Origin of the sequence: Pseudonocardia benzenivorans CB1190 (assembly GCF_000196675.2) — a bacterium.
GTDB classification, from domain to species: Bacteria; Actinomycetota; Actinomycetes; order Mycobacteriales; family Pseudonocardiaceae; genus Pseudonocardia; species Pseudonocardia benzenivorans.
The window spans coordinates 6806341-6864011 of record NC_015312.1 but is presented as its reverse complement, the minus strand read 5'-3'; the positions used below and the strand labels follow the sequence as shown (position 1 = coordinate 6864011).

Annotated in this window: 49 protein-coding genes (2 of these 49 only partly in view); 27 read left to right on the top strand and 22 right to left on the bottom strand. The window is 72.3% G+C overall.

What is annotated here, in order from left to right:
- The 4 genes in view from PSED_RS32515 to PSED_RS32500 are tightly spaced (each overlapping or abutting the next) and all read left to right on the top strand, a layout consistent with a single transcriptional unit that may run on beyond the window.
- Positions 1 to 1618: the 3' end of a TIGR02680 family protein gene (locus tag PSED_RS32515; protein WP_013678458.1), read on the top strand. 2450 nt of this gene lie to the left of the window's left edge; 1618 of the gene's 4068 nt are visible here — the last part of the coding sequence; its start codon lies beyond the left edge, outside the window; it ends in the stop codon at positions 1616 to 1618.
- Positions 1615 to 3099 (top strand): TIGR02677 family protein, encoded by a 1485-nt coding sequence (locus tag PSED_RS32510; RefSeq protein WP_013678457.1) that lies wholly within the window; start codon positions 1615 to 1617, stop codon positions 3097 to 3099. Before PSED_RS32515 ends, PSED_RS32510 begins: the two co-directional genes overlap by 4 nt.
- Positions 3092 to 4216 carry a TIGR02678 family protein gene (locus PSED_RS32505; RefSeq protein ID WP_013678456.1) on the top strand — a complete coding sequence of 375 codons (1125 nt, stop codon included), beginning with the start codon at positions 3092 to 3094 and terminating at the stop codon, positions 4214 to 4216. Before PSED_RS32510 ends, PSED_RS32505 begins: the two co-directional genes overlap by 8 nt.
- Positions 4213 to 5418: a TIGR02679 domain-containing protein gene (locus PSED_RS32500; RefSeq protein ID WP_013678455.1), complete on the top strand. Its 1206-nt coding sequence runs from the start codon at positions 4213 to 4215 to the stop codon at positions 5416 to 5418. Before PSED_RS32505 ends, PSED_RS32500 begins: the two co-directional genes overlap by 4 nt.
- Positions 5419 to 5785: 367 nt before the next feature.
- On the opposite strand, the gene PSED_RS32495 is transcribed toward PSED_RS32500, so the two are convergent.
- Positions 5786 to 6808, bottom strand: a complete 1023-nt coding sequence (locus PSED_RS32495) for an AraC family transcriptional regulator (RefSeq protein WP_013678454.1) — start codon at positions 6806 to 6808, stop codon at positions 5786 to 5788.
- 225 nt (positions 6809 to 7033) lie between these two features.
- Between PSED_RS32495 and PSED_RS32490 the strand changes: the two genes are divergently transcribed.
- Genes PSED_RS32490 through PSED_RS32475 form a run of 4 tightly spaced genes read left to right on the top strand, consistent with a single transcriptional unit; the run spans position 7034 to position 10254 of the window.
- A complete protein-coding gene (locus PSED_RS32490; RefSeq protein ID WP_013678453.1) occupies positions 7034 to 8203 on the top strand; it encodes an SDR family oxidoreductase in 1170 nt (389 codons plus the stop codon).
- Between the two features lie 28 nt (positions 8204 to 8231).
- A complete protein-coding gene (locus tag PSED_RS32485; RefSeq protein WP_013678452.1) occupies positions 8232 to 8669 on the top strand; it encodes a GlcG/HbpS family heme-binding protein in 438 nt (145 codons plus the stop codon).
- A gap of 41 nt (positions 8670 to 8710) precedes the next feature.
- Complete coding sequence (locus PSED_RS32480; RefSeq protein ID WP_013678451.1) at positions 8711 to 9886, top strand: LLM class flavin-dependent oxidoreductase; 1176 nt, start codon at positions 8711 to 8713, stop codon at positions 9884 to 9886.
- Positions 9887 to 9897: 11 nt separating this feature from the next.
- Complete coding sequence (locus PSED_RS32475) at positions 9898 to 10254, top strand: hypothetical protein (RefSeq protein ID WP_143770707.1); 357 nt, start codon at positions 9898 to 9900, stop codon at positions 10252 to 10254.
- 198 nt (positions 10255 to 10452) lie between these two features.
- On the opposite strand, the gene PSED_RS32470 is transcribed toward PSED_RS32475, so the two are convergent.
- Positions 10453 to 11955 carry a matrixin family metalloprotease gene (locus tag PSED_RS32470; RefSeq protein WP_013678450.1) on the bottom strand — a complete coding sequence of 501 codons (1503 nt, stop codon included), beginning with the start codon at positions 11953 to 11955 and terminating at the stop codon, positions 10453 to 10455.
- A 299-nt stretch (positions 11956 to 12254) separates the two neighbouring features.
- Here PSED_RS32470 and PSED_RS32465 point away from each other — a divergent pair, with 299 nt between their 5' ends.
- Positions 12255 to 12767, top strand: coding sequence for a hypothetical protein (locus tag PSED_RS32465; RefSeq protein ID WP_013678449.1), 513 nt, complete (start codon positions 12255 to 12257; stop codon positions 12765 to 12767).
- A 96-nt stretch (positions 12768 to 12863) separates the two neighbouring features.
- On the opposite strand, the gene PSED_RS32460 is transcribed toward PSED_RS32465, so the two are convergent.
- The 9 genes from PSED_RS32460 to PSED_RS32420 all read right to left on the bottom strand — a co-directional run bounded on the left by PSED_RS32460 (position 12864) and on the right by PSED_RS32420 (position 24071).
- The gene (locus PSED_RS32460) at positions 12864 to 13400 is read right to left on the bottom strand and encodes a (2Fe-2S)-binding protein (RefSeq protein ID WP_013678448.1); all 537 of its coding nucleotides are present in this window, start codon (positions 13398 to 13400) and stop codon (positions 12864 to 12866) included.
- Positions 13397 to 14272: an FAD binding domain-containing protein gene (locus PSED_RS32455; RefSeq protein ID WP_013678447.1), complete on the bottom strand. Its 876-nt coding sequence runs from the start codon at positions 14270 to 14272 to the stop codon at positions 13397 to 13399. The genes PSED_RS32460 and PSED_RS32455 overlap by 4 nt, the downstream gene beginning before the upstream one ends.
- Positions 14269 to 16689, bottom strand: coding sequence for a xanthine dehydrogenase family protein molybdopterin-binding subunit (locus tag PSED_RS32450; protein ID WP_013678446.1), 2421 nt, complete (start codon positions 16687 to 16689; stop codon positions 14269 to 14271). Before PSED_RS32450 ends, PSED_RS32455 begins: the two co-directional genes overlap by 4 nt.
- Positions 16686 to 19007 carry a xanthine dehydrogenase family protein molybdopterin-binding subunit gene (locus tag PSED_RS32445; RefSeq protein WP_013678445.1) on the bottom strand — a complete coding sequence of 774 codons (2322 nt, stop codon included), beginning with the start codon at positions 19005 to 19007 and terminating at the stop codon, positions 16686 to 16688. The genes PSED_RS32450 and PSED_RS32445 overlap by 4 nt, the downstream gene beginning before the upstream one ends.
- Positions 19004 to 19471, bottom strand: coding sequence for a (2Fe-2S)-binding protein (locus PSED_RS32440; RefSeq protein WP_013678444.1), 468 nt, complete (start codon positions 19469 to 19471; stop codon positions 19004 to 19006). Before PSED_RS32440 ends, PSED_RS32445 begins: the two co-directional genes overlap by 4 nt.
- Positions 19472 to 19476: 5 nt before the next feature.
- Positions 19477 to 20328 carry an FAD binding domain-containing protein gene (locus PSED_RS32435; protein ID WP_013678443.1) on the bottom strand — a complete coding sequence of 284 codons (852 nt, stop codon included), beginning with the start codon at positions 20326 to 20328 and terminating at the stop codon, positions 19477 to 19479.
- Positions 20329 to 20435: 107 nt separating this feature from the next.
- The gene (locus PSED_RS32430) at positions 20436 to 22001 is read right to left on the bottom strand and encodes a hydantoinase/oxoprolinase N-terminal domain-containing protein (protein ID WP_013678442.1); all 1566 of its coding nucleotides are present in this window, start codon (positions 21999 to 22001) and stop codon (positions 20436 to 20438) included.
- Positions 21994 to 23082 (bottom strand): S-methyl thiohydantoin desulfurase family protein, encoded by a 1089-nt coding sequence (locus PSED_RS32425; RefSeq protein WP_013678441.1) that lies wholly within the window; start codon positions 23080 to 23082, stop codon positions 21994 to 21996. Before PSED_RS32425 ends, PSED_RS32430 begins: the two co-directional genes overlap by 8 nt.
- Complete coding sequence (locus tag PSED_RS32420) at positions 23079 to 24071, bottom strand: LLM class flavin-dependent oxidoreductase (protein WP_013678440.1); 993 nt, start codon at positions 24069 to 24071, stop codon at positions 23079 to 23081. Before PSED_RS32420 ends, PSED_RS32425 begins: the two co-directional genes overlap by 4 nt.
- A gap of 152 nt (positions 24072 to 24223) precedes the next feature.
- Between PSED_RS32420 and PSED_RS32415 the strand changes: the two genes are divergently transcribed.
- On the top strand, positions 24224 to 25786 hold the full coding sequence (locus tag PSED_RS32415) for a PucR family transcriptional regulator (protein ID WP_143770703.1): 1563 nt from the start codon (positions 24224 to 24226) through the stop codon (positions 25784 to 25786).
- A 54-nt stretch (positions 25787 to 25840) separates the two neighbouring features.
- Here PSED_RS32415 and PSED_RS32410 read toward each other — a convergent pair whose 3' ends face one another.
- From PSED_RS32410 to PSED_RS32375, 8 genes are all read right to left on the bottom strand, one after another.
- Positions 25841 to 26656 carry an alpha/beta fold hydrolase gene (locus PSED_RS32410; protein ID WP_013678438.1) on the bottom strand — a complete coding sequence of 272 codons (816 nt, stop codon included), beginning with the start codon at positions 26654 to 26656 and terminating at the stop codon, positions 25841 to 25843.
- A complete protein-coding gene (locus PSED_RS32405) occupies positions 26649 to 27587 on the bottom strand; it encodes an NAD(P)-dependent oxidoreductase (protein WP_013678437.1) in 939 nt (312 codons plus the stop codon). Before PSED_RS32405 ends, PSED_RS32410 begins: the two co-directional genes overlap by 8 nt.
- Positions 27580 to 28326, bottom strand: a complete 747-nt coding sequence (locus PSED_RS32400; RefSeq protein ID WP_013678436.1) for an N-acyl homoserine lactonase family protein — start codon at positions 28324 to 28326, stop codon at positions 27580 to 27582. The genes PSED_RS32405 and PSED_RS32400 overlap by 8 nt, the downstream gene beginning before the upstream one ends.
- Entirely contained in the window at positions 28323 to 29042 is a 720-nt protein-coding gene (locus PSED_RS32395) for an enoyl-CoA hydratase/isomerase family protein (protein ID WP_013678435.1), read from the bottom strand. The genes PSED_RS32400 and PSED_RS32395 overlap by 4 nt, the downstream gene beginning before the upstream one ends.
- A gap of 11 nt (positions 29043 to 29053) precedes the next feature.
- Positions 29054 to 29956: an NAD(P)-dependent oxidoreductase gene (locus PSED_RS32390; protein ID WP_013678434.1), complete on the bottom strand. Its 903-nt coding sequence runs from the start codon at positions 29954 to 29956 to the stop codon at positions 29054 to 29056.
- The gene (locus tag PSED_RS32385; RefSeq protein WP_013678433.1) at positions 29953 to 30339 is read right to left on the bottom strand and encodes a carboxymuconolactone decarboxylase family protein; all 387 of its coding nucleotides are present in this window, start codon (positions 30337 to 30339) and stop codon (positions 29953 to 29955) included. The genes PSED_RS32390 and PSED_RS32385 overlap by 4 nt, the downstream gene beginning before the upstream one ends.
- 64 nt (positions 30340 to 30403) lie before the next feature.
- On the bottom strand, positions 30404 to 31732 hold the full coding sequence (locus PSED_RS32380; RefSeq protein WP_158511354.1) for an MFS transporter: 1329 nt from the start codon (positions 31730 to 31732) through the stop codon (positions 30404 to 30406).
- Between the two features lie 120 nt (positions 31733 to 31852).
- Complete coding sequence (locus PSED_RS32375) at positions 31853 to 33229, bottom strand: NADP-dependent succinic semialdehyde dehydrogenase (protein WP_013678431.1); 1377 nt, start codon at positions 33227 to 33229, stop codon at positions 31853 to 31855.
- 206 nt (positions 33230 to 33435) lie between these two features.
- On the opposite strand from PSED_RS32375, the gene PSED_RS32370 reads away from it, so the two are divergent.
- The 15 genes from PSED_RS32370 to acmB all read left to right on the top strand — a co-directional run bounded on the left by PSED_RS32370 (position 33436) and on the right by acmB (position 49734).
- The gene (locus tag PSED_RS32370) at positions 33436 to 34173 is read left to right on the top strand and encodes a GntR family transcriptional regulator (protein WP_013678430.1); all 738 of its coding nucleotides are present in this window, start codon (positions 33436 to 33438) and stop codon (positions 34171 to 34173) included.
- Positions 34174 to 34915: 742 nt separating this feature from the next.
- Positions 34916 to 35617 (top strand): alpha/beta fold hydrolase, encoded by a 702-nt coding sequence (locus PSED_RS32365; protein WP_013678428.1) that lies wholly within the window; start codon positions 34916 to 34918, stop codon positions 35615 to 35617.
- Positions 35618 to 35834: 217 nt separating this feature from the next.
- The gene (locus PSED_RS32360; protein ID WP_158511353.1) at positions 35835 to 36563 is read left to right on the top strand and encodes a TetR/AcrR family transcriptional regulator; all 729 of its coding nucleotides are present in this window, start codon (positions 35835 to 35837) and stop codon (positions 36561 to 36563) included.
- A 94-nt stretch (positions 36564 to 36657) separates the two neighbouring features.
- Positions 36658 to 37254, top strand: coding sequence for a VOC family protein (locus PSED_RS32355; protein ID WP_041762998.1), 597 nt, complete (start codon positions 36658 to 36660; stop codon positions 37252 to 37254).
- A complete protein-coding gene (locus PSED_RS32350) occupies positions 37251 to 37508 on the top strand; it encodes a hypothetical protein (protein ID WP_013678425.1) in 258 nt (85 codons plus the stop codon). The genes PSED_RS32355 and PSED_RS32350 overlap by 4 nt, the downstream gene beginning before the upstream one ends.
- Complete coding sequence (locus tag PSED_RS32345) at positions 37505 to 38767, top strand: hypothetical protein (RefSeq protein ID WP_013678424.1); 1263 nt, start codon at positions 37505 to 37507, stop codon at positions 38765 to 38767. The genes PSED_RS32350 and PSED_RS32345 overlap by 4 nt, the downstream gene beginning before the upstream one ends.
- A gap of 5 nt (positions 38768 to 38772) precedes the next feature.
- On the top strand, positions 38773 to 39345 hold the full coding sequence (locus tag PSED_RS32340; protein WP_013678423.1) for a flavodoxin family protein: 573 nt from the start codon (positions 38773 to 38775) through the stop codon (positions 39343 to 39345).
- The gene (locus tag PSED_RS32335; RefSeq protein ID WP_041760189.1) at positions 39342 to 40466 is read left to right on the top strand and encodes an FAD-dependent monooxygenase; all 1125 of its coding nucleotides are present in this window, start codon (positions 39342 to 39344) and stop codon (positions 40464 to 40466) included. Before PSED_RS32340 ends, PSED_RS32335 begins: the two co-directional genes overlap by 4 nt.
- Before the next feature lie 23 nt (positions 40467 to 40489).
- Positions 40490 to 42151 (top strand): (2,3-dihydroxybenzoyl)adenylate synthase, encoded by a 1662-nt coding sequence (locus PSED_RS32330; protein ID WP_013678421.1) that lies wholly within the window; start codon positions 40490 to 40492, stop codon positions 42149 to 42151.
- Between the two features lie 51 nt (positions 42152 to 42202).
- Positions 42203 to 43213, top strand: coding sequence for an AraC family transcriptional regulator (locus tag PSED_RS32325; RefSeq protein WP_013678420.1), 1011 nt, complete (start codon positions 42203 to 42205; stop codon positions 43211 to 43213).
- Positions 43210 to 44160 (top strand): alpha/beta hydrolase, encoded by a 951-nt coding sequence (locus PSED_RS32320; RefSeq protein WP_083845366.1) that lies wholly within the window; start codon positions 43210 to 43212, stop codon positions 44158 to 44160. The genes PSED_RS32325 and PSED_RS32320 overlap by 4 nt, the downstream gene beginning before the upstream one ends.
- Before the next feature lie 118 nt (positions 44161 to 44278).
- On the top strand, positions 44279 to 45472 hold the full coding sequence (locus PSED_RS32315) for a cytochrome P450 (protein WP_013678418.1): 1194 nt from the start codon (positions 44279 to 44281) through the stop codon (positions 45470 to 45472).
- Between the two features lie 72 nt (positions 45473 to 45544).
- Entirely contained in the window at positions 45545 to 46882 is a 1338-nt protein-coding gene (locus PSED_RS32310) for an MFS transporter (RefSeq protein WP_013678416.1), read from the top strand.
- 330 nt (positions 46883 to 47212) lie between these two features.
- Positions 47213 to 48229, top strand: coding sequence for a hypothetical protein (locus tag PSED_RS32305; RefSeq protein ID WP_013678415.1), 1017 nt, complete (start codon positions 47213 to 47215; stop codon positions 48227 to 48229).
- 302 nt (positions 48230 to 48531) lie between these two features.
- Positions 48532 to 49734: a methyl acetate hydrolase AcmB gene (gene acmB, locus PSED_RS32300; protein WP_013678414.1), complete on the top strand. Its 1203-nt coding sequence runs from the start codon at positions 48532 to 48534 to the stop codon at positions 49732 to 49734.
- Between the two features lie 228 nt (positions 49735 to 49962).
- Here the strand turns inward: acmB and PSED_RS32295 are convergent, their stop codons facing one another.
- The 3 genes from PSED_RS32295 to PSED_RS32285 all read right to left on the bottom strand — a co-directional run bounded on the left by PSED_RS32295 (position 49963) and on the right by PSED_RS32285 (position 53438).
- Positions 49963 to 51102, bottom strand: coding sequence for a cobalamin-independent methionine synthase II family protein (locus PSED_RS32295; protein WP_013678413.1), 1140 nt, complete (start codon positions 51100 to 51102; stop codon positions 49963 to 49965).
- A gap of 385 nt (positions 51103 to 51487) precedes the next feature.
- Positions 51488 to 52516 (bottom strand): alpha/beta fold hydrolase, encoded by a 1029-nt coding sequence (locus PSED_RS32290; RefSeq protein WP_158511352.1) that lies wholly within the window; start codon positions 52514 to 52516, stop codon positions 51488 to 51490.
- 118 nt (positions 52517 to 52634) lie between these two features.
- Positions 52635 to 53438 carry a hemerythrin domain-containing protein gene (locus PSED_RS32285; protein WP_103381164.1) on the bottom strand — a complete coding sequence of 268 codons (804 nt, stop codon included), beginning with the start codon at positions 53436 to 53438 and terminating at the stop codon, positions 52635 to 52637.
- Between the two features lie 104 nt (positions 53439 to 53542).
- On the opposite strand from PSED_RS32285, the gene PSED_RS32280 reads away from it, so the two are divergent.
- Entirely contained in the window at positions 53543 to 54604 is a 1062-nt protein-coding gene (locus tag PSED_RS32280; protein ID WP_041760188.1) for a helix-turn-helix transcriptional regulator, read from the top strand.
- A gap of 165 nt (positions 54605 to 54769) precedes the next feature.
- Positions 54770 to 57671: the 5' portion of an ATP-binding protein gene (locus tag PSED_RS32275; protein ID WP_013678409.1), read on the top strand. 59 nt of this gene lie beyond the right edge of the window; 2902 of the gene's 2961 nt are visible here — the first part of the coding sequence; the start codon lies at positions 54770 to 54772; its stop codon lies off the right edge, out of view.

The window sequence follows — 57671 nt, the reverse complement described above, 5'->3', positions numbered from 1 at the left end:
GCTGGCGATCGAGGCCGAACGCACGGCCGAGCGCGCATGGGCCACCGCCGAGACCGGTGCGGCGGAGGCAGGCCTGCGGCTGGAGGCGGAGGCTCTGGACGAGATCCGGGGCGCGCTCGTCGAGACGGACGCGGTCCTGCGCAGGCTCCCCGACCGGGTCGACACGGCTCGGCGGTCCTTGGAGGACTGGACATCGGCCGTCGATGCGTGGGAGGCCGAGTCCGAGAGACTCGAAGCCGCGCAGGACCGCGCCGTCGAGGCCCGCGACCGAGCCACGGCGGCGCGTACCGCACTCTCGGCCACCGAGGCTTCGCTGGGCGAGGAGCCGGAGCGGGTCGCGGCGCAGGTCGAGGCCGCCAAGGCGCGGCGCGACGGCCTCGCCGAAGAGACCAAGGCCCGCCGCGCCGCGCACAACCAGGCCATCGGCGCCGCCGCGACCGCTCGCAGTACGGCCCTGTCCGCCGAGGGGGAGGTCGAGCGCTCCGAGCAGGGGTGCAGAGACGCGCGGGCAGCTCTGCTCGAGGTCACTCGGGTGCCGGGACTGTTCTCCGCAGCCCGCGCGGACGATACCGACGACCTGCCCGACCTGCCGGACACCGTGGAAGGCGCCGCCCAGCTGGTGGCAGCGGTGCGGGCCGCGGTCCCCGACCCGCAACGGCCGGTCGACGAGGACGCGCTGGACCGCTCGCTCCGCGGTGTGCGGGACTCGCTCGGGGCCGGCTGGGACGCAGGCACCAGCCGGTTCGGCGACGGCGCGCCCGTCGCCATCGAGGTCTCCGGTCCCTACGGGCGGCGGGTACTGCTCGCCGCGACCGAGCAGGTCGCGGCCGACCTCCGCCGGTCTCAGGGCCTGCTCACCGCCCAGCAGGATCAGGCGCTGCGCAACCTTCTGCACGGCCGGGTGGCGCGGGAGGTGGCCCGGGCCCTCTTCGAGGCTGATGAGCTGGTCAGGGGCATGAACACCATCCTTCGCGCGGTGACCACGAGCCTAGGGATCGGTGTCCGACTGGACTGGCGTCACCGCGGAGACCTCGACCCGGACACCGCCACGGCACTGCGGCTGATGGCGAAGGATCCCGACGCGCGCAGCGACGAGGAGGACGCCGCCGTGCGCGTGGCGGTGTCCGGGCTGGTCGAGGACGCCCGCGCCGCCGACACCGACGCGTCCTACCGGGACGTCATCGGGCGGGTTCTCGACTACCGCAGCTGGCACGAGCTGCGGGTCTACCTGCGCCGCCCGGGCCGTCCGGACGAGCTGCTCAGCAGGCGCTCGCGGCTGTCGGAGGGGGAGAAGAAGCTCGTCACCTACCTGCCCATGGCCGCGGCGGCGTCCGTGTCGGCCACCGCACACGACCCGAACGGGATCGGTGCGCCGCGGCTGATCATGCTGGACGACGCGTTCGCCAAGGTGTCCGAGGACAACCACGAGGGCCTCTTCAGCCTGCTCGTGGGACTGGACCTGGACTTCATCGTGACGAGCGAGCGGCTCTTCGGCACCCACGCGAGCGTCCCGGAGCTCGCCATCACCGAGGTCCTGCGAGACGCGGACCTGCGCACCATCGCGCTGCTGCACTACCACTGGGACGGTCGCCAGCGTACGGAGCTGGCGACGGCATGAGCCGCACCGAGGTCTTCGCCTACGTCACCGAGAGCCCCGACTACCGCTCCATCCTCGGGATCTTCGCCGGGACCTTCTTTGCCGAGCTCACCCCGGAGGACGTGGCCGCACGCCTCGCCGCGACCGGAATCGAGCTGCCGGTGGATACGGTGGCGGTGCGCCTGGAGAGCCTGCGGAACTGGGGCAACCTGGAGGTGTCGGCGTCGGTCGGGGCGGTGAGCACCGTCGCCGACTACTACAAGCGCCGCAACCGCTACCTCATCACCCGCGTCGGCCAGGAGGTGCACGAGCTCGTCGAGAACGTTCTGGCCCAGGTCGACGACGTGCGTGACGTCTCGCTCGGCCGGCTGGACGTCTTGGCCGCCGCTCTGGAGGCGCTGCTGCGGCTGGACGTGCGGGCGGCCTCGCCGGCCACGTTGGCCGACGCGGTGCGGGCGGTGTTCGACCCACACCGCGCCTTCTCCGCCGAGATCACCCAGTTCTTCGCCGCGATCAACCAATGGCAGGCCCGCTTCGATCTGGACGAGTCGGAGTTCGCGTTCTTCTCCGAGGTGCTTGTCGGGTACGTCGGCGAGCGGTTGGAGTCGTTGGAGCGTAAGGCCCGGCCGATCGGGAGGCTGCTGGCGGAGCTGGAGCCCCTGATCCCCGTGGTCGTCGCGAGGGCGCGTGACGGCCTGGCCGCTCGGGTGGCGGAGGCCGGTCTCACGGACGTGCAGGTCCGCTCCGGGCAGGGCGGCACCCCGGCCGACTGGGAGAACCTCGGCAACTGGTTCCGGGGGCGTCCGGGCGTCCCGAGCAGGGTGGCGACCCTCGGCCGTGACGCCGTCAACGCCGTCCGGACCCTGACACAAAACCTCACCCGGCTGTCGCGCTCCGGCGTGGCCGGGTCGTCGCGGCGCGCCGACTACCTCCGCCTGGCCTCGTGGCTCGACGCCGCGCCCCGGGAACGGCCCCACGAGCTCCATCGGCTCGCCGGAGCGGCGTTCGGCCTGTTCGGCAGCCGACACCTCGGGGGTACGCCCGGAGACCAGGACGATCCGGTGCCGTCGGTGACCTCGTGGTGGACAGCGCCGACCGCGGACATCCCGGTCAGCCTGCGGGAGCGAGGGGACACCACCAACCGTGGCCGCTCCGGGCAGGTCGCGGACCGGTCGGTGCAGCGCGCGCACCTCCTGGCCCGGCGTCGTGCCGAGGAGGAGGCGACCGCTGCCGCGCGCGCCGAGCTCCTCGCCGCTGCCGCATCGGACGGCACCCTCGCGAGCGGCACGGCGATGTCGACATCGGCACTGCGCGCGCTGCAGCGGCTCCTCGGTCCTGCGGTCGCGGCGATGGGCCCGACCGGGGAGAAAGGCGAGGCGGAGGCCGACGGGACGCGGTGCATCGTCGAACGCCGAGCGGGCGAGGCCACTACGGTCAGCACGCCCGCCGGCACGCTGGTCGTGCACGAGCTCGGGATCGCCGTGATGGCCGCCGATGCGTGACGATCCGCATCGGCCCGCCGAGCGCATCGCCGCCGCTCGGGCGTTGCTCGCTGACCCCTGGCGGCCCGCTGAGACCGACCCGTCACTCTTCCAGCTCATCCGCCGGCATGCCGAGGTGCTCGACCGCTGGTTCACCCAACGGCTCGGCTATCGCCTCGTCGTCGACGCCGACACTGCGCGGCTGACGAAGAGCGGGCACCTGCCGCACGATCGCCCGCTGCGCACGCGGACGGGCCGCCCGTTCACCGGTCGGGAGTACGTGGCGCTCACCCTGGTGCTCGCGGCCACCGCAGCGGGCCCGGACCGGATCAGCCTGCGTGACCTCGTCCTCCAGTTCCGCTCCGCGGCCGCCGACGCCGGGATCACCCTCGACGGAGGGTCCGCGGAGCGGCGCACGCTGGTCACCGCCCTGCGGTGGCTCATCGAGCGTGGCGTGGTGCGCGAGTTGGACCGATCCGTCGCAGCCTACGAGTCCGACGGCCGGTCGGACGCCCTGCTGGAGATCCGCAACGATCGGTTGCTCATGCTGCATACCCCTGCCCTCGTCGGCGCCGAGTCGGCTGCCGAGCTGATCGAGCGGAGCACCGACCCGGGTGGGCGTGCTGCGTTGCGCCGCAGGCTGGTGGAGGACCCGGTGCTCTACGCCGACGACGTCAGCGCCGAGGACTGGGCCGAGCTGCGCAGGCGGGTCGGCGAGGAGGTCCGGTTCCTGGACGAGATGTTCGGGCTCCGCATCGAGGCTCGCGCCGAGGGCCTCGCGGCGATCGACGTCGACGGCGGTCTCAGTGACATCGTCTTCCCTCGCTCGGGAACCACCGCGCACGTCGCCCTGCTCCTCCTCGCCGCGCTCAGGGACCACCATCGAGACGGCGCCGACCAGAAGGCACTCGACGACGAGGTCGGGCACCTCGTCGGGCGCTACGGACGGTTCTGGCGCAAGGACGCGGTCGCCGACCCCACCGCCCTGCGGCAGGAGGCGGTGGAGCTCCTCCGGGCGATGGGGCTCGTCGCCGTCGACGCCGCCGGGATCGTCCGGCCGAAGCCCGCGGCGGCGCGCTTCGCCCCCGCCGTGGTCGTCGACGACGAGGACGACGATCCGCCGATGATGTTGCTGTGACCGACTTCCTCGCCGTCTCGGAGCTGACGCCGCTGTGGGAGGCCGTCCGCGCTGCGCTCGACCGCAACGGCCTGGAGTGGCGTGGCCGCCTGGCCCTGCCCCTCTTGCCCGCCGAGGGGCGCCGGCGCCTGGGAGTCCTCCTCGAGCGGCCGATCCCCGCGGATCGGCGCTCGGTTCCGCTCGCCGAGCTCGCTGCCGCCGTCGAGAGGCTCTCCCGGACCGATCTCGTCAGTGCGCTGACCGACCTCGGCCATCGGCCGTCGGGGCGTCGGGAAGCACGACTTGCTCATCAGGAGGCCACCCGGCTCCGTCGCGCGGCCGTCGACACCGCGGTCGAGGCCGCCTTCCCGGATGCGACATGGGCGGTCGGGTGGGGCGACTCGGCCTGGACCGACGGGTTGTTCGCGCGCCAGTCACCCGAGGAGGTCCGGACGCTGATTATGGATACCGCGCGGGTACTCCGCCACGCAGGGACAGGCCGTAGTCGCACCGAGCTTGCAGCGCTGCTCCTCGGCAATGCGCACGCGCTGGACTCCTCCGAGCGCATCGCCGTCCTCGTGACGAGGGCTCTGATCGCTCGGGACGGCCCCGAGTCCGAGCGAGTGGTCTGGGAGCGGGCCGGGATGCCTCTCGACCTGGTGTCCGCACCCGTCCTGACCTGGGGACTGCCGCTGCTCGGGGAGGGCGCCGTCGCGCAGTCCTCGCGCGCGATGCGTGGCGCGGGCCTGCCCTTGCATCTGTCGACCGTCGCCTTGCGCGCCGAACCTCTGCGCGTGCCGGACGGGACTCGGGTGCTCGTCGTCGAGAACCCGCGCCTGGTCGAGGCCGCGGCTCAGCGCCGCCTTCCTGCCGCGGTGATGTGCACGAATGGGAATCCGACCACGGCGCCGTCCGAGTGCATCGCAGGTCTGCGCTCGTCGGGCGCCGACCTGCGCTACCACGGCGACTTCGACACCGCGGGCCTGGCGATGGCAGCCCGCGTGGCTGCATCGGGCTGTGCTCCGTTTCTCATGAGCGCGAAGGACTATCGTGCGGCGCTCGTGGTCGCGTCCTCGAACGGGGTCGAGCTGCCACGCGACGGCGGAGTGACTCCGGCGACCCCATGGGATGCGGCGCTCGCGACGGCCTTCGAGGCGTCACGGCTGATCGTCCACGAAGAGCGGGTGATGGACGATGTGCTGGCCTCGCATGCGGCCCGCTGAGCCTGCGGCTCGGGGAATGGTCATGGCCTCTGTCGTGGCCTCCAACTGCGTCCGACGATGCCTGCCGTGTTCTCTTGCGAGCGTCTGAACTGCACCGATGCGACCGACGCCTGCGGCGCCTCCATGGAAGAGATTTCTCGTAATGCGTAGGTCTGGGGTACGACTCCCCAAGGCGGCTCCACCTTCCGCAGGTCCGCGGCCTGTAGAGCGATCTTGAAATCCGTATGGCATGGTGCGTGGAACGTATTGACGTTGTTCGCGCAGGTCAGCGCAGCTTTTCATGCAACGGAGGGGTGGTTGGTTCCCGCCCGGCCTTGGTCGTCTGACCCCAGCGGAGTTCGATATATGGCTCGACCGCCTGACCGTCCTACCGAACTGGGTCGACCAAGGTCTGGGCAGTCTCATCGGTGACGATGGTGTCGGACGGCAGGAAGCCGAATCTGCGCTGGTAATGCTGTGCGAAACGGCCCAGGTGGTGGAACCCCCAGCGGTGGGCGATCTCGCTGATCGGCACACCCTCGGGGCGGGCGAGCAGGTCCTGACGGGCCCGATCCAGGCGCACGTTGCGGATGTACGTGCCCGGCGACACACCCAGTTCCTCACGGAATCCCACCTGCAGCGCGCGCATGCTCACGCACGCGGCCCGGGCCAGGTCAGGTGCGGTGATCGGCTCGGCGGCGTGCTCGTCGGCGTACTCCGTCGCGATGCGGACGTGGGTGCGGCCTGCCGCTCGGCCGGTGGGTGCGAGCAGGTCCTGGTGGTCGTGTGGGATCACCAGCAGCATCTGGCTGATGACGTAGGACTCCAGTTGCGCCCGGACGAGGGGGAGCTCGGCCGTGCCGCCTGGTCGCGCGAGCTCGGCCTTCAGGTGGCGCACCGCGGCGAGCAGGCTCTGCCCGTGCGCGGAGCTCAGGTCGAAACCCAGGTCGAACCGGATGGGTGCGTCGACCGGTCGGCCTGTGAGGGCCGCGAGCTGGCCCTCCATGGCCGTCCGGGGGATCTTGATCGCGTACTGCACCGCGTCCGGGTTCCACCGCACGAGGTAGGGCTCGGCGAAGCCGAACGCCGCTCCACCACGGCCGCCGTCGGTCGCCGCCGAGCGCTTGCCCTGGCGCACCTGCGTGCTGCCGGCCAGCGTGAGGTTGACGTGGTAGCAGGAGAGCATGGGTGGACAGAGGAGCTCGACGTCGGCTCCATAGCGCAGGTGCCCGAGGGTGAGCTGCCGCGAGTGGAGGTAGGCGAGCCTGAAGTCCAGTGGCCGGCTGTCGTGCGAGGTCAGCTCGTGGGGGATGTAGACCGTGGTGATGTGGTGCCTGGCTTCGGCGAGGTCGTGTGCCTCGCGGATCGGCGCTGGGTCTGTTCCCGGGATCACTTCTGCCTGCTGTGTCATCGTGACCGGACTCCGTCGTCCCGACCTGGTGGCGGTCCGGCCGACGCTAGCACCGGAGCACTGCTACCGGGCCGCACGTGCGTTTCCCGGACACGACCGGTGCGTGCAGCGGACATCCCGGGTGGGCGTGCGCGTGGTGACCTCGGATCGTGCGTTTCCGGGATACTCGGCCCACGGGTGTGCGCCGCAGGCTCTCCTGCATGCCGGTTGACGAGCAGCAGACGGATGGCGGGGCAGCGGGTCCGTTGGCCGGGATCACCGCACACCGGGCGCGGTCGGCGCCAGCGGCAGCTCGACGAGCTCGTGGCCGGTTGGACCCGGACGCTCGATGCCGACGACCTGCTGGATCTGCTGCACGAGGCCGGCGTGCCTGCCGGCCTCACCTACACCGCCGCCGACATGGTCGACGACCCGCGCTTCCGGGCCAGGCAGGCGATCGTTCGGCTCGACCGGCTCGGCTCGTTCCCGATGCAGACCGTGGCACCTGGACTGTCCGGCACGCCGGGCGAGGTCCGGTGGCTGGGACCGGAGCTCGGCAAGCACAACGAGGAGATCTACGGCGGCCTGATCGGCGTCGCCGGGGAACAGCGCGGGCAGTGGGCCGCGCGCGGAACATCCGAGGAGAGAGGTCCGATGGGAAAGCTCGATGGCAAGAACGTCGTCATCACTGGCGCCACCGGTGGGCAGGGACAGGCCGCGTGCCGCCTGTTCTGCGAGGAGGGCGGCCGGGTACTCGGCACTGATCTCGACGAGCAGGCCGGTACCCAGCTCGCGGAGGAACTACGCGGCAAGGGGTACGACTTCGCATTCGTGGCCGCGGACCTGTCCGGATCGGCAGGGTGCGAGCGGTTCGCGGGTGAGGTCGGCGCCCGGTTCGACCAGGTGGACGTGCTCTACAACAACCACGGAATCATCCTGGGCAAGCCGCTGCTGGAGACGACCGAGCAGGAATGGGACCTGGTCCAAGACGTGGACCTCAAGAGCGTCTTCCTGCTCACCAAACAGATCGCCCCGTTGATGCTCGACCACGGCGGCTCGATCATCAACGTGTCGTCCGTCGGCGGGCTCGTGGCGTTCGAGAACATGGCAGCCTACGGCGCCGCCAAGGGCGGGCTCGCCATGTTCTCCAAGGCCGCGGCGGTCGACCTCGCGCCGTACGGCATCCGCGTCAACGCGATCTGCCCCGGCGTCGTCGACACCCCGATGCCCCGCAACTTCATCAGCGGGCTGGCGGAGAAGGACGCGATCTGGCAGGGCTTCGAGGACGGCCACCTCGTGGGCAGGCTCGGCCGTTCCGAGGAGATCGTCTCGCTCGCGCTCTACCTCGCGAGCGACGACTCGACGTTCATGACCGGCGCCGCGATCCCCATCGACGGCGGCTGGTCCGTCCGATGAACCGATTCCCCATCCGAGGAGCAGTGACATGACCGATGTGACCAGGACCGCCAGCGTCTCGACGATCACCGCAGAATTCGCCCAGGAGCTCGTCGTCCGGGCGGTCGAGGCGGCAACCGCGAACGGCAAGCCCATGGTGATCACGGTGTGCGACCGGGAGGGCACCCTCAAGGCGTTCGTCCGGATGGACGGGGCGCCGTTGCTGTCGGTGCAGATCTCGCAGGACAAGGCCTACACGGCCGTCGCGTTCGGCATCCCGACCGACCAGTGGCACGAGTTCATCAAGGACGACGAACCGCTTCGGATCGGGATCCCGCACACACCCCGCCTGGTGACGTTCGGCGGCGGCTACCCCCTCGTCGTCGACGGCGAGATCGTCGGCGGCATCGGCGTCAGCGGTGGGCACTACAACGACGACATGGTCGTTGCACAGGGCGCGCTGCGGGCCGTCGGCCTCGCGGACTGACCTGCATCCCCATCAACTCCGCACACCCGAGGAGCACCCCCGTGAGCAGCGCAGCAGAACGTCTGGGTCTCGTCCCCGCCACTCCACAGCCGGAAAACCAGCGCACACCGGTCGCCGACGGTCGCACCACACACCCGATCTTCAACGACCAGCCGCTCAAGCTCGGGCTGTTCGGCACCAACTGCTCGTACGGGCTGACCATCAGCCACGCCGAGACCACCTACGAGCCGACCTGGGAACACACGCTCGAGATCGCGCAGAAGGCCGACAGGCTCGGCTTCGAGGCCCTCGTGCCAGTAGCCCGTTGGCGCGGCTTCGGCAGCACCACCAACTTCAACGGCACCTGCTTCGAGACCTATACGTGGGCGACCGGCCTGGCCGCGCTCACGGAGAACATCGGCATCTTCGCCACCTCGCACCTGCCCACGGTGCACCCGATCGTCGCGGCGAAGATGGCGACGACTGCCGACCACGTTTCCCACGGCCGCTTCGGGCTCAACCTCGTCATGGGTTGGTTCACTCCGGAGATGGAGATGTTCGGCGCGGAGCAGCGCGAGCACGACCAGCGCTACGTCTACGGCCAGCAGTGGATCGACTTCGTGAACAAGCTCTGGACGGAGGAAGGCTCCTTCGACTTCGTCACCCAGGACTTCACCAGCCTCGACGTCGAGTCCTACCCGAAGCCCTACCAAGGCCCACGCCCGGCGCTGATCAATGCAGGAAACTCCAAGTCCGGCATCGACTTCTCCGCCCGCAACGTCGACGTCAACTTCGCCGCGATGGACACGGTCGAGACGATGAACGGTTACACCTCACAGCTGAAGGCAAAGGCGCGCGACGACCACCAGCGCGAGATCCAGACCATGACCTACGGCCTGATCGTCTGCCGCGACACCGAGGACGAGGCCAAGCGCGACTTCCAGCACATCGTCGACATGGGCGACCGCGACGGCGCGAACAACGTGATGAAGGTACTCGGCATGCAGAGCGAGTCCTTCGCCTCGCAGCTCGCGTCCTACCAGGAGCGCTTCATCGCCGGCTGGGGCGGCTACCCGATTGTCGGCACCCCGGAGCAGGTCGTGGAGGACATGCAGCGCATCCACGACATCGGCGGGATGGACGGGATGATCATGGGAATGCTCGACTACAACCAGGAGATCGACTACTTCGGCGACAACGTTCTACCCCTGCTGAAGCAGGCCGGCCTGCGTCACTGAGGAGATCGCCCATGTCTGTCCCGATCTGTGAGGTGGGCCCCCGGGACAGGCTGCGGAACGAGCCGGTCGGCGGCATCGAGCGCTGCCCGTTCACCCCGCGAGCCACCGGCAACATCGCCGCCGAGGAACTGCTCTATCCGCTCGACGAGGAGGGCGGCGACACCGGTATCGACATCGACGAGGTCACCGGGTCGCGGAGTGGCTCGAGACGACACCACGTGACGCGGTCGAATGCGCTGCCGGCGGCGTCGAGGATCGTGCCGCGGAGCGGGTCTCAGCGACCGGCGCAACGATCTTTGCCGCGGAACGGTTCGTGGAACGAAACGACGGCGCCCGGTGTGACCAGGTGTTCACGAGGAAGGGCGTGACGTGCGCCGATGGACTCAGCGGGCACCCTGAACACACCGATCGTCATTCTCCTAGTGCGTAGGTCTGGGGTTCGACGCCCAAGGCGGCTCTCATCAGGGCGTTTTACCCTCGGACGAATTGCCCCACCGGGGCGCGTACGGTCCCGTTGGACCTGCCACCGGCAAGCGGATTGCGCGGTGACGGCCTGACGGTGCGCGTCAGAAGAGGGACCACCAGAGCGTGTTGTCGCCGGAGACCCCCTTCCACATCATGAAGGTGCGGTCGTCGAGACTGCCCAGACCCGGGCCGCGGCTGGTTCCGACGTCCTCGACGCGGATCTGCGGAGAGAACTCGCGACCGTTGAACGCGCACCAGTAGATGCCGGAGTCGCCCTCGACGCCCTTCCAGGCCAGGAGGATCCGGTCGACGTGGTGCGCGGCCGCCGGTCCGTGCGTGGACCCGGGGGTGATCCAGACGCCTCCGCCGATGTCGAGGCTGAAGTCCTCGGCCTGGATCAGCCTGCGGGGCTGCCAGAGCTGGTCCTCGCCGGAACCGCGGGAGCTGTACCAGAGGGCGTGGTCGTCCCCGACCCCGCGCCAGAACAGGTAGAGGCGGCGGTTGAGCACCGCCAGGGCGGGGCCGTGCCCGGATGCCGCGTCGGGAACGCGTTGCTGCGGAGCCCAGCCGCCCGCCTGCCACAGCGACCAGTAGATGCCGGTGTCGTCGCCGGCGCCCTTCCAGGCGGCGACGGAGTCGGTGAAGGAGGCCAACGCGGGGCGCGCGCTCGTGCCGGCGCCCGGCATCTGCCGGGGTTGGCTCCAGCCGTTGCCGGGGTTGACGTTCCACCACAGCGTGGAGTCACCGGCGGCGCCCTTCCAGAGCATCATCAGCCCGGTCGACGGCGTTCCGTCACGAAGGTCGTAGGACGCGAGCGCCGGCCCGTCGGTCGAGGCTGCGCCCGCGATGCGCTCCTGCGGTGTCCACGAGCCGGCGCGGAACCGGGAGTGGTAGATCGTGCGGTCCCCGTTCGACCCGCGCCAGACGGCACTGAGCTCGCGGCTGCTGCCGCCGAAGCTCGCGAACCCGGATGCCGCGAGCGCCGGCCGGTCGTCGGTAGCGCGGTCGCCCAGCTGAGCCTGCGGCGACCAGGGCGCGTAGACGTCGTTGATCGCGTCGCGGCTGTCCTGGTCGATGACCACCACGTCGAGGCCGAACGGGTACATCACCGACGCCTCGTCGCCGGAGTGGGTCAACCCCAGGGCGTGCCCCATCTCGTGGATCGCCGTGGCCTTCATCGAGGTCGCGGTGAAGTTGCGCGCGGTCGTGAAATGGATCGTCCCGTCGGGTGGGAACTCGCCGTTCCCGACGCTGCTGGTGTCGAAGAAGTCGGGCTGGACGTCCGCGCCGACGAAGGCGGCCCTGATGTCGGCGGGCGGGTTGCTGTCGGGCGGGACGCGGGTCAGGGTGAGCGGGGACCACGCATCGGCCCACAGTTCGAACGCAGCGGCGATCCAGTCGGCGATGTTCTGTGAGGAGAGTCTGCCGCCGGCGTCGTACTCGACGCCGCCGCCGGAAGGGTCGACGGAGTAGGTCAGGTCGGTGCCGGGCCAGCGGCCCGCGGGCGGGCCGTAGGCGCTGGGGTGCAGGCCGCTGCTCCCGGGAGGATTCGCCTTTCGGCAGCGTGGCGTGCCGAGTTCGGCTCCTCCGAGCGGAAAGGCCATGACGTCCCCCCTTGGCGCACCGCATCGGATTTGCGGCGTGTGGCGGGTTGCTCGGTCGTGCACTGCGCGTCGTTACCCGGATGCGGGGTGTCAGTGTTGTGTGTCGGGTTCACGGCCCGCCGCGGATGGCGGAGCCCGGCCCATCGGTGGGCGCGGTGTCGGCCGATCGGAGGGGTGGGGGATCCCCCTGGGCGGGGTCCGATCGAACGACGGTCGCACCTGGCCGTCTCGGAGATGGTGGTCACACCGGACGCCCCGACACGGAGGGCGCCGGACGGACACACCCACCAGGAGGAGCCATGACGAACCAGGAACAGACCCCCGGGCGCGGCCGGCGCTGGCGCCGGCGTGCAGCGGCCGTCGCCGTCGGCGTCGTCGTCACCGGGGTGCTCGGCGCGACGGCGGCGCAGGCGAGCACGCCGTCGCCGACCGCGGCCTCCGGGACGATCACTGTCGACGGCGAGTGGCGTCTGATGAAGGGCTGGACCAGCGAGTCGGTCCCCGCCTACAGCTGTCCGGCCGACCACCCTTACCTCACCAAGGACAAGTACGCACCGGACTTCACGACGCTGCCGCCCGGGCTCGAGATTCTCGAGAGCCCCTGGGACAGCAGCCGGCCGTGGCCGATCGGCGTCTCGATCACCGGGTGGGAGCTGACGCCGGATCCGAGGGACCCGCAGCACTGGAGCCTGATCACGGGGACGAAGACGGGGCCGCTGAACTCCAGCGCGACGAACTGGCTCACGACCGATGCCTACTACAAGGTCCGGCTCCACTGCACCGACGACCTGGCCGAGGCCGGCCGGCGCTGAGTGACGCCCGGCCGGCCCCGGGGCGGGTCGGTACCCCGGGCCCGGCGCCTGCGCCGCCGAGGAGTCGCGTGATCCGGCGCGACACCGGCGGCGCCTTCAGCCGCGCATCCGCTGCGCCGCGTCGAGCACCGAGCGCACGATGGAGTCATAGCCCGTGCAGCGACACAGGTTGCCGGACAAGCCCTCCCGCACCTCGGCCGCGTCGGGGTCCGGGTTGTCGGCCAGCAGCTCCGTCGCCGTCATCAGCATGCCCGGCGTGCAGAACCCGCACTGCAGGCCGTGGTTGTCCCAGAACGCCTCCTGCAGCGGGTTGAGCGCGTTGCCGGCGGCCAGCCCCTCGACGGTGGTGATCGTGGCGCCGTCGGCCTGCACCGCCAGCATCAGGCACGCCCGCGCCGAGCGACCGTCGACCAGGATGGTGCACGCTCCGCACACGCCGTGCTCGCAGCCGAGGTGGGTGCCGGTGAGGCCGCACGTGTGCCGCAGGAAGTCCGCCAGCGTGACCCGGGGCTCGCAGTCGGCGGTGTAGGCGTGCCCGTTGACGGTCACCGTGATCGACTCGGTGTTGCGCTGGGACGTCGACTCGCTCGCCAGCTCGCGCTGGGACGTCGACCCGCTCGCCAGTTCTGTCATCGCTCCACTCCGCTCCGCTCGACGGCCGCTCCCAGTGCCCGCTGCACCAGCAGCCGGGCGACGTGTCGCCGGTACGACGCCGGAGCGTGGACGTCGTCGGCCGGATGGATGCTCGCGTCGACGGTGGCCGCTGCGGCCTCGAGGACGTCTGCGGTCGGCCTCGCCCCGCTGAGCGCGGCCTCCGCGGCGTGCAGCCGGACCGGGACGGAGTCGACCCCGCTCGCGGCCAGCCGCACCAGGTCGACGGTGCCGTCGTCGGCGAGGTGGACCGCGGCGACCACCCCGACGATGGCGAAGTCGCCATGCCGGCGGGCCAGCTCCTCGACGGCGACACCGGTGCGGTCGGGCAGCCGTGGCAGCCGGACGCCGACCAGCACCTCGTCGGGTGCCATCACCGTGGTGAAGGTGCCGGTGAAGAAGTCCTCGGCCGCGACGGACCGGGTGCCGCCGGGGCCCTCCAACACCAGCTCCCCGCCGAGCGCGGTGACCACCGCGGGCAGCTCCGCTGCAGGGTCGGCGTGCGCGAGGCTGCCGCCGACGGTGCCCCGGTTGCGGATCGTGACGTGCCCGACGTAGCGCAGCGCCTGTGGCAGCAGCGGCACCGCCGCCGCGGCGACGTCGCTGAGCTCGACATCGCGCTGCCGGGCCATCGCTCCGATCAGCAGGCTGCCGTTGTCCTGCTCGATGCGGTCGAGCCCGCCGATCCGGTTGATGTCGACGAGGATCGACGGTCGGGCGAGCCGGAAGCTCATCAGCGGCACGAGGCTCTGGCCGCCGGCGAGCACCTTCGCGTCGGAGCCGTGCTCGGCGAGCAGCGCGACGGCCTCCCGGACGTCGCCGGCCCGGGCGTAGCGGACGGCCGGTGGCTTCATCGCGCGTCCTCCTCGGTCCGGGCCTGCCCGGTGGGGGTCTGCCCGATGGGGGTCTGGGCGGCCTGGATCAGGTCGAGCAGCCGCGGCGGCGTGATCGGGAACCGGGTCACCGTCACCCCGAGGTCGCTGAGCGCGTCGTCGACGGCGCTGGCGACGAGCGAGACGCCGGCGATCGTGCCCGCTTCCCCCACCCCCTTGATCCCGCCGGGAATGTCCGGGGCGGGCGTCTCCTGGTGGAAGAAGTGGAACGGCGGGATCTCCATCGCCGTCGGCAGCAGGTAGTCCATGAAGCTGGCCGTGCGCAGCTGGCCCTCCTCGTCGTAGACGAGCTCCTCCAGCAGCGCCCCGCCGAGGGCCTGGGCGAGCCCGCCCGCCAGCTGGCCGTCCACCAGCATCGGGTTGATCACCGTGCCGCAGTCGTGGGCCTGCAGGCAGTCCAGCAGGGTGACCGCGCCGGTGCCCCGGTCGACCTCCACCAGCAGCGCGGTGCATCCGTAGGAGGTGGCCATGTTGGGTGGGTCGAACACGTCGACCTCCTCCAGCGTCGGCACCTCCGACTCCGGCATCTTGTTCAGCAGCCTGCGGTAGGCGGCGTCGCCCACGTCGCGGGTCGTCACCGAGCGCGACGTCGTGCCCTTGACGCTGATCACGCCTTTCTCGATCTGCAGGTCGTCGGGCGAGGCCTCGAGCAGCTCCGCGGCCACGCGGAGGATCTTCGCCTGCAACCGCTCGGTCGCCCGCAGGATCGCCGCGCCGCCGAGCGGGGCGGCCCGGCTGCCGCCCGTGCCGTAGCCGGTGTAGGGGCAGGAGTCGGTGTCGCCGGTGACCACGACGACGTCCTCCATCGGGATGCCGAGCCCGTCGGCGGCCAGCTGCGCGTAGATCGTGTGCGTACCCTGACCCATGTTGATCTGTCCGGAGTAGACCGTGACCTTGCCGACGGAGTCCATCCGCACGGTCACCTCGTCGAAGCCGGAGTGGGCCAGGCCGACCAGGTTGAGGATCCGGCTCGGCCCGTAGGCGCTCGGCTCGATGTGGAACGAGTAGCCGATGCCGAGTGAGCGCCCCTCGGCCCGCGCCGCGGCCTGCCGGTCCCGCCAGCCCAGCTCGTCGACCTTGCTCATCGCCAGGTCGAGGCAGGCGGCGTAGTCGCCGCTGTCGTAGGTGAACGCGACCCCGCTGAAGAACGGGAACTCCTCGGGCGCCGGGAAGTTCTTGCGGCGGATCGCCGCGCGGTCCATCCCCAGCTCCCGGGCGGCGATCTCGATCAGCCGCTCGTGCACGATGTTGGCCTTCGGCACGCCCCAGCCGCGGTAGGAGCCGTACGGCGACCGGTTGGTGACGACGGCCTTCACCGTCACGTCCAGGTTCGGGATCTTGTAGGGGCCCATGCAGGTGAGCACCGACGCCCACGGCGGCCCGGCGCCGACCGTGCCCAGCGCTCCGCCGAGCACGCCGTAGGAGATCCCCCGCAGCCCGAGGATCGTGCCGTCGTCGCGCAGCGCCATCTCGAAGTCCAGGCGCTGGTCGCGGGAGTGCGAGGTGGCAACGAAGCTGTCGAGCCGGTCCTCGATGAGCTTGACGGGGCGGCCGGTGCGCCGCGAGAGCACCGCGGCGATCACCTCCTCGCCGTAGAAGTCGAACTTGTTGCCGAAACCGCCGCCCAGGTTGGGGGTGCGCACCCGGATCTTGTGCACCGGCACCCCGAGCACCTCGGAGAGCAGGTCACGGGCCAGGTTCGGCGACTGCGTGGACAGGTGGACGTCGACGGTCCCGGCGAAGTCGTCCCACTCGACGATGCAGCCCCGCGGCTCCAGCGGGCAGCCGAACGCCCGGCCGTGGGTGAAGCTCTCCCGGACCACCACGTCGGCCTCGGCGAAGGCGGCCTCGGCGTCGCCGGCGGTATACGTGAGCGAGCCGCTGACGTTGTCGGGCCAGTCGTCGTAGAGCTTCGGCGCGTCCGGAGCGAGCGCCGCGTCGAGGTCGGCGACGACCGGCAGCGGCTCGTAGTCGACCTCGATCAGCTCCAGCGCGTCCTCGGCCACGTAGCGGTTCACCGCCACCACGGCCGCGACCGCCTGGCCGACCCAGCGGACCCGCTCGACGGCCAACGCGTGGGTGCGCGCGATCCGCTGGTCGGGGATCGGGAACCAGATCACCGGCTGCTCGCCCGCGACGGCCGCCAGGTCGCGGCCGGTGATGACGTCGAAGACGCCGGGCAGCTCGCGGGCCCGGCTGACGTCGATGCCGGTGATCCGGGCGTGCGCCAGCGGACTGCGCAGCACCGCTGCCTCGATCATCTTGGGCACCGTGACGTCGTCGACGTACTGGCCGCGGCCCGCGAGCAGCCGCGGGTCCTCGGTGCGCCGCACCCTGGTTCCGGTGTAGGTGGTCCTGTCGGGTTCAACGATGGTCATCGCACGTGCTCCTCGTCGTTCCTCAACTCGGCTGTCTGCAGCGCCGCGAGGACCTCCTCCGGCGTGATCGGGATGTTGTTCAGCGGTCGGCCGATCGCGTCGCTGACCGCGTTGGCGATGACCGCGGCGGGCAGCAGGATCGGGCCCTCCCCGACGCCCTTGGCACCGTGCGGGCCGTCGGGGTCGGGGTGTTCGAGGGGGAAGAACTCGACGCGGGGCACGTCGCCGGCCAGCGGCAGCCGGTAGCTCTCCAGCGTCCGCTCGCGGTAGCGGCCGTCCTCGCCGATCCGCAGGCTCTCGTGCAGCGCGTACCCGATGCCCTGGGTCACCCCGCCCATCACCTGGCCGTAGGTGCCGTCCGGGCTGATCACCGCCCCCACCTCCTGCGCGACCAGGTAGCGCAGCACCTGCACCGTGCCGGTGACCGGGTCGACCTCCACCTCGGCCAGGTGCACGTGGTAGGTCGGCGTCGGGAACGACGGCAGCATCAGCCCGGTGGCACAGCCGGGGTTGAAGTCCGGGAACGGGGTGACGAACGACCCGGTGCCCTGGATCGGCCCGACGGTGTTCGTGGCCGTCGCGGCGACCACGGCGATCGGGACGCTGGTGCCCGGTGCGCCCTTGACCCGGACCGTCCCGTCGGCGACCTCGAGGTCGTCGGCCGCGGCCTCCAACAGCCCCGCCGCGACGTCCTTGAGCTTCGTGATCACCTCGTCGGCGGCGATCTGCGAGGCCTTTCCGACGATCCGGGTGGTGCGGCTGCCCTGCGACCCCGCGTCGAACCCGGCGACGTCGGTGTCGGGCAGCGTGACGAACACGTCCGACGGCGGGATGCCGAGCCGTTCCGCCACGATCTGCGTGACGCCCATGGACACCGCACCCGAGCCGTTGTCCGTGGCCGCGGTGATCACCGCGGCGGTTCCGTCCTCGTGCAGCTTCACCACGGCCGTGCCGGGCATCGGGTTGGTCAGCCACCAGGCCGCGGCGATCCCGATGCCGCGGTAGGGCCGCCGCTCCGCCTCCAGCTTCGCCCACGGCGCCGCCGCCTCGATCGCCTCGAAGCCCTCACGCAGGATCCCGGCGTCGGTCAGCACCTGCCCGTTGAGCAGCTCCTCGCCGTCGTCGAACAGGTGGCGCAGCCGGTACTCCCGCCGGTCGACGCCCAGCTCGGCGGCGATGTGGTCCATGTGCCGCTCGACGGCGTGGTACAGGTAGGTGCCGTTGACGCCGCGGAACGCGCCGGTCGGGGCCGTGTTCGTGTAGACGAGCCGGGCCGTCACCCGCGTCGGTCCGGCCCGGTAGACGCCGCGCGCGCAGTGCAGCGCGATGCTGGCCAGCCAGGGCATCTCCCCGCTGTAGGCGCCGTTGTCGGCGATCACCTCCAGCTCGCGGGCGATGATCGTGCCGTCCTCGTCGAGCGCGGACCGCACCCGGGTGATCGCCCCCTCCCGGCTGGGGCAGGTGATCAGGTCCTCGGTGCGGGTGTTGACGAGCTTGACCGCCCGCCCCCGCGCCGCCTTCGACAGCAGCGCGGCGTACGGCTCCAGTGCCGCGTCGAGCTTGGCGCCGAACCCGCCGCCGATCGTGTGTCCGACGATGCGCACCGCGGACGGCCGGACGTCGAGGAACTGCGACACCCGGTCGCGGACGTTGTAGGGGAACTGGTGCGCCGTGTGGACGGTGAAGCGGCCGTCGCGGTAGATCCCGACCGCGCTCTTGGGCTCGATGTAGGCCTGGTACTGGCGCTGCACCACGAACTCGTCGGTGACGACCCGGTGGGCCCTGGCGAAGGCGTCGTCGACCCCGGGCGGGTCGGACACCGACTCGGCGGCGAGGTTCCCGTGGCGCGGGTAGTCGGCGTCGGGGCCGAGGGCCGGGACGTAGCTCTCCCAGTCGGGATGCACGAGAGGCGCGTCGGGGCGCAGCGCCGCGTCGAGGTCGACCACCGCGGGCAGTGGCTCGATCTCGAGCACGACGGCTGCCGCGGCCTCCCGGGCCAGCTCAAGGGTGTCGGCCGCCACCGCGGCGACCGGCTGGCCCTCGTAGAGCACCCGGTCGGCGGCGAACAGCCGCTGGTCGCGCAGCACCCAGCCGGCCCGGGTGTCGGGCGCGTCCGCCGCCGTGACCACGGCGTGCACCCCGGGCATCGCCAGCGCCGGCGCGGTGTCGAGCCGGGTGATCCGGCCCGAGCTGACGGGCGAGCGCACCAGCGCGCCCCAGATCATGTCCGGCTCGGCGTGGTCGACGCCGTACTCGGCCTCGCCGCTGGCCTTCGCACGCCCGTCGCTGCGCGGGACGCGCTCGCCGATGACGCTCATCGTCGGTTCCTCCCGGAGATCGTCGCGGCGACCGCGTCGAGGATCTGGCTGTAGCCGGTGCAGCGGCAGATGTTGCCGGCCAGCGCCTCGCGCAGCTCCGGCTCGGACGGTTCGGGGTTCTCCCGCAGCACGGCGACGAGGGTCGTCAGGAACCCGGGTGTGCAGAACCCGCACTGCACGCCGCCGGCGGCGACGAACGCGGCCTGCAGCTCGCGACCGAGGTCGTCGTCGGCGAGGCCCTCGACGGTCTCGACCGAGCGCCCGGACGTGGCGGCGGCCGAATAGATGCACGAGTCCACGGGCAGCCCGTCGACCAGCACCGTGCACGCGCCGCACTCGCCCTCGTTGCAGCCCTCCTTGGTGCCGGTCAGCCGCAGCCGCTCGCGCAGCATCCCCAGCAGCGTCTCGGCCGGCTCGATCTCGACCTGCGCCTGCCTGCCGTTGACGGTCAACGTGACGTCCACCGCGCTCATCCCTCCGCTCGCTGTGCGCAGACCCGGACGGCCCTACCGAGCAGCCCGGGGATCACGCGGCGCCGGTAGTCCGCGGTCCCGCGCACGTCGTCGATCGGGTCGACGTCCTGCAGCAGTGCCTTCGCGGCCGCGTGGACCGACTCCGCGTCCCCGGTGCCGCCGACGAGGGCCGTCTCGGCGCCGACCGAGCGCAGCGGGCGCGGTCCCACCGATGCGACGGCGATCCGGGCGTCGGTGACGACGCCGGTGCCGTCGAACGTCAGCCGTGCCGCGAGCCCGACGATCGCCACCTCCATCGCGCTGCGCCTGCCGACCTTGAGATAGACGTCCCCGGTGCGCGGTGCGGGCCGGCCCAGGGTGATCGTGGTGAGCAGCTCGTCGGGCGCCCGCGTGGTGACCCGCCTGCCGACGACGAACTCGGCCAGCGGGACGGTCCGGCTCCCCCGCACGCTGCGCAGCGTCACCTCGGCGTCGTGCACGAGCAGCGCGGGCAACGTGTCCGCGGCGGGCGAGGCGTTGCAGACGTTGCCGCCGATCGTGCCGACGACCTGGGTCTGCAGGCCGCCGACGGTGGCGGCCGACTCCGCGACCGCGGCGTAGCCGGGTCCGAGCCGGCCGACGGCCAGGTCTCGGTGGGTCACCAGCGCGCCGAGCCGGGTGCTGCCGTCGGTCTCGACAGCCCGCAGCTCGCCGAGCCGCTCGACGTGCAGCAGGTGCTCCGGTGCGATCTCCCGGCGGGCGAGCTGGATCATCACGTCGGTGCCACCCGCGAGGACCCGGCACCGCTCGCCGCGCCGCGACAACTCGTCGAGGGCCTCGTCGACCGAGTCCGCTGTACTCAGTTCCATGACACCTCCTTTCCGACGGTCGTGTCGGCCGAAGTTGGGAACGGTCAGCCGATGGGCTGTGTGCCGGCTGCACGAGGTCGTCGTCCCACCTGTGCGGCCGGCACAGGTCAATGTGTCTTCAACGGCCCGGCGGCCTTCACCCGGACCCTGGCGACCGGATCGGTGAGATAGGCCAACGGGACCTCCTCGATCTCGACCACCTCGACGTGCCCTGGATCGGCGCCCGCGCGGATCGCCTCGTCCCTGGCCAACCGGACGGCCTCGGCGATGGCCTCGTCGCGGCCGTCCTTGCCGTAGGCGAAGACGCGGTCGAGCTCACCGGACACCGACGCGATCGCCGCACCGATCGCGTTGGCGACGTCGTAGTTCTCCGGCCGTTCGACGCCGGCCACCCCGGCCAGCGAGTCGGGGATGAGCCCGCTGCCCCCACCCACGGCGATCAGCGGCAGCTCACGGCCGGACGTCTTCACCCGGTCCACGCCCTCCTCGATCCGGGCGTCGGACGCGGCGACGGCCCGGCGCAGCAGCCGCTCGTGCGCGGCGGTGCGGGAGGGGTCGCCGATGCCGTGGGCCCGGCCGGCGGCGACGATCGCGTCGGTCAACGTGGGCACCGTCCCGCCGAAGACCAGCGCCTCGGAGGTGAGGCGGTACCCGACGCTGCCCGGCCCGAGCTGCACGTCGTCGCCGGCCGGGCCGACGATCGTGCCGCCGCCGATGGCCAGCGAGACCAGGTCGGGCATCCGGAAGTTCGTCCGCACCCCGCCGATCTCGACCGCGGTGGACGACTCCCGCGGGAAGCCGGCGGTGAGGATGCCGATGTCGGTCGACGTGCCGCCCACGTCCACGACCAGCGCGTCGGTCGCCCCGGTCAGGTAGCTGGCCCCGCGCATGCTGTTGGTGGGACCGCTGCCGATGGTGAGGATCGGGTAGCGGCGCACGTAGTCCAGGCTCATCAGGGTGCCGTCGTTCTGCGCGATGTAGGCCTCGGCCGAGATCCCGTTGACGGTCATCGCGTCGCCCAGCCCGGCGGTCACCCTGGCCGCCACCGCGACCAGCGCGGCGTTGAGCACGCACGCGTTCTCCCGCTCCAGCAGCCCCAGCGAGCCGATCTCGTGGCTGAGCGAGACCGGGACGTCGCCGAGCACCTCCCGGACCAGCTCCTCGACCCGGTACTCCTGGTCGGACAGCACGGGCGAGAAGACCCCGGAGATCGCCACCCCCTCGGCCTGCTCGGCCACCTCGTCGAGGAAGCGGCGCACCGCGTCCTCGTCGAGCGGGACGATCGGCTCCCCGGTCATCTCGACCCCGCCGTCGACGATCGTCGCGCCGCAGGAGACCGCCGCGCGCAGATCGGCCGGCCACGCCGCCAGCGGCGGGACCGAGTGCGTCGCAGGGCCACCGAGGCGGATCGCGGCGACCCTGTTGAGGTTGCGGCGCTCCAGGATCGCGTTGGTGGCGTGGGTCGTGCCCAGCATCACGTGACTGATGCCTGCGGCGGCGCCGTCGAGCTGGGCGAGCACCAGGCGCAGCGCCGAGAGGATGCCCGTCGTGACGTCGGACGTGGTGGGGTGCTTGACCTTCGCCAGTAGCTTGGCCTGGTCGTCGATGATCACGGCGTCGGTGTTGGTGCCGCCGACGTCGATGCCGACGCGCAGCCGGCCGCGCTCAGCCATGGCGAACCCCCACCGCGACGTAGTCGAAGTCGTAGCCGAAGGCCCGCGGACCCACCGCCGAGAGTCCCTCGGGGCTCGTCCACACCTCGGGCGAGGGGAACGCGACGATCTCGATCCGCTGCCCGTAGCGGATGCCCTCGGTGACGATCCCATGGCCGGTGTGGAGGTCGAGCAGCGTGATGATGTCCGGGACCGTCGCGAGCGGCTCCCCGTCTTCGAGCACGACGAGGTTCTCGTTCTGGAACTCCAGCCGGAAGAGCCGACCCTTGTCCGCGGCGAGGCCCTCGACCAGCGCGGAGCCGCGGACGAAACCGCCGCTGGTGCGCCGCTCGATGTCGACGACCTTGCCCTGACCGAGCCGGGTCAGCGGCGCGACCTGCCCGATCGCGGAGAGCGGGTCCTCGCCCCCGCGCCGGATCGCCTCGCCCATCCGGATGGCCCGCGTCACCGTGCCGGTGATGGCAGGCCGGCGCGCGGCCCCGGCCGTCATCGGGTAGAGGCCGCCGCAGGCGGACCCACCGAGCGTGGCCACGCAGTTGCGGACGAGCCGTTCGAGCCAGATGTTGTCGCGGGTGTTGAACACGATGGTCTGCAGCCGCTCGTCGGTGATCACCGCCGGCGAGCCGGACATCCCGTACAGGTGCGGGGTGAGCATCTGCAGCTCGGGAAAGGCGCGGCCCATGAAGTCCGCGTCGAGCAGCGGCAGGCCGGCGTAGGCGGCCCACGCCACCGGCAGTACGCCGTTGATCCCGCCCATCTCGAACGGCATCACCGCGGCGACGTGCCGGCCGAAACGGCCCTCGTAGGCCTCGCGGATGACCCGCCCCTCCGCTCCGTTCGGAATCTTCTCCACCATCACCGTCGGGGCCCCGATCATCCCGCACGGCATGATCAGGTCGTCGTCGTCGAGCGCCTCCAGCGGCAGTACCTCGACGGGTCCGAGCCGGTGGATCGCCTCCATCGCCATGAGCTCGCCGATGCGCGGGTCCCCGCCGCCGCCCCCGGCGAAGACGGTGCAGCCCAGGGAGAGTGCCGGCAGGTTGTCCAGGTCGATCTGCATGCCCACCTCGACCGCCGTCACCGGCTCAACCGCGGCAGCACCTCGGCGGCGATCAGCTCGAGCTGGGACCCGACGGTGTCGGCAGGCTGTGGCGAGAGGACGACACTGTCGGCGCCCGCGGCCCAGTACTGCTCGATCCGCTTGGCCACCTCGTCAGGGGTGCCGCAGATCGCCAGTCGGTCGACCCACTCGTCCGGCATGCCGTCGACGAGCGCGGCGAAGCCGCCGGCGGCCAGCTCGGCGACGGTGTCGTTGATGCCGATCGCGCCGGTCAGCGGGGTCGGGCCGATCGCGTCCAGGTAGAACGCCAGCGACTCGCGCACGGCTCGGCGGGCCCGGTCGCGGTCCTCGTCCACCGCGGTGAGCACGTAGGTCGGGACGCTGAACGTGCCCGACCGGCCTGCCGCGGCCATCCCGCGCTGCCCGAGGTCGCGCGCCCACGTGACGTACTCGGTCGGCGCGAGTACCGACAGCACGTTGCCGTCGGCGATCCGGCCGGCCAGCTCGCAGCCCTTGGCCCCGATCACTCCCAGGTACAGCGGCACCTCGCCACCCGGCGGGTGGAACAGGGCCACGTCGCGGAAGGTGAAGTACTCGCCCTCGGTCGTGAACGGCTCCGAGCTGGTCAGCAACGTCCGGATACCGGTGACGGCCTCGGTCAGCGCGCGCATCGGTGACTTCGGGGTCAGACCCATCTGCGCCACCCAGGCCGGGACGCCGTGCCCGATCCCCGGCAACAGCCGACCCGGGAAGGAACGCTCCAGCGACGCGATCTCCATCGCCGTCGCGGCCGGGTGCCGGGCGACGCAGGAGATCACCCCGAGCCCGACCCGGATCCGACCGGTGGCGGCGAGCGCCTGGGCAGCGGCGTTGAAACCGCCGTAGAAGAAGTAGTCCTCGGCCAGCCACACCTCGTCGAAACCGAGGTCCTCGCACCGAGCGGACATCTGACCGATGCGCTCCGGCGCGGTGGTGCTGAGTAGGAGGATGCCGAGACGCGATGCTGCCACCGAGTGTCCTTTCCACGTCCGGTCCGTTTCGCGTGATCTGCGACGACGTTAGTGGTGTGGACCACCCGCGGCCATGGCGCCGTGCACAAGCTCGGAGCCTTGATTGTTCCGGCTGCACAATGGTGAACTACCGGATGCAGGGAGCCCGATGGGTGCGCCTGACCGTGTCGGACGTGCTGGCCGAGCTGGAGCGGCGCGAGCCTGCGCTCGTGGACGTGCTGGCGGGTACCACCGACCGTGACGTCCGGGCTGTGTGGCTGGCCGAGGACCTGCACGACATCGGCGAGAGCCCGCCGCAGGCGCTGGTCGTGCTCAGCCGGGCGGCGTCGCGTGACGCGCAGGGCTACAAGCTCGACGTCGCGCTGCGCCGGCTGGGCGCCGACGTCGCGGGCCTGGTCCTGCAGTCCGACGCGCCGCGGCCCTCGCTCAGCGCGGTCGCGTTGGCCCGCCGCGAGGAGCTGTCGCTGATCCGTCTCACCAGACCGGCCGACGTCACCCGGCTGCTGACGACCGTCGTCCGGATGCTCGACGCGCAGTTGCCGACGCTGCTGGATCGAGCCATGGGCGTGTGCGCCGAGGTCGCCGCGCTGGAGTCCGAGCAGCTCACCGACGCCGCGCTGCTGCGGCGCAGCGGCGCCGCCCGGACGTTCGGCCTGCAACTGGTGGCCAGGGACCCGCGGCTGACCGGGATCCCCGCCGTGCTGACCGACCCGGAAGGCCCCTGGCTGCAGCGCGAGCCGACGACCGCCGCCGAGGACGCGCTCGCGCAACTGGCGATGTGGCGGATCGCCGCGGCGATGACGCGGCGCTCGATCGAGACCGAACGCGCGCACGAGCTGTCCCTCATGTCCGCGGGCGAGCTGCTCAACCAGTTGCTCGACGCCACCACCGAGGAGGGCGGACCGCTGATCCGCCGCGCCGCCGACGTCGGCGTCCGGGTCGAGGCATGGCACCAGATCGTGCAGCTGGAGTTCGCGAACCTGCCGGCGCTCGCGCAGGACGACCCCGTCGCCGGCTACCACCACACGCAGACCCTCGGCCGGGTCGCGGTGCAGACGGCGGCCCACCACGAGGGGCGGTGGACGATGGCACCCCGCGCGGGTGGCGTGCTGCTGCTGCGCAGCAGCAGCCGTCCCGACGGGCCGGCCGAGCTGCGCAGGCTGCGGACCGCGGCCCAGACCGTGATCGACGCGATGGTCGCGTCGCTGCCCGGCCTCGAGGTGCTCTGCGGGATCGGCGGGTCCCACGAGGGCCTGCAGGGGATGCGCGCCTCCCGGGCCGAGGCGGACTCCGCCCTGCAGAGCGCCCGGCTGCGCGGCGCGCTGAACGAGCCGGTGCTGTTCGATGCGCCGGGGCTGAGCAGGCTGCTCGTCGAGTGGTACTCGTCCAGCTCCGTCCGGCACAGCATCGACGACCTGATGGCCCCGCTGGCCGGACTGGGCAAGGCCAAGCAGAAGGAGTACGCCACGACGCTGCGGGTCTACCTGGAGAACAACCGATCGGTCAGCCGCACCTCCGAGCAGCTCTACCTGCACCGCAACACGGTGGCGTACCGGATCCGGCGGGTGCTCGACGTGCTCGGCGTCGACCTCGACGACCCGAGCCAGTTCCTCGCGCTCTACCTGGCCTGCTACGCCTCGACGATGCAGTACGGATCCGGAGGCCCCCTGCGCGCCGCGGACCGCCGGCCGCGTAGCGCCGGCCCCACGACCTGAGCGGCCTACCAGCGGCGACACCGGATCGCGCGCGAACGACGCCCTTGTGCGGACCTACCCCAGGGCAGTGCCGCTCGGGTGGGTCGGGAGCGTGGCGAGGAAGGCCTCGATCGCGTCCCGGTAGGGCTCCGGGTGCTCGTAGGCACCGAGGTGCCATCCGCCCGCGACGGTGACCGTCGTCGTGTCCCGGCCGGTGCGGGCGAGCGTCTCCGCCGCGTCGGGGGGCAGGCTGATGTCGGCGTCCCCGGTGAACACCAGGACGGGCAGGTCGAGGGCTGCCAGGCCGGCGGCGACGTCGAGCCGGGAGATCGCGTCCCAGCAGGCCGCGAAGTACCCCGGGTCCTGCCGGGCCAGCAGCGCGCGGACCTGCCCGGCCACCGAGCCGGTGCGGCCCTCGGGTGAGAACCAGCGCTCGATCGTCGTCTCCGTGACCCCCGCCATGCCGGTCTCGCGCGCGGCGCGCCCCCGCTCGCGCAGTGCCGCGCGGGCGGCGTCGGGGAAGGTGCAGGCCGTGGCGCACAGGACGAGCGCGGAAACGAGCTCCGGTTCGGCGACGGCGAGCAGCTGGGCCACCATCCCACCCATCGAGACCCCGACCACCTGGGCCGCCGCCACCCCGGCGTGCCGCAGGACGGCCGCGACGGAGGCGGCCATCGCGGACAGCTCGACGTCGTCGAGGGGCGCCGAGCCGCCGTGGCCGGGCAGGTCGACCGCGAGCACCGTGTGCCCGGCCGCAAGCCGTTCCCGGTAGGGGTCCCACACCGAGCGGTCGAGCCCGATCGCGTGCAGCAGCACGACGGCGGGGCCCTGCCCGTCGATCGTGTACGCGACGGGCCGGCCCGCGGCGTCGCCGGCGGTCTCCTCACACACCGTCGATCTCCTCCCAGCTGGTCCCGAAGGTGGACCGGCTCACGTAGTCGAGCATCCGCAGCATGTCGCCGTGGGCCCCGTAGCGGGTCAACGCGCCCTGCCAGATGTCCTTGGCGAGCAGGCTCACCACGGGCGTCGCGCCCGCGTGGCCGGCCGCCTCGGCGGCGATATGCAGGTCCTTGGTGACCAGCCCGAGCTCGGCCCCTGAGAACGCCTCGCGGTCGGCGAGGTAGCGCGGATAGCGGGTCGCGGAGAAGTACGTCATCGCGGGGCCGCCGTTGAGCACCTCGAGGATGGTCTCGTTGGTCAGCCCGGCACGGCGCAGCATCACGATGCCCTCCATCGCGGCGAGCGCGGCGGTGTTGCCGATCCAGTTGTTGATCGTCTTGAGCAGCGCGCCGTTGCCGGACGCGCCCGTCCACGCGACTTTCGTGCAGAACGCCTCGGCGATCCAGGTGACCGTGTCGAGGGCGTCCCGGTCCCCGCCGGCCATCGCGACCATCTCCCCGCTGCGGGCGGCGGGGATCCCCCCGGTGAGCGGGACGTCGAGGTAGGCGACTCCCGCCGGGGCCAGGCGCTCGGCCTGCCCCACCGCGAAGTCCGGGGGCACGCTGGACAGGTCCATGACCACCGAACCCGCGGTGAGCAGGCCGTTCCCGAGTGCGTCGTCGATCACCGAGCGGACGGCGTCGGCGTTCGTCACGCAGAGCACGAGCACGGTCCTGCCCGCCGGCAGGCTGCCCGTGGAGCTCAGGGCCGTCGTCCCGGTGTCGGCGGCGATCCGCGCGGTGAGCGCGGCGTCGACGTCGAGGACCCCGAGCTCGACGCCCCGCTCACGGGCGACCGGCGCGAGATGGCCCACGAGCAGGTGGCCCAGCTTTCCGAGGCCGACGAAGGCGACGGCGGCCGGATCGGGGGCGTGGTCAGCCATACGTGGCCACCTCCAGCACCCGGAAGTCGTGCGAGGGGATGATCTGCCCGCGTGTCTCCTCCAGCCGGCGCAGCGAGGCCTCGTACGCTCCGAGGTCGTAGTGGTTGGTCGCGGCGATGTGGGTCCACTCGGGGGGACGGCCGGCCCAGTTGTCGTAGGTCGGCACGTTGTCGCCGGGCAGTACCACCAACCCGGCCGCCGTCTCGACGAGGACGGCCTGAATCCCCGGCGTGTGCCCGGGGGTCAGCAGGACCGAGACGCCGTCGGCGATGACGGCCCCGTCCTCCACCGTCGTGTACCGGTCCAGCGCCCACTCCGCGTCCCGCTGCGGGTTGTGGATCTCGTAGGACTCCGCGTGCCACTGGATCGGGGCCTTCGCGTACTCCAGCTCGGTGCGCTGCACGAACAGCTCCGAGTCCGGGAACAGCGCGTTGCCCGAGGCGTGGTCCCAGTGCAGGTGTGTGGTGACGACCGCGTCGATCGACGACGGCTCGATCCCGCTGGCCGCGAGCACCGCCGGCACGTGCTGATCGGCCGGGCGCTCGAAGGGCTGGTGCGCGTCCGTGGTCGCCGGGTCGGCACAGCCGCTGTCGACCAGGAGCCGCGTGCCGTCGCGTTCGAGCAGGAACACCAGCACCGGCACGTCGATCGGCTCGTCCCCGCCCGCGAGGTAGAGGAAGTTGCGGCGCTTGCGGTGCAGCGTCCCGACGTGCAGCGGGGTGACGGTCCAGTCGCTCACCGGGCGGCCCCCGCCTTCTCCGCGGCGTGCACGTGCTGGCGCACCAGCGAGTCGACGGCGGTGGGCACCCACATGTCGCGCGGCAGGTCCTCGGCGGCCCGGCCGAAGCGCTTGCACTCGCGCAGCGAGTAGTCGTCCAGCCCGGTCAGCGTGGCGACGAGCTCACCGGCCCGGGCCCGCGGGTCCTCGGCCAGCTCGCTGACCAGGCCGTGCCGTAGCGCGACCTCGGCGGCCACCGGCATCGCCGTGAGCAGCCACGGGGCCGCGGTCTGCCACTGCACCCGCCGGGCCAGCCACGCCGCCACGATCGCCGGCGCGAAGCCCGCTTCGATCTCCGGGAAGCGGAAGGTCGTCGCGGACGCGACGACGCTGATGTCCGCCTGCATGACGAAGCCGACCCCGAACCCCTGGACCTGCCCGGCCGCCGCCGCGACCGTGATGCCCGGGACCCTCGACCACGCGTCCGTGGTGGAGGCGAGCAGTTCGTAGACGGCGGGCTCGCCGTGCTCGTCGGCGTCGGGGACCCGGCCGAGACAGAAGTCCGGTCCGGCCTGGCGGATGACGGTGACCCGGCGGTCGTCGGCGTGGGCGGCGAGCACGAGGGAGCGCAGCTCGCGGATCTCCGCGGTGGTCAGTGCCGGTCCGGTGCCGTCGGCGCCGGGGGCCAGCACGATCTCGGCGACGCCGTCGCCGAGGAGGTTCTGCGTGACGGGCATTGTTGGTCCTCTCAGGGGCGGGTGTGCAGACGGACGCCACCCGCGGCGTCGCCGAGCGCGTCGACGACGCGGTTGTTGATCTGGTCGCCGTAGCCAAGCGCCGAGGCCATCCGGAACGCGGACAGCACCCCGGAGCCGGCCAGGGAGACGCCGTGCTGGCGGGCGATCTGGTCGAGGTAGGACACGACGTCCTTGATCATCAGGTCGACGGTGATGCCCCCCTCCAGGTAGTCGCCCTCGATGATCGAGGGGAAGCGGGTCTCGACGGCGTAGTTGCGTCCGCTGGAGACCGACAGGACCTGCAACAGGGCGTGCACGTCGAGCCCGGCGGCCCGTCCGGCGACCATCACCTCGCTCGTCGCGGCCAGCGAGACCGCGTTGAGGAAGTTGTTGAGGATCTTCGTCAGGTGCCCGGAGCCGACCGGTCCCATGACGTGCACGCTCGATGCGATCGCGTCGAACAGCCAGCGCAGGCCGGCCACGGTGTCCGGCTCCCCGCCGACCATGACGGTCAGCCTGCCCTCGGGCGCGGAGCGGGCACCGCCGGAGACCGGGGCGTCGACGTAGCCGACCCCGCGCTCGGCGGCCGCGGCTGCGAGGGCCCGGGTGGACTGGGGGAGCGCGGACGTGGCGTCCACGATCACCTGCCCCTCCCGGGCCGCCGCGAGCACACCGTCCTCGCCGGTCACCACGGCCTCGACGACGGGGGAGTCGGGCAGGCAGAGCAGGACGACGTCCACGCAGGCCGTGAGCGCGCGCACCGAGTCGACCGGCTCCAGCCCCCAACGCCGCACCTTCTCGGGGTCGGGGTGGTGGCCGACGATCTCGACGCCGGTCTCGTGCAACCGCCGCCCGATCCGCCCGCCCATGTTGCCGACCCCGATCAGGCCGACCCGGCGGCCGGACCCGGTCACGCCTCCTCGTCGACGACGGAGGCGGCGGTGCGGAAGCCCTCCATCCCCGCGGGCACCCCGCAGTAGATGGTGGCCTGCAGCAGCGCGGCCTGGATCTCCTCCGGCGTCACGCCGTTGTTGAGTGCTCCGCGGGTGTGCAGCCGCAGTTCGTGCTGACGGTTGAGCGCCGCCATCATCGCGATGTTCAGCAGGCTGCGCGTGCGCCGGTCGAGGGCGTCGTCGCCCCAGGCCACTCCCCAGCAGTACTCGGTCACCAGGTCCTGGACGGGCTTGGCGAAGGCGCTCGCCGTGCGGTTCGCGCGCTCGACGTGCTCGTCGCCGAGCACCTCGCGCCGGATCCGGTCCCCGCGGGCGAGGGTCGTCTCTTCGTCGTGTTCTGCCATTCGGTTCCTCCAGGATTGTCGGGATCGTTCGGATTCGTTCGGTCCGCCGGTGCTTCCGGGCGGTTCAGTGGTGCTCGGGGGCGGTCTCGACGACCGAGGCCTCGATCTCCTCCAGGGTCCGCCCGCCCGTCTCGTGGGTCAGGAAGACGACGGCGACGGCCGCCACGATGAAGCCGACGGCGAGCAGGATGAACACGCTCACGATCGGCAGGTGCGCGCCGATCATCACCCCGATGATCGAGGGTGCCACGATCGCGCCGACCCGTTGCGCCCCACCGGACCAGCCGGTGCCGGTCGCGCGGAGCTTCGTCGGGTAGATCTCGCTGGTGTAGGTGTAGACCGCGCCGCTGACCCCGTAGATGAAGAAGCTGGAGATCGAGCCCAGGACGAGCACCCCGGCGGGGGAGTCCTGCATCCCCCAGATCATCAGCGTGACGCCGCCGAGGACGAAGAACACCAGCATCGCCCGACGCCGCCCGATCCGGTTGAGCAGCAACCCTGCCCCGACGTTGCCGAAGGCGCCGACCCCGACGATCACCACGACGTAGAGCAGTGAGTGCACGAACGTCAAGCCCTTGGCCACGAGGATCGACGGCAGCCAGGTCACGATGGCGAACAGGACGAAGCCGTTGAAGAACTGGATCACCAGCACGCCTGGGGTGAGGCGGGCGAACCGGCCGCGGAACAGGCTGCCCACCGACAGGTGGTCGTCGCTGAGCGCCGTCCGGGCGGCCGCCTCGGTCTCGGTGTCGCGGGGCACGTCCTCGGGCGCGACGCTGGACAGCCTACGGACGATGTCGGTCGCCTCGGTGAAGCGGTTGCGGCCGATGAGGAAGCGCACCGACTCCGGCAGCCCCCGCCACACGATGAGCACCACCACCGCGGGCAGCCCGCCGATCAGGAACATGCCCTGCCAGCCCAGGCTCGGCACGACGACGATCGCCAGCAGCGCCGCGACGACCGAGGCGAGCTGCCAGAACAGGGAACTCGTCGTGAGCAGGGTGCCGCGCGAGCGCGCGGGCAGGAACTCGGAGATGTAGGCGTACATCGTCACCACCTCCGCGCCCAGACCGACGCCGGTCAGGACCCGGAAGGTGATCAGCAGCTCGACGTTCGGCGCCACCGCGCACAGCACGCTGAAGATCGCGAACAGCAGCAGCGCGATCATCAGCGCGGCCTTGCGGCCGATCCGGTCGGAGACGAAGCCCACCAGGACCGCGCCGACGAGCATGCCGAAGGCCGCGCTGGAACCGAGCGCACCCGCCTCGCCCGCGGACAGGTGGTACGCGGCGGTGATCGCGGGCAGGATCACCCCGATCACCTGCACGTCGTAGCCGTCGAAGAAGTGCCCGAGCGCGCTCACGACGTAGAGCCCGACGTGCCGGGCGGTCATCCGTGATCGGTCCAGTGCGCGGAGCAGCTGCCCCACCTGTAGATCGACCGCGTTTCGGCGATCTGCGTTCGTGCCGTCCAGCGTCATTGCCAGCTCCTTGTCGGACGTGGGCGATCGAGGTCAGCCGCGCCAGATGGTCGTGAGATTGCAGAACTCGCGGATTCCTGCCGCGGACAGCTCGCGGCCGTATCCGGAGACCTTCATGCCGCCGAACGGCAGCTCGGGATACGAGGCGGTCATCCCGTTGACGAAGACGGCGCCGGCCTCGAGCCGCTCGGCGAACCAGTCGGCCTCGTCGTCGTCGCCCGTCCACACGGCGCTCGAGAGGCCGAAGTCGGTCTGGTTGGCGATGCGCAGCGCGTCGTCGCGGTCGGTCGCGCGGTAGAGCGAGGCGACCGGCCCGAACGTCTCCTCCTGCACGATGCGCATCTCCGGGGTCAGCCCGGCGAGCACCGTGGGCGGATAGAAGAAGCCCGGCCCGGCCGGGACCGAGCCACCGGTGAGCACCTCGGCCCCCTTGGCGACGGCGTCGTCGACCAGCTCGGCGACGTCGCGCCGGCCGGACTCGGTCGCCAGGGGGCCCACGTCGGTGCGCCGGTCGCGCGGGTCACCGACGACGAGCTCGGCCATTCCGCGGGTGAACAGCTCCGCGAACTCGTCGTACACCTCGGTGTGGACGATGAAGCGCTTGGCCGCGACGCAGGACTGGCCGTTGTTCTGCACCCGCGCGCGGACCGCCGTCGCGGCCGCCGCGGCGACGTCGGCCGTCGGCATGACGAGGAACGGATCCGAACCGCCCAGCTCGAGGACGGTCTTCTTGATCGACGCCCCGGCGGCGGCGGCCACCGCGCGGCCGGCGGGCTCGGACCCGGTCAGCGTCACGGCGCGCACGCGCGGATCGCGGACGACCGCGTCGACCTGCGCCGCGGCGATCAGCAGCGTCGTGAACGAGCCGCAGGGGAAGCCGCCTCGCTCGAAGAGCGTGTCGAGGTAGAGGGCGGCCCGCGGCACGTTCGAGGCGTGCTTGAGCAGCCCGGTGTTGCCGGCCATCAGGGCGGGCGCGGCGAACCGGATCACCTGCCACAGCGGGTAGTTCCACGGCATCACCGCGAGGACCACGCCGAGCGGGCGGTAGACGGTGCTCGCCCGGCGCGCACCGACGGCGGCCGGGGCCCGGAGCGGTTCCTCGGCCAGGAACTCCTCCGCGTGCTCGGCGTAGAAGCGCATCGTCCGCGCGCACTTGCGCACCTCGGCCTCGGCCTGCCCGATCGGCTTGCCCATCTCCGTCACCAGCATCGCGGCGGCCCCGTCCAGGTCCGCCTCGAGGAGGTCGGCTGCGCTCGTCATCCACTCCGCGCGGCGCGCGAACGGCGTGCCGCCCAGCTCGGCCGCGGCGGCGTGGGCCATGGCGATGCGGCGTTCGAGCTCGACCTCGTCGTGCGGCGCGAACTTCTCGACGGTCTCACCCGTCGCCGGATCGACGGTCGCGATCGGCATGCTGCTCCTCCATCGGCTAAGACCGTATTACGGTCGGACAGTATCATCGTCAGTCAAGATGACGGGACGGGTCTCCGACGGGGCTACTGGCCGTAGGGTGAGCGGAGCGGAGCGTTCGCGCCGACGGCGACGGAGCGCACCGTCAGAGGTGGCCCCGGTAGGGCCGCGATCGGCCTCGGAGCAGAGGCGCGCACGGGGAGGAGCCGATGGTGGTCGGGACACGGGGCGTCACGCGCGTCGCGGCGCCGCTGCGGATGCAGGTCGTCGAACAGCTGCGCGAGATGATCGTCAGCGGGGACTACGGACCGGGTGACCGGCTCGTGGAGGCGCCGCTCTGCGAGCACTTCGGGGTGTCGCGCACCGTCGTGCGCGAGGCCATCCGGCAGCTGGAGTCCGAGGGTCTGGTCACGATCATCGCCAACCGTGGGCCGGTCGTCGCAGAGCTCACGGTCACGGACGCCCAGGCGCTCTACGAGGTCCGGGCGTCGCTCGAGGGCCTGGCCGGTCGGCTGTTCGCGGAACGAGCGGGTCCGGAACAGCGGGCGGAGCTGCGGTCGGCGGTCGAGGGGGTGGCCGCGGCGTTCGAGCAGACGAACCTGCGCGTGCGCCTCGCGGCCAAGGACCGGTTCTACGAGGCACTGATCGACGGGGCGGGCAACGAGATCGTCCGGCAGACCCTGCGCGGCATCCACGCCCGGGTCCAGCTGCTGCGGGGCCTGTCCCTGCAGGCACCTGGCCGCGCGCAGGACTCGCTGGAGGAGCTGCGCCGCATCGTGGAGGCGGCGACGAGCGGGGACGGCGAGGCCGCCCGGCTCGCCTGCGAGGACCACGTCCGCCAGGCCGGGCGCTTCGCCGTCGCGATGGTCCGGGACGGGAGCGGACGCGCCCCGAGCTCCGGCGCCACCCACGGCAGCCCGTCCCCGGCCGGCGGCGGGGGCCGCTGAGCGACTGCTCACGGTCGTGCACCGCTGCTCGGCCGCCCGCAGCCGTTCCACCTGGGCCCGGCGGCCGCTCGTCCGGCGCTGCCCGCGGGGTCGGTCACGTCAACCACCCCTCGGGGGTGATGAGTCGCGGAGACCCGTTGCCTAGCGTCGCCCGCTGGTCGGCCCGTCGGTCGGCCGCGGCCGGGTGCCACGAACGTCCGACGGGAGGAACGCTCGTGAAGATCGTCGTGATCGGCGGGACGGGGACCACCTGTGGGAGCGGATGACGATCCTCCGGGCCGGTGGTCCATCCGGGGCGACCCGGCCCGGCTGGAAGAAGCGGCCGCAGCGCTGCGTGGCTCCGCAGCCGAGTGGATCTTCGGGGCGCAGTTCCCCGGTGAGTACGTGATGTCAGGAATCGCCCGGCTCCTCGACGGCCTCGCCGGACAGATGCGCGAGAACCCGGAGGCGCTCGGTCCCGGAGTGGTGTCAGCGGCCACGGACCTGTCGGGCCATGTACTGCGGTACCTGCCCGAACTCGTGGACCGACCCGGCCGGACGTCGAACCGGGATGACCGATCCGGGTGACATCGACGAGCAACGCCGATACGGGGCCCGGGTGAGTTCCCGGACCCCGCGGGGTCGGCGTGGAACCTCCGCGACCTGCGGAACCCCGGCCGTGTGTGACGACGCCCGGTCTGCCCTGCGGCGTCCGCGACCGCGCGCCGTGACTGTTCGACACCGCCATCCGGAAGGGAACGCCATGAGTCGCCGAGTCAACATCGTCCTGGTCCACGGCGCGTGGGCCGACGGCTCCAGCTGGAGCGCGGTCATCGAGCGCCTGCAGGCCGACGGTTTCACCGTCACCGCGCCCCAGTTCCCGGAGTCCTCGCTGGCTGCCGACGTCGCCCGGCTCCGCCAGGTCCTGGCCCGTCAGGACGGTCCCACGATCGTCGCGGGCCACTCCTACGGCGGCCAGATCATCACCGCGCTGGGCACGGATGCGCCGAACGTCGTCGGCCTCGTCTACGTCGCGGCCTTCGGCCTCGACGAGGGTGAGTCGATCGGTCAACTGTTGGCGCAGGCTCCCCCGGGCCCCGCCCTGGCGCACCTGGACGTCGACGAGCAGGGCTTCGCCTGGCTGCCCGAGGAGGACTTCGTCAACCATTTCGCGGCCGACGTCGACCCGGTCAAGGCACGGGTCATGCACGCGGTGCAGCAGCCGCTGGCGTGGTCCGCGGTCGAGGAGGTGATGGGGGTACCGGCGTGGCGGTCGCACCCGTCCTGGTTCCTGGTCGCCCACGGCGACCAGGCGATCCCGCCGGAGGCCCAGCGTCAGTTCGCCGCCCGCATGAACGCCACGACAGTCGAGGTCGCGACGAACCATGTGGCGATGGTCTCCCACCCCGACGACGTGCTGCAGCTCATCTCGACCGCCTCCAGGGCGGTCGAGCCCGTGGGATGAGGCGCACGACGACGTTCCCGGTCACCGCGTGGTGCCCGACAGGTCCGGACAGCCACTCACGGGCCGGCTTGCGCGATCCTCGGTCCATTCGGGGCGAGACGGCCTGACCTGCCCACCGGGCCGACCGGGTCGGGTCGTCACCCCTCGGCCCGGCGGCGGCCGGGTCGACGTGGAGGAGCCGCCGGTCTCCGGAGTGGACGGCGTCTACGGTGGCCGGGTGACGGAGGACGTCGAGCGGGGTGGCAACGGCCGGGGTCCCCGGAAGCAGGCGCCGCGGCGCAAGCTCATGATGAGCGAGATCCTCGAGAAGGCGATGCAGCTCTTCGCCGAGCGCGGCTACGAGGGCACGACGCTGCAGGACGTCGCGGACGCGGTGGGTCTGAGCAGGCCGAACCTCTACAACTACGTGCGCAGCAAGGAGGAGCTGCTCGTCGCGATGGTCGAGGCGACGAGCCAGGAGGCCGCCCTCACCCTCCGCGCGGTGCGGGAGCGGGTGGACCTGGAACCCGCCGAGAAGCTGCGCACGCTCGTCCACACGCTCGTCATGCAGCGAGCGGAGCAGCCGGCGCAGTTCAGGACGCTCGACCGAAGCGAGCAGTCGTTGCCCGCCGAGATCGCCGAGCGGCACCTCGACTCGCGCCGGGCTGTGCTGCGCGAGGTCACGACGGTGCTGGACGAGGGCGTCACGGCGGGGGTGTTCCGGCCGCTCGACAGCCGGATCACGGCGTTGTCGATCATCGGCATGTGCAACTGGGTGGCCTGGTGGTTCCACCCGGCCCCCGCACATCCCGCCGAGCCGGTGGCCGAGCAGATCGCGGCCAACGCCCTCGCCATGGTCGCGCAGGTCGACGAGCGACGCCCCACCGCGCCCACGCCGCTCGGCGCGGTCGCCCTGCTGCAGCAGGACCTCGACTACCTGGCCCGGCTCCTTCGCGAGGAGAGCTGACCGATACTGGTCCGTCAGTTTCTTGACGTGTCTGCCACCCTCGTCCTACGCTCGTGCCCGCATCGTTCGACGCGGGAGGAGCAATCCGGTGTCCATCTCGGAACAGGCGCACGTGGTCCGCGGGGTCGACCACGCCGCGTTCCCCACCTTCGACCCGCGCGCCACGATCACCTTCTACCGGGACGTGCTGGGGTTCCCCGTCGTGCACGCGACCTGCGCGCTGGGGTGGGGCCCGGGCGACCACCCGGACTTCATCCACTTCTTCTTCGACATCGGCAACGGTGACCGGCTCGCGTTCTTCTACTACTTCGGCGTCGCGCCCTACCGGGACGCGGCGATCCCGGAGCTGATCCACCGCGCCCGGCACCTGGCGATCCACGTGGACTCCGAGGAGCACCTGCTGGAGTACCGGCGCCGGCTCGACGCGAGCGACTGGCCGTGCGAGCTGCAGGTCCGGCACGAGACGGTCGAGTCGATCTACGTGACCGACCCCAACGGCTACCTCATGGAGATCACCCGCCCGTTGCGGGCGATCACGATCGAGGACGACATCGACGCCGACGTCAGCGTGGACGCCCTCATGGACGTGGCGGGCGAGGACGAGCCGACGCTGGAGAAGTTCTTCGCGCGCAAGGCGACGCTGATCGCCGAGCGCTACATGGGCGAGGCCGAGCAGGTGACGTTCGCATGACGGTCCTCTACGTGCTCGACGTCGCGGACTTCCGGCCGCTGGCCGAGGTCGCGAGCAAGGAACCGGACACGACCGTCCACCGCCGCGGGCCGTACCTCGAGGTGGAGGCGGCCGGGGGGATCCGGATCGAACGCGGTGCGACCGGGTGTCGGAACGCGGTCTGGTACAGCTCTGTCGCCGCCGTCGCGGGTGGTCGCGTGGCGCGGTGGGACAAGGTCGAGCTCGTCGTCGAACCGATCGACGAGGCGCCGTGAGCCCGATCGCCGTCGACCGTCTCGGCGCCGGGCGCGATGTTGACACCGCGCCGCCGCCGCCCGGCGTCACGGTCTCCGTCCATCGGCTCACCACCGCGGACGGCGCCACGGTCGAGGGGGTCCTGCACGCGCTCGCCGGCGCCACGACGGTCGTCACCGTCATGCACCCGCGGCAGTCGCTGACCCACCATCCGATGGTCCCGCTGTTCCTGCGGGCGGGCGTGTCGGTCTGGACCCAGGGCACCCGATCGCCGAACAACGACATCGCGCTGGTGCACGAGCAGGCCCTGCTCGACGCCGCCGCCGGCCACGCGCGGCTGTGCGATCTCGGCTTCACCTCGGTGCTCGTGTTCGGGCACTCGGGCGGCGGTCCGCTCGCCGCCTTCTACATCGAGCAGGCCGCGCTGGAGCCCGAACGGCGCATCGACGTCACGCCCGCCGGCCGGCCGGTCCCGCTACCGGGCACACGGATGCCCGTGCCGGACGGCGCGATCTTCCTCGCTCCCCACCCCGGGCAGGGCCAGGTGCTGCGCCACTGCATCGACCCGTCCGTCGTCGACGAGGCGGACCCGATGTCGGTGGATCCCGCGCTCGACATGTACTCCGCCCGCAACGGCTTCGCGCCGCCCCCGGAACCGAGCCGCTACCCGGCGGACTTCGTCGCCACGTACCGCGCCGCGCAGGCCGAGCGGATCGCCCGGATCGACGCGCGGGCCGTCGCCGCGGCGGAGGAGGCGACGCAGGCGCGGGCCCGGCACAGCCGCAGCCGCGACCCGGAGGATCGGCGGGCGGCGCTGGCCCCGCGGATCATCACCACCTACCGGACCGACGCCGATCCCGCCTACGTGGACCCGACGATCGACCCCAACGACCGGCACTACGGATCGCTGTTCGGGCGCCGGCCGGACCTGATCAACTACGGGCTCGTCGGGTTCGGCAGGATCACCACCCCCGACTCCTGGCTCTCGACGTGGTCGGCGAACCACACCCGCGCGGACTTCGTGCGCTGCGCCCCGGGTGTGACCGTTCCGACGCTGTACGTCGAGTTCAGCGGCGACCAGGCGGCCCGACCGGCCGCCGGCGCCCGGATGGTCGCCGCCCTCGGCGCCGCCGACCTCACCCACCACGTCGTACGCGGACAGCACTTCGGCCAGCCCGTGGCCGACGGAGAGCCGACCGGTTACGCCGCCGCCGCCGTGCACGTCGACCACTGGCTCGCGGAGCGCTTCGGCACCGCACCACCACACGGAACGAGGTGACCCACGTGGGCTCCATCGGAGTCGTCTACGACAGCGGCTACGGCCACACCGCCGCCCAGGCCCGGGCGGTCGGGGAGGGCGCCGCCGCGGTCCCCGGGACCGAGGTCGCCCTGTACTTCGCCGAGGAGGTGGCCGCCGATCCCCGACAGCTCGACGGGTGCGACGCGCTCGTCCTCGGCACCCCCACCTATATGGGCAGCGGCTCCGCCGTGTTCAAGACGTTCATGGAGGCGAGCTCCAAGATCTGGCTCGACCAGAGTTGGAAGGGCAAGCTCGCCGCCGGGTTCACCAACTCCAGCGGGCACTCGGGGGACAAGCTCAACACCCTGACGCAGCTGTGGCTCTTCGCGATGCAGCACGGGATGGTCTGGGTCGGGCTGGGTCTGCCGGACGGCAACGGCCGCAGCACCGGCTCGGACGCCGAGCTCAACCGGTTGGGCGCCTACGCGGGCGCGATGGCCCAGTCCAACTCGGACCAGGGCCTGGAAGGGATGAAGGACAGCGACCTGCGCACCGCCGCGTCGCTCGGCGAGCGCGTCGCGCGGCAGGTGGCGCTGTGGAAGGGAACCGGACTGTGAGGATCCTGGTGGTGGGCGGCGGGCCCGCCGGTCTGTTCTTCTCGCTCCTCGCGAAGCGGGAGGTCCCCACGGCGACGGTCCACGTCCGCGAGCAGAACCCGCCCGGCGTGACCTACGGCTGGGGCGTGGCCTTCAGCGAGAGCGCCGCCGAGGCGCTGCGGCCCGCCGCGCCGGACGTCGTCGATGCCCTGACCGCAGGCATGAGCCACGAGCAGATGGTGCTCAGCCTCGACGGGACCGACGTCCCGGTGCACGTCGGGCGCAGCTACCTCAACGCCCGCTGGGCCCTGCTCGCCGCGCTCGAGCGGATCGCCTGCGAGGCCGGCGTGACCGTCGAGCACGAGTCCGAGGCGGCCGTCACCGAGGCGGACCTCGGCGACTGGGACCTCGTGGTCGGCGCCGACGGGGTGAACAGTCGGACCCGGACACGGTTCGCCGAGCACTTCGCGCCGACCGAGGAGCTCGGTTCGAACTGGCTGGCCTGGTACGGCACGCCCAGGGCCTACCCGCCGTCGATCATCCTGCGGAACAGCGACCACGGCCTGCTCATGAGCCACGCCTCGCAGTTCTCACCCGACCTCAGCAACTTCACCGTCGAGGTCGGCCAGGAGACCTTCGACCGGCTCGGCTTCGGCGACATGACGGAGGAGGAGTCGCGGGCGCTGTGCGAGCAGCTGTTCGCGGACTCGCTCGACGGCGCCCCGCTGCGGAGCAACCACTCGCCGTGGTTCCGGACGACGTTCCTCAGCTGCGGCCACTGGACCCACCACAACCTCGTGCTCATCGGGGACGCGCTGCACACCGTGCACCCGTCGATCGGATCGGGCACCCGGTTCGCGATGCGCGACGCGGTGTATCTCACTCAGGCGCTGGCGGGCTCCGGCTGGGACGTCGAGGTGGGCCTCAAGGAGTTCGAGCGCGCCCGCAAACCCGTCGCGGACGCCTTCCAGGCCGCGGCCAAGAGGAGCATCGACTGGTACGAGGGCCTGCCCGGCCGCACCATCACCCACCCGACGAAGTTCGCGCTGGAGTACCTGATGCGCACCGGCCGGGTCTCCTACCGCGACTTCCGCCGCCGGAACCGCGACGTGGTGCTCGGCTACGAGCGCGACCTACGCTGACCGCCTCACGAGAGAGACGTGCGATGACGCTCGCTTCCGACGCCAGGATCGTCCGCTACCCGCCCGAGGTCGAGGACCGCTACGTCCGCGAGGGCTTCTGGCAGCCGCCGACGATCGCGGAGCACCTGCACTCGATCGCGCTCGAGCACCCGACGACCGACGCCGTGGTCTGCGGTGCCGACAGCCTGACCTTCGCCGAGCTGGACCGGGCCAGCGACCAGCGGGCCGCGGGGCTGAACAGGCTGGGGCTCGTACCCGGCGGCGCCGTGCTGCTGCAGGTGCACAACACCGTCCACACGGTGGTCGCCTGGTACGCGCTGCTGAAGGCCGGACTGGTGCCGGTCTGCACGCTGCCGCTGCACCGCGGCCACGAGATCTCCGAGATCGCCCGTCAGACGGCACCCGTCGCGCACCTGGTCGCCGCCGCGGACCCGCGTTTCGACCTGGTCGCCTTCGCGTTCGAGCAGGCGGCGGGCGTGGAGCGGACGGTCCTGGTGTCCGACGGCGCCGCGTCCGACCCGCGCGCGATCGAGCTGGACCACCTCGGGGACGACATCGATCCCGCCGAGGCCCGCGCGTTCGTCGAGGGGGTGCAGGCGGGGCTGGGAATGCAGTCCCTCGCGGCGTTCCAGCTGTCCGGCGGCACGACCGGCGTGCCCAAGGTGATCCCGTGCCTGCAGGCTCCCTACTGGCACTACGGCGCGAGCCTCGCCCGGGCGATGGGCTGGGGCCCGGGCGACCGCATGGCCTTCATGATGCCGATCGTGCACAACGCCGGCGTGATCATCGGGCTGCAGGGCCCGCACAGCGTCGGCGCGACGCTCGTCCTCGGCGTGCCCGACGCGCGGACCACGGTCGATCTCGTGGTCCGCACCCGGGCCACGGATCTGCTGCTCGGCCCGTTCGCCTACGACGTCGCCCTCGACGACGGGCTCACGGCGGGCGGCGCCCTGCGGCGGGTCCTCTTCAGCGGCAAGAAGGTCCCCCGCACCCACGTCGACGCGCTGGACGCACGCGGTGTCTGGGCCGGCCAGATCTTCGGGATGAGCGAGGGCCTGTGCCTCACCACGCCGCTCGACCACCCGCTCGACGCGCGGGCCGACAGCGTCGGTGTCCCGATCTCGAGCGGCGACGAGGTCCGCCTGTACGAGCCCGGGACCGAGGACGAGGTGGTGCCCGGCGAGGTGGGCGAGCTCTGCACCCGCGGCCCGTACACCCTGCTCGGGTACTACGACTCGGCCGAGCACAACCGTCGGGCCTTCACCGCCGACGGGTTCTACCGCACCGGGGACCTGATGGCGGAGCGGACCATCGCGGGCGTGCGTTGCTACACCGTCGAGGGCCGGATCAAGAACATGATCAGCCGCGGCGGTGAGAAGATCAACACCGAGGAGATCGAGCTGTTGCTCGGCTCGCACCCCGCGATCTCCGAGGCGGCACTGGTCGCGATGCCCGACGAGCGGCTCGGCGAGCGCGCCTGTGCCTTCGTCGTCACGAGGAAGGGCGCGGAGATCGATCTCGACGCCGTCCGCGCCCACTTCGAGAGGCTCGGGGTCGCGAAGTACAAGTGGCCCGAGCGCATCGAGGTGCTGGCCGAGATGCCGCGGGTCAGCCAGGTCGGCAAGATCGACCGAATCCGGCTCCGGCGGCTCGCCGAGGACCTGGCCCCGCAGGCCCGCACGTAGCAGGTACCCGCCCGGCTCGACGATCTTCGTGAGGGTCGACGGAGGACCGCCATGACGACGATGTCGCCGCACCTGCCCCTGCGCAGGCACGCCCGACTGCAGACCACCGCCCTGGACGAGGCCGAGGAGGTGGCGGGCCGGGTGATGTCGGCCCACCGACTGCGAGCGTCCCGTCCGACGGAGTTCGGGTCCCGCGTGTACGCGGTCGCGATCGGCGCGTCGACGCTGCTCTCCGCGGTGTACGCGGGCGAGGCGGAGGTCACGGGCCGCGTCCCGATGGACTACTACACCGTTCTGCTGGTGCTGGGCGGTGGGATGGACGTCGCGACCGACCTCGGGGAGCACCGGGTCGCCGCCGGTCGGGCCTGCGTGATCTCCCCCGGGGAACGGCTGCGCCTGCGGTTCGCCCCCCGGACCGCACAGGTCGCGGCCAAGCTCCCGCGGATCGTCGTCGACCAGGCGTACTCCCGGATCGGGACCGCGCCCGCGCGCGGGCTCACGTTCGACCTGGGTGTGCCGGGAGACTCGCCGTGGCCCGCGGTGCTCCGGCTGGCCGCATCGACGGTGGACCGCTTCGACAGCGGCGTCCTGCCGCCGGGCGCCGGCGCCGAGCTGGAGCGCATGCTGGTCACCACCCTGCTGCTGGCCCAGTCGCACGACCACGCCACGGCGCTGACCCGGGGCGGGGGGACGCGCGGCCACCGGGCCGCGGGTGTCGTGGCGGAGATCGTCGCGGCGGACCCGATCCCGCCCCTGCGACCGGAGGACCTGGCCGCGAGGGCGGGGGTCTCGCTGCGCACGCTGCAGGAGGGCTTCCGGTCGCGGTTCGGGACCTCGCTCACCGGCTTCCAGCGCGAGCAGCGGCTCGTGCGCGCCCACCGGATGCTGACCGGTCCCCCGGGCGAGACGACGGTCGCGGACGTCGCGCTGGCCTGCGGGTTCGTTCACCTGGGCCGGTTCGCGCAGGACTACCGCGCCCGCTACGGCATCACGCCGTCCGTCACGCTGCACGGCGCCCGTCGTGTCGCGCGGGACGGGCGGCCCCGCACGACGAGGGGATGACGACCATGGCATTCACGACGCCGGCATCCACGACGCCGGCACGTACGACGACGGAACGTACGACGACGGCACGTACGACGACGGCACGTACGACGGTGCAGCTGCGCACGGCCGCGGGCCGGATCACGGGTCGGGGCACCGGACCGGGCGCCGAGGGCTCGCCGCTCGTGGTGGCCCTGCACGGCGGCGGCTACCACTCCGGCTATTTCGACGTCCCGGGACACTCGCTGCTCGACGTGGGCGTGGCAGCGGGTTTCGAGGTGGTCGCGCTCGACCGGCCGGGGTACGGCGGGAGCGACGCGCTGCCGGCGGGCGAGCTCACGTTCGCGCGCTCCGCGGAGGTCCTGGACGAGGCGATCGGTGCGCTGTGGAGCGAGCGCGGCGGCGCCCGGCCGGGTGTCGTCGTGGTCTCGCACTCGATCGGCTCGGCGATCGCGGTCCACCTGGCGGCCCGCAGGCCGGAGTGGCCGCTGCTGGGGATCTCGTTGCACGGTGTCGGGGACCGGTCGCCGGCCCACGTGGTCGACGCCTGGCACGGCGTGCCGCCCGATGCGGGGCCGGTGGAGCTCCCGGCTCCGCAGCGGCGGGCGCTGCTCTACGGGCCGGCGGGCACGGTGGACGAGGAGGCCGTGGACGCGGCCAGGGCGGGTGTCGCGCCGCTGCCGCTCGCGGAGATGCTGGAGATCGTCGACGGATGGCCCTCGACGTACGTGCGGCCGGCGGCCGACGTGGTCGTCCCCGTCCAGTACACGCTCGCCGAACACGACGGGCTGTGGATCGTCGACGAGGAGCGGCTGGCCGCGTTCGCCGGGGCCTTCACCTCGGCCCCGTGGGTGCACGCCCGGATCCAGGGCGGCGCCGGCCACAACCTCGACCACCACCGGCTCTCGAGGGCGTTCCACCTCGGGCAGCTCGCCTTCGCCGCCGAATGCGCCGCGCGCCGGTGAACGACGTGCAGCCGTCGACGGGTCGCGTCCTGCGGACATCGCCGCACCGACCGGATAGACCACTCGCGTCCCCCGGACGACGCTGGGCGGGTCCGTCAGCGAAGACGAAGGAGTCGCCATGACCACCGCACCCGCTGCCTTCGACCACCTCGACGGCACCCTGCCCGCCGCCGAGGTCCGCCGGGCCCACGCCGAGATGCGTGAGCGTTGTCCGGTGGTGCACAGCGACCGTCACGGCGGCTTCGACTACCTGACCCGCTACGAGAACGTCCGGGCGGCGCTGCGCGACGCGGCGTCGTTCTCCTCGGCCGACGGCGTGAAGATCCCGTCCAACTCGCTGCTCCCGCCGGTCCCCGCTCTGGAGTTCGACGGGCCCGAGCACGCCGAATGGCGCCGGGTCCTCGACGGCCCGCTCACGCCGCGGGCGGTGCGGGCGTTCGAACCGGTGATCACCGAGGTCGTGGACCTGCTGATCGACGGCTTCGCCGGATCGGGGAAGGCCGACCTCGTCGACCAGCTCGCCGAACCCCTGCCCGCCATCGTGATCGGCCGGATGATCGGACTCGAACAGTCGGAGGCCGTGCGGGCCCGTGCCATCGCCGCCGCGCTGTACGCCGCGATGGGGACCGCCGAGTTCCCCGTTCGGTACGCCGAGTTCCACGACACCACCCAGGGATGGTTGGCAGACCGTCGCCGGCACCCGGGCGACGACATGCTGACTCAGCTGGCGAACGGCGTCGTCGAAGGAAAGGAGATTGACGAGGCGGGCGCGACCGGGCTCCTGGTGGCCTACATCCTCGGCGGCCACCACTCCACCGGGTCGGCGCTGGGTGGGTTGATCCGGCACGTCCTCACCGTGCCCGGACTGCGGGACGAACTGGTCGCCGACCGCAGCGCACTTCCGGCGGTGATCGAGGAGAGCCTGCGGCTGACCACGCCGCTGCAGTTGTTCGCCCGCACCGTGCGGTGCCCCGTGCAGGTCGGTGGGTACGAACTGCCGCAAGGCGGGCGGGTACTGCTCGATCTGGCGGCCGCCAACCGCGACCCCCGCGAGTTCGGTGATCCCGACACCTTCGACCGCGGTCGCACGCGCAACCGGCACCTGGCCTTCGGGACCGGCGTGCACGTGTGCCAGGGACAGCACCTCGCTCGCGCGGAGCTGCGGATCGCGATGGGCAGGCTCCTCGACCGGCTCCCGGACCTGCGGCTCGACGGGGAGCCCGTCGAGAGCGGCCTGGTCGGCGGATCGCTGATGACGCACTACGCGCTGCCCGTCGCCTTCACCGCGGAGAACCCGGGATGGCGGGCGTGATCGGGGTCGTCGTCGCTGTCCCGGCCCCCGGCTCGTACCCGAATTCCGACACCCACCCCCGAGAGGACGACGATGTCTGACACCACCTCCCCGACGGGGACCGGGCGTCCCTGGCGGGTCGCGATCGCCGGGCTGATCGGCACCACCATCGAGTGGTACGACTTCTTCATCTACGCACTGGCGGCGACGCTCGTCTTCGCCCCGCAGTTCTTCCCGAGCACGTCGAGCCTGGCGAGCACGCTGGCCGCGCTGTCGACCTTCGCCATCGGCTTCGTCGCCCGCCCCATCGGCGGCGCGCTGATCGGCCACTTCGGTGACCGGGTCGGCCGCAAGAAGATGCTGGTGCTGTCCCTGCTCGTGATGGGGATCGGGACGGCGCTCGTCGGACTGCTCCCGACCTACGCGACCATCGGCGTCGCCGCGCCCATCCTGCTCGTGCTGGTGCGGCTCGCGCAGGGGCTCGCGGTCGGCGGGGAGTGGGGCGGCGCGACCCTGCTCGCGCTGGAACACGCCAGGACCCCCGCGCAGCGGACCCTGTTCAGCTCGCTGCCCCAGGTCGGCCTGCCGCTCGGCGTGGTGCTCTCCAGCATGGTGTTCCTGGTGGTGCGCCTCGCCGTCGGCGACGGCGGGTTCGTGTCCTGGGGCTGGCGTCTCCCGTTCCTCGCCAGCGCGGTGCTCGTCGTGGTCGGCCTGGTGATCCGGCTGAAGCTCGACGAGAGCCCCGAGTTCGAGCGGCTGCGCTCGGCGCACACCGTGCGGCGCGCCCCGATCGCGGACGTGTTCCGGGCCCCGCGGATCTGGATCCCCGCCTCCGGGGTGACCATCGCGGCATCGGTGCTGGGCAACCTGCTGCTCGCGTTCGTGCTCGGCTACGCCGCACAGGCGAAGCTGCACAGCGCCTCGACGATGCTGACGGTCACGATGGTCGCGGCGCTGCTCTGGACCGTCGCGCTCCCGCTCGCGGCGGTGCTGGCCGGGCGGTACGGCCGCAGGCCGGTCCTCGTCGCCGGGATCGTGGCCATGGGCCTGTGGGCCTTCCCCTACTTCGCGCTGGTGGAGTCGGGCTCGACGGTCGGTCTCTTCGTCGGGTCGACCGTCGCGGCGCTGACCATCGCCCTGATGACGGGCCCGTACGGCGCGTACCTCGCAGAAGCCTTCCCGGCCGAGGTCCGGTACAGCGGTGCCTCCGTCGCGTACGGCATCGGCGGGGTGCTGGGCGGTGCCTGCGCGCCCATCGTCGCCACCCTGCTCGCGAGCTCGACCGGGGGGCTCACCGCTGTGGCGGGATACGTCGCGGTCGCTGCGCTCGTCAGCCTGGCCGCCGCGCTCGCCCTCCGCAGCCCGTACCGCCCGGCCGCCGACGACGCCGTCTCGACGACCTCTCCGGCCACACCTGCGGCCAACGCGTAACGCGTACCGACACGCCCGGGCGGACGATCCGTCCGGGCGTGTGCGCCTGCCCGTCCGCGGTGCGGTCGGGCCCGGCGGGGTGGACGATCGCCGCCGCGCCGACGCCCGACCGGTCGGCGCATCCGACAGGAGGTCAGGAGCGCGGACGCGCGTGCTGCGTGCGGAGCCGGCCCTCGACGTCGACGTCCAACGCGCCGGTGCGCGTCCATCGCCAGAGCGCGCCGGTGTCGGGCACGCGCCGGGTCCCGACCGAATCGAATCGCACCGCCATTGGCCACTTCTGCGCCGACCGCTGGTCTGCGACCCTGCTCACCGGGACGGAGGCAGACCATGTCCACTGACATCGCCCCCCGCATCGCCGGGACACTCGACGAGCTCCTTGCCGGCGCCGACGACCGGGTCGTGGTCCGCCCCTCCGACGCGAAGTCGGGCGCGTGCTTCGAGCGGCTGCGCGTCGACGGTGTCCCGCACTTCCTCAAGGTCGTCTCCGCCACCGACGACTGGCTCATGCGGGTGGCCGGCAACGACTCGCACTGGGAGTTCACGGCCTGGAAGGCCGGCCTCTACGCGGAGATGCCCAGGGTCATCGACCACACCGTCGTGGGCATGGCGCTGGAGGACGTCCCGTCGGATGCGGGCCCGGTGGCCCGGCTGTCGATCCTCATGCTCGACCGCGCCGCCGACCTGGTGCCGCCCGGTGACGACCTGGTCCCGGCCGCGCACCACGCCGGCTGGATCGACCACATGGCCGCCGGCCATGCCCACTTCATGGGCTGGCACGACACGCTCGGGCTGCAGGACCTCTCCCGACGCTGGATGTTCTTCGCCCCCGAGACCATCGCCCCCGAGCTGGACGCGCCGGAGGTGCCGGGACCGATCGCAGTGGCCCACCAGGGCTGGGCCCTGCTCCCCGAGCGGGCGCCGCGGTTGCACGATCTCGTCACGGCGGTCCACCGCGACCCGGCCGCGCTGGCGCAGGCGCTGCGCACGACCCCCATGACGTTCGTCGCGGGCGACTGGAAACTCGGCAACGTGGGCCGTCGTCCCGACGGGCGGACCGTGCTGATCGACTGGGCCTTCCCCGGTGAGGCGCCGCCGACCTGGGACCTGACGTGGTACCTCGCCCTCAACCGGGCCCGCCTTCCGGAGGGCAAGGAGGCCACGATCGCCCGGTACCGCGACCGGCTCGAACGGCACGGTGTCGACACGACCGGGTGGTGGGACCGGCAGCTCGGGTTGAGCCTCGTCGCCACGGCGGCGCTGTTCGGCTGGGAGAAGGCCGTCGGCGACGCGGCGGAGCTCGACTGGTGGGAGCAGGCGGCGCTGGCCGGCGCGCGGTGGCTGTGACCCGCCGTCGTGCCCCTCTCCCGCCGGACTGCTCCGTTCGGTGAAATAGCGTGTGGGGCAGCCCACACGCGATGTGCCGGTCGTAGCATGATCGCGAGACACGCAGGTCGCACCTCGCGAGGACCGTGGCCCTGGTGGGCGCGTCGCGCACACCTGTCGTCGCAGGCATTCGGGGGTGCTGTGCTCATCAAGGTCACGACTCGCCGGCGCCGGTACGACGTACCTCTGGTTCCTTCGCCGGCAGCATCGTCCGTTGCCGGCACCGACCGGGCCGTGACCGTCCGATCAGGAAGGAACGGCTCATGAGTGAGGCAATCCGGTCGGCCGCCGACGCCGTCGTCCAGAAGGTTTCGGACGGTCCGCCGTCCGGCCAGGGACGGGTGCCCGGCGTCGTCGCCGGTGTCACCGACCGCGACGGCGAGGTGTACCTGGGCGCGTCGGGTGTCCGGGACCTCTCCGGCGACACCGCCATGACCACCGACACGATCTTCTCGCTGTGGTCCACCACCAAGGCCGTGGCCGGCACAGCTGCACTGCAGCTCGTGGAGTCGGGCGACCTCGACCTGAACGCCCCTGCCAAGCAGTACGCCCCGGCGATCGGGGAGCTCCAGGTCATCGAGGGTTTCGACGACTCGGGCAAGCCGATCCTGCGCCCGCCGGCCCGCGACGTCACCACCCACCACCTGCTGACCCACACCGCAGGCTTCGGCTACGACTTCTTCAACGAGACCTACAAGCGGCTCGCCGACGAGCACGACCAGCCCAGCGTGGCCACCGCCTCGCAGCGCGCCCTGCGCACGCCGCTGCTGTTCGACCCGGGCGACAAGTGGGAGTACGGCAGCAACATCGACTGGGTCGGCCAGGTGGTCGAGGGCATCACCGGCAAGCAGCTCGGAGAGGTGTGCCAGGAGCGAATCTTCGCCCCGCTCGGCATCACCGACATGACGTTCGAGGCGTCCGAGCAGCAGCTCGCCCGGGCAGCCCGCACCCACCAGCGCGAGGCCGACGGCTCGCTCACCCCGAGCGACTTCGCGCTGCCCCCCGACCCCGAGGTGCACTTCGGCGGGCACGGGCTGTTCGGGACCGTGTCGGACTACCTGAGGTTCATCCGCATGTGGCTCAACGACGGGCGCGCGGACTCCGGTGAGCAGGTGCTCAGGCCGGAGACCGTCGAGCTCGGCGTGCAGAACCACCTGCCCGACAACCTGCAGGTGAAGGTCCTGCCCGGGGTGATCGAGTGGCTGTCCAACGACGCCGAGTTCTTCCCCGGCCAGCGCAAGACGTGGTCGTACACGTTCCAGGTCAACGAGGAGGTGGCACCGACCGGCCGGCCCGCCGGTGCGATCGGCTGGGCCGGTCTGGCGAACCTGTTCTACTGGATCGACCGTGCCAACGGGATCGGCGGCTACTGGGCGACGCAGATCCTCCCGTTCGGTGATCCCGTCTCGTTCGGCGGCTACATGGACTTCGAGACCGCGGTCTACAAGGCCATCGCCAACGACTGACGGGTCGTCCGCGGGTGGTGCCGCCGGGTCGGGCCCGGCGGCACCACCGCGGCGTCGGTCGACACCGGTCCCTCGGGAGGCCGGTCCGTCGGCCGCGACGCTGCTGCCCCGGGCGACGGGCCTGGCTGCGCTGTGGTCCCGCCGACCTACCTGGTAGCTCGGCGCGCAGCCGTCCCCGACCTCACGGTCGGGAGCCCCCGCAGAGCTCCCGAGCCGCCGTCCCCGCTCCTACGGCCAGAGTCGCGCCGAGGCGATCCGCGCACCCTCGGCCATCGCCTCGAGCTTCTTCCACGCGATCGTCGGCGCCGTCGCCCGCATGCCGACGAGGGTCGCGAAGCCGCAGTCGCTGCCGGCGAGCACCCGTTCGCGCCCGACGACCGACGCGTACCGCTCGAGACGCTGCGCGATCAGTTCGGGGTGCTCGATGTAGTTGTTCGTGGTGTCGACGACGCCGGGCACGAGCACCTTGTCGTCGGGCAGGTCGACGTCCTGCCAGATCTTCCACTCGTGGTCGTGCCGCGGGTTGGCGCCCTCGATCAGGATGCCGCTGACGTTCACTTTCAGCACCTGGTCGACGATCTTGCGCAGATCGATGTCGCGGTGGTGCGGGCCCTGGTAGTTGCCCCAGCAGACATGCATGCGGACCTTCGCGGCCGGGATGCCCTCGAGCGCATGGTTGAGCGCCTCGACGTGCTCCGGGATGATCGAGAGCACCTCGTCCTCGCTCTTGTCGTGGTAGAGCACGTGCCCGCAACCGAGGTCCGGGCAGTCGATCTGCAGTGTCAACCCGGCGTCGACGATGGCCCGGTACTCGGGCCGCATGGCGTCCGCCAGCGCCGCGAAGTAGTCCGTACGCGTCGGGTAGTACTGGTTCTCGAAGAACATGGAGATCGTCGCGGGCGACACGGCCGTCATGAAGGCGTCCGTGCCCGCCGCAGCGGCGGACTCGGTCAGCAACCGGATGTCGTGGTTCATGGCCTCGGGGTCCTTCACGGAGACCGGGCCGATACACGCGGGCCGCTGCATGTGGCCGAACCCGGGGTCGGACAGCAGCGGTGCCGCCGCATCCGGGTACTCGGCGATGTCGCCGACGACCATCACGCCCGACTCACCGCCGAACCCGTCCAACCGGTCGGCGACGTACGTCGAGTACGACGGCTTGCCGACCTCACCGTCGCTGACGATGTCGACGCCCGCGGCAACCTGTCGCTCCACGATCTCCCGGACGCCCGCCTGCACGAGCCCGTCGAGCTCGCCGGGATCGAAGTCCTTCCCCTCGAGCTTGGCCAGCCACGCCTTCTCCAGCGCATCCGGTCGAGGGAGGCTCCCGGTGTGGGTGGTGAGGATGCGGTCCGTGCTCCGTTGCATGAGGTGCGCCTCCGGCAGTCAGTCGATCGAGGACTGGCGGCGTGGGCTCCCGAGGTCTCCCGGTCGAGAAGGCGGATGTGACCCACGCCTCCATGGGCGTCGCCAGGTTAACCACGCCGTCGGGGGCGGGCACCCCTGCGGGCCGGGTCGACGGACGCCGGCCTCGCGGGCGAAGGGCGGTCCTAGGGGCCTGGCGTCGCGTGTCGGACCCATCCATGATCAGTTCGACGAACAGGAGATCACTCGATCGGGCGGCGTCAGGTCATGACGTCGTCGGCCGCCGTGCCGCGCGCCCGCCGTCGAGCGTCGAGCGTCGTTCGGTCGTCGCCCGACACCGATCCGGTCGGTGAGGACCTGTGGCGGCAGCTGCGCAGGGACAGTCGGATCAGCGTGTGGTGGCCGCCGGTCCGGGGGTGCCGCGGGCGGTGTCGACGACGCTGCGGACGGCGTCGACCACGACGCGGGGGTTCTGCAGGTTGATGGGGTGTCCGCTGTCGGTGGCGGTGACATGGGTGGCGTGCAGCTGGTCGGCGAGCCGGTCCTGGGCCGCGGTCCAGGCCGGCCACGTCGGCGGCTGATCGCCCAGCGACAGGTTCCACGGTTGGTCGGCGGTCAGCACGACCGCGGGCACCGAGGGCAGCGCGGGCGCCGCGCGGATCTCGGCGACGGCACCGTCGTAGTCGGGTATCTCCCCACCCGGCGGCACGGGCGAGGTGGCCACCGCCTGCATCCAGGCAGCCCACTGGCCGGGGGTGAGCGTCTCCTCGAGGAAGTCCGATGCGCCGTCGACGAGGACGAGGGCGGCCACGTCGGCGTGGTTCTCCCGGGCGAACAGGTTGACGAGCATCCCTCCCCAGGAGGCCCCGACGAGCACGTACGGTCCACGCTCACCGGCGGCGGACATCAACGCGCGCAGGTCGGACGCGCCGGCCTGCGCGGTGGTCGGCTGGGGCACCGGGGTGGAGGGGGAGAGCTCGCCGGTGAGTCGAGTGGTCCCGGGCCTGTCGTAGGCGCATACCCGGGTGAAGCGGGAGACCTCGGAGAACACCGCAGCGTCATTCTGTGACGGTGCGGCCGCCGGGTCGGCGTCGTTCAACGTGTGGGTCCAGTCGTCGTGCGCACCCACCGCGCCGGAGACCAGCAGGACCGTCGGCGTGCCGGTGCCACGGCACTCCAGCCAGATCGTGCGGCCACCGCCGATGTCGACCAGTCCGGCCGTCGGTGCCTGCGAGCCGGGACCGGCGGTCGGGGACGGGCTCGTGCCGGCGGCCGACGGCTGCGAGCACGCAGCGGCGATCAGCAGCGCGACACCGACGACGGACGAGGCCGTCTGCCGAGCTCGCCGACGGACGGCGCATCGCTGCCTGCCCGTGGCGCGCACGCCGGCCCCGGGGGGCCGTCGGGCTCTGTTCACCCGGCGCAGTTTGTTCCGTATGCGGGCCGCTGTCCACATCCGTGCGGGATGATTCGGTCGGCTCATCGTCGGCGAGGAGGCAGGTCACCGCACGCCGGCTGCGTCGTCCACGCCCGGGTCAGGGGGTCGCCGTCCCGTGGATTCGACGAGCACGTCGCGCGTAGATCCGCGGCGCGATCACCGGGAGCAGGGCACGGGGCACGGGTGGCGCCGAGGCGAGCATGGCACGCAGGACCGCGGCGTCGCCCTCGTAGGCGAACATGCCGAAGACCAGCGGCATCGTGGCCTTGGGCAGTTCGGCGACGGCCGCTTCTCCGACGGCGTGCCATTCGTCCGCGGTGAGGTTCGCCGCTGCCAGCGGGAGCACTGCACGCTCCTCGAGGTCGAAGTGCACCGCGAGCAGGGTGTGGAGATCGGTGAGGGTCGTGGTCAGCGCGGCACCGTGGTCGGTATCGGGAGTGTCTGCCCAGGCGAGTCCGAGGTCCCGGACGCGCTGCACGAGCTGGTCGACGGCGTCGTGCTGGGAGTCGACCTCGTCGAAGACCCGCGACGTGCTGGTTGGGGTACGGGCCCGCAGGACGGGCCAGAGCAGGGTGTCCTCCCCTCGGTGATGGTGGTGGAGCAGGTCGCACAGCAGTTGCAGGTGTCGGCCGACAGCCCGAGCCCCGCGCCGGTCGGGCGCCGGCACGCGCGCGACGGCTCGGGCGGCGAGCCGGAACTCCCGCAGCAGGGCGGTGTGGACGAGGAGCATGTCGCGGACGTCGGTCAGCGGTGGCTCGGGCTCGCGGGCCGTCGCGGCCCGGTCGGCGGACTCCGCGCAGAACCACCCGGCTTGGTCCGGGCTCCACCAGCACCGTCGGCCGTGGGTGTGCACCCAGGTGCTCGCCGGTGTCGAGGGATCGGGCTCCGCGTGGTCGGGCATGTGGGAAGGGTCGTGGCGGAACGCGTCGGTTCCCATCCCAGGTATGTGGGGACTTCGTGCCCGGGGTGTTCCCTCGCGAGCACGTCGTCCTCCACGATGGCGGCATGCGCGGCGTGCGTCCCCGGTCGTTGGGCGGCAGGCTCGGTGCGGTCCTGCCCGGCTGTCACGACGTCGACGGTGTCGCAGAGGCCGTGTTCGCCGCCGTCGGCGCGCACGTCCCGTTCGCATTCGCCTGTCTGGCGACGATGGATCCGAGCAGCGGCCTGATCGCTCGCGCCTTCAAGTCCCGCCCCCTCGCCGTCGGGGACGAGGAGTTCGCCGCGGCAGAGTACGGCGGTCCCGACGTCAACCAGTTCGCCGACATCGCCGGGCGTCGAGCGCCGGTCGGTGTGCTCTCGGTCGACACGGATGGCCGGCCCGAGCGTTGCCGACGGTTCCGGGATTTCCTGCAACCACACTTCGGCTTCAGCGACGAGCTGCGACTCGTGTGTCGCGCGCGCGGGGTGTCGTGGGGTGCGCTCGCGCTCTACCGAGGTGCCGGGGACGTGCCCTTCACCGCCCGCGAGGCCCGCGAGCTGTCGGACGTGCACGAACTCCTTGCGCTGAGCCTGCAGCGTGTGCTCTTCGCGGCGTCCCCACCGACGACCGGGTCCGCGACGGGTGCGGCGGTGATCATCGTCGATGATCGCGACCGGGTGTCCGACATGACGGCGGCGGCGGACGAGCAGATCGTGGATCTGGGGGGCTGGGACGGGGAATCGTTGCCGTCGAACGTCCTGGCCGTCGTGGCACGCGCGCGCACGAGCGGGCAGCCGGCAACGACGCGAGTGCTGGGGCGCTCCGGAAGGTGGTCGTCGCTGCGCGCCATCGCTCTCGACGGAGGGCCGACGCCGACGCGCTCCGTCGTCGTCACCATCGAGGAGGCGCCCCGGTCGGCCGTCGGCAGGATGACGCTGGCCGCGCGCGGGCTCACGGCGCGCGAGCAGGACGTCGCGGTCATGGTCCTGAAGGGCGCGTCGACCAAGGTCATCGCGAGCGCGTTGCACCTTTCGCCGCACACCGTGCAGGACCATCTCAAGGCCGTCTTCCGCAAGCTCGGTGTCTCCAGTCGGCGCGAGATGATCGCCCGACTCGTCCTCGACGACAGCCGACCCACGCGAGCGTGACCCGTGCCCGGACTGCGGTGACGTCGCATCCAACAGGTTCGTGACGCGCAGGCCCTGCCCTCCCAGGACGAGTCCGACCGATCGCAACCGGCCCGGCCCACCGCCACCGGGATCGCGGTCGCGTATGCCCTGGTGCGGACCAGTACGAACCGGGAGAATCCGGCCGTGCCGTCGGCAGCGCGGGTCCGGCTGCTCGGACCCTTCGACATCCGGCTCGGCGCCGCCGGTGCCGCGCCGGGATCGGCCCGCGCCGAGGCGCTGTTCGCCTACCTGGTCCTGCACCCCGAGACGGCGCTCCCGCGTGAGCGGGTCGCGTCCGCGCTGTGGCCCGGATCCACGGGCACGCAGGCCCGCACCAACCTGCGCCATCTCCTGCACACCGTGCGCAGCACCGTTCCCGAGCTCGACCACTTCGTCGAGATCACCGGCCGCACCCTGCGCTGGCGCCCCGGTGCGGAACTGTGGCTCGACGTCGCCGAGTACCAGAAGCTCCTGGCCACCGAGGACGACGCCGCCCGGCGGGACGCGTTGCGTGGGGCGGTGGCCCTCTACGGCGGCGAGTTCGGCGAGGGACGGGACGACGAGTGGCTGGTGGCGGAGCGTGACCGGCTGGCCCGGCTCCAGATGGACGCGCTCGCCGAGCTGGTGGAACTGTGTACGGCGGCCGGCGACGTCGTCGAGGCGACCACGCACGCCGAGCGGCTGCTGCGGCTGGACCCGCTGCGCGAGCAGACCTACCGGACGCTGATGCGACTGCACGATGCCGCCGGCGACCGGGCCCGGGCGGTACGCGCCTACCACCTGTGCGCCAGCACGCTCGAGCGTGAGCTCGGCGTCGAGCCCTCGGAGCCGACACGCGCCGCGTACGACGCGCTGCTCGCCGTCCCGGCCCGTGCGCCCGAAACCCGTGGTGCGCGGCCGGCTCTGGTCGGGCGCGGCCGGGAGCAGGCGGTACTGGCGGCGGCGTGGCAGGAGGCGACGGCCGGGGCGGCGCGGCTGGTGCTGGTCCAGGGCGAAGCCGGCATCGGCAAGAGCCGGCTCGTCGAGGAGCTGGGCGCGTGGTGCGTGCGGCGGCGCGCGGTCGTCGCCGTCGCCCGATGCCACGCCGCGGAGGGCACGCTCGCCTACGGCGCGGTCGTCGACTGGCTGCGGACGCCGGCCGTCCGTGCCCGGCTGGCCCGGCTCGAGCCCGCCCGGCTGACCGAGCTCGCCCGGTTGTTGCCGGAACTGCTCGCCGAGGTTCCCGGACTGGCGGCGCCGGTGCCGTTGCCCCCGGGCGACCAGCGCCACCGCCTGTACGACGCCATCGCCGCCGCGGTCGTCGCCACCCGTTCGCCGACCCTCCTCGTCGTCGACGACCTGCCCGAGGCCGACCGCGAGACCTGCCGGTTGCTGCACTACCTGCTGCGCGTCGCGGCCGACGCCCCGCTGCTGGTGGTGGGCACCGCGCGGACCGGTGACACGGCCCCGGACGGGCCGCTGCGCGAGCTGCTCGTCGGCCTGGCGCACCGCGACCGGCTCTCCGAGATCGACCTCGGCCGGCTCGACGCGATGCACACGGCCGAGCTGGCCGCCCGCACCCAGGGGGCCGGCCTCGACGCCGCGGACGCGCGTCGGCTGCATGCCGAGACCGAGGGCAACCCGCTCTACATCGTCGAGGCGCTGCGCGGCGGCTGGACGCCCGGTGCGCCACCCAGCCCCCGTGTGCAGTCGGTCATCGCCGGTCGGCTCGCGCGACTCGGCGCCACCGCCCGCCACCTGCTCGAAGTAGCAGCGGCCATCGGCCGCGAGTTCCCCGTCGACGTGCTCGTCGCGGCCGCCGAGCTCGACGCGGAGGACGCCGTGCGGGGGCTCGACGAGCTGTGGCGGCACCGCATCGTGCGCGAGCAGGGCGACGGCGGCAGCTACGACTTCAGCCACGACCGGATCCGACAGGTCGCCTACCAGGAGCTCAGCCCGGCCCGGCGCCGGATGCTGCACGAGCGGATCGCCGACGCGCTGGAACGGACCCACGGCGCCACACCCGACCCGGTGAGCGCGCAGGTCGCCGCCCACCACGCGCAGGCGGGGGCGGTCGACCGGGCGATCCTCTGGTACCGCCGGGCGGCGGCCGCCGCCCAGCTGCTGCACGCCGATGTCCGCGCCGCCGACCTGCTCGGGCGTGCCCTCGCGCTGGCCGGGACCCGACCGCGCTCCGCAGAACGCGACGCGGTCGAGCTCGACCTCCGCACCGCCCTGCTGGGGCCACTGGTGCCCGTGCACGGCTACGTGTCCGAGGCCGTGCGGTCGACCCAGCAGCGGATCCTGGAGCTGTCCGCGGCGCTCGGCGTCGAACCCGCTGCACCGGCGCTGCGCTCGCTCGCGCTGGAGGCGCTCACCAGGGGTGACTTCGCCGCGGCCGGCCGGTTCGGGCAACAGCTCTGGGACGCGGCCGACCGCGGCGACGGCGCCCCGGCGGGCGTGCTCGCGGTCGAGGCCGCCTACGTGCTCGGCATCGCCGCGTTCTGGCAGAACGAGATGGGCACCGCACGGGACCACTTCGAGCGGGCGCTGCGCTGCTACCGGCCCGAGCTGCGCCGCATCCACCTCGTCGACTACGTGCAGGATCCCAAGGTCGTGTGCCAGAGCCGGCTGGCCAACACCCTGTTCTTCCTCGGCGATCCGGCGGGTGCGGTCGCCGCCCGCGACGAGGCGCTGGCGTGGGCCGAGGTGGTCGGGCATCGGTTCAGCCATCTGACCGCTCTCACGTTCGCGATGGTGCTCGCCGTCGACATGGGCGACGACGACGCGGTGCGCCGGTTCACCGTCGGCCTGGAGGCGCACGGCGGGGAGAGGGTGCACATCCAGACGATGGCCGTGCTCCGCGGTTACGTCGCCGTGCTCGACGGCGCGCACGAGCGCGGTCTCGCCGCGATCCGCGCCGCCGAACGCGCCATCTGCGAGCGGCCGAGCGCACCCGGTCAGGCGGCGATCGCGAGCCGGGTCCTGCTCGCGGCGCTCGTCGCCGCGGGTGACCACTCCGGCGCCGCGGCGCAGGCGAAGCGGTTGCTGGCCGCGGGCGGGCCGG

What these genes read in the sequence shown, in the direction of transcription:
- PSED_RS32510 (WP_013678457.1), top strand. Translation starts at nt 1,615, where the DNA reads ATGAGCCGCACCGAGGTCTTCGCCTACGTCACCGAGAGCCCCGACTAC.
- PSED_RS32505 (WP_013678456.1), top strand. Translation starts at nt 3,092, where the DNA reads ATGCGTGACGATCCGCATCGGCCCGCCGAGCGCATCGCCGCCGCTCGG.
- PSED_RS32495 (WP_013678454.1), bottom strand. Translation starts at nt 6,808, where the DNA reads ATGACACAGCAGGCAGAAGTGATCCCGGGAACAGACCCAGCGCCGATC.
- PSED_RS32490 (WP_013678453.1), top strand. Translation starts at nt 7,034, where the DNA reads ATGGCGGGGCAGCGGGTCCGTTGGCCGGGATCACCGCACACCGGGCGC.
- PSED_RS32485 (WP_013678452.1), top strand. Translation starts at nt 8,232, where the DNA reads ATGACCGATGTGACCAGGACCGCCAGCGTCTCGACGATCACCGCAGAA.
- PSED_RS32475 (WP_143770707.1), top strand. Translation starts at nt 9,898, where the DNA reads ATGTCTGTCCCGATCTGTGAGGTGGGCCCCCGGGACAGGCTGCGGAAC.
- PSED_RS32470 (WP_013678450.1), bottom strand. Translation starts at nt 11,955, where the DNA reads ATGGCCTTTCCGCTCGGAGGAGCCGAACTCGGCACGCCACGCTGCCGA.
- PSED_RS32465 (WP_013678449.1), top strand. Translation starts at nt 12,255, where the DNA reads ATGACGAACCAGGAACAGACCCCCGGGCGCGGCCGGCGCTGGCGCCGG.
- PSED_RS32460 (WP_013678448.1), bottom strand. Translation starts at nt 13,400, where the DNA reads ATGACAGAACTGGCGAGCGGGTCGACGTCCCAGCGCGAGCTGGCGAGC.
- PSED_RS32455 (WP_013678447.1), bottom strand. Translation starts at nt 14,272, where the DNA reads ATGAAGCCACCGGCCGTCCGCTACGCCCGGGCCGGCGACGTCCGGGAG.
- PSED_RS32450 (WP_013678446.1), bottom strand. Translation starts at nt 16,689, where the DNA reads ATGACCATCGTTGAACCCGACAGGACCACCTACACCGGAACCAGGGTG.
- PSED_RS32445 (WP_013678445.1), bottom strand. Translation starts at nt 19,007, where the DNA reads ATGAGCGTCATCGGCGAGCGCGTCCCGCGCAGCGACGGGCGTGCGAAG.
- PSED_RS32435 (WP_013678443.1), bottom strand. Translation starts at nt 20,328, where the DNA reads ATGGAACTGAGTACAGCGGACTCGGTCGACGAGGCCCTCGACGAGTTG.
- PSED_RS32430 (WP_013678442.1), bottom strand. Translation starts at nt 22,001, where the DNA reads ATGGCTGAGCGCGGCCGGCTGCGCGTCGGCATCGACGTCGGCGGCACC.
- PSED_RS32405 (WP_013678437.1), bottom strand. Translation starts at nt 27,587, where the DNA reads ATGGCTGACCACGCCCCCGATCCGGCCGCCGTCGCCTTCGTCGGCCTC.
- PSED_RS32395 (WP_013678435.1), bottom strand. Translation starts at nt 29,042, where the DNA reads ATGCCCGTCACGCAGAACCTCCTCGGCGACGGCGTCGCCGAGATCGTG.
- PSED_RS32385 (WP_013678433.1), bottom strand. Translation starts at nt 30,339, where the DNA reads ATGGCAGAACACGACGAAGAGACGACCCTCGCCCGCGGGGACCGGATC.
- PSED_RS32380 (WP_158511354.1), bottom strand. Translation starts at nt 31,732, where the DNA reads ATGACCGCCCGGCACGTCGGGCTCTACGTCGTGAGCGCGCTCGGGCAC.
- PSED_RS32375 (WP_013678431.1), bottom strand. Translation starts at nt 33,229, where the DNA reads ATGCCGATCGCGACCGTCGATCCGGCGACGGGTGAGACCGTCGAGAAG.
- PSED_RS32370 (WP_013678430.1), top strand. Translation starts at nt 33,436, where the DNA reads ATGGTGGTCGGGACACGGGGCGTCACGCGCGTCGCGGCGCCGCTGCGG.
- PSED_RS32365 (WP_013678428.1), top strand. Translation starts at nt 34,916, where the DNA reads ATGAGTCGCCGAGTCAACATCGTCCTGGTCCACGGCGCGTGGGCCGAC.
- PSED_RS32350 (WP_013678425.1), top strand. Translation starts at nt 37,251, where the DNA reads ATGACGGTCCTCTACGTGCTCGACGTCGCGGACTTCCGGCCGCTGGCC.
- PSED_RS32330 (WP_013678421.1), top strand. Translation starts at nt 40,490, where the DNA reads ATGACGCTCGCTTCCGACGCCAGGATCGTCCGCTACCCGCCCGAGGTC.
- PSED_RS32325 (WP_013678420.1), top strand. Translation starts at nt 42,203, where the DNA reads ATGACGACGATGTCGCCGCACCTGCCCCTGCGCAGGCACGCCCGACTG.
- PSED_RS32320 (WP_083845366.1), top strand. Translation starts at nt 43,210, where the DNA reads ATGACGACCATGGCATTCACGACGCCGGCATCCACGACGCCGGCACGT.
- PSED_RS32315 (WP_013678418.1), top strand. Translation starts at nt 44,279, where the DNA reads ATGACCACCGCACCCGCTGCCTTCGACCACCTCGACGGCACCCTGCCC.
- PSED_RS32310 (WP_013678416.1), top strand. Translation starts at nt 45,545, where the DNA reads ATGTCTGACACCACCTCCCCGACGGGGACCGGGCGTCCCTGGCGGGTC.
- PSED_RS32305 (WP_013678415.1), top strand. Translation starts at nt 47,213, where the DNA reads ATGTCCACTGACATCGCCCCCCGCATCGCCGGGACACTCGACGAGCTC.
- acmB (WP_013678414.1), top strand. Translation starts at nt 48,532, where the DNA reads ATGAGTGAGGCAATCCGGTCGGCCGCCGACGCCGTCGTCCAGAAGGTT.
- PSED_RS32295 (WP_013678413.1), bottom strand. Translation starts at nt 51,102, where the DNA reads ATGCAACGGAGCACGGACCGCATCCTCACCACCCACACCGGGAGCCTC.
- PSED_RS32285 (WP_103381164.1), bottom strand. Translation starts at nt 53,438, where the DNA reads ATGCCCGACCACGCGGAGCCCGATCCCTCGACACCGGCGAGCACCTGG.
- PSED_RS32280 (WP_041760188.1), top strand. Translation starts at nt 53,543, where the DNA reads ATGCGCGGCGTGCGTCCCCGGTCGTTGGGCGGCAGGCTCGGTGCGGTC.